Here is a 49,522-nt window from a genome sequence, read left to right as displayed (position 1 = left end):
CAAAACTATAAACAAATCATCGACAAATCAAATATGTAGTTCATAGGGCGGATACAATATGTCTTAAATGCACTTTGTTATCTTGAATTTCAGTATCCGCACTATGGACCACGTGTTTTCTAACCGAATAATATTTTTACAGTTCTGTGAAAACAGATTTTTATTATTTTGTAGTTTATAGCGAGGTAAATGACAAAAAGATGAATACCCTGAACTCAAGCGAATTATATCCGTTTATGAAGAATCTAGATTAATAATCCAAGCGCTATTTGAATACAATGACCGACCTTTGGACTTATAAATAAAATCGGCAGTAACAGTTAAGCACTTTTTTTAAGATATTGTTTTCTGTTATTAAATTGCTCGATTGTAAGGTCTCCAAGTGTGGAATGACGACGTTCTTTATTATAATATTCGAATAAGTCTGTTTTCATTTGCGTCTTGGACATTATCGCTTCATTGGACAAATTTTTGAATTATTAATTTGGCGAAGAAAACACTCTGCGAAACGGTGTGCCTTCCGTGAAGTATATCAGCACAGAGTTCATTCTATCCCGCCGTTATTTGAGTGATATGTTGCGTTCATTGACAGGTCTCGCCTGCCAACAATACATTCGGAACGTCGTCGTAGAAAAAGCGAAATAAAATTGACGACAACAAATCTATCCGTTTCAGAAATTGCTTACGAATTGGGCTACGAGCATCCGCAATCATTCAGCAATCTTTTCAAAAACAAGACCAATGTTTCGTCGTTGGAGACTAGACAATCGTTTAATTAAAATAATCTTTATTAGTTAAAACTTTCAACATCCGTAATTCTCATACAACATCCGTTGTTTTGCAAACTTCTAGAAGTTAATTTCTGCTCAACTTTGTGTTGTTAAAAATAATTTTAAAAAAGATGAACAAAGTAAAATTAGGAAATCAAGGTCTTATCATCCCGAATGTCGGTTTGGGATGTATGGGAATGACTGGTTTCGAAGATGCAGATATGTATGGCAAAACAGATGAAAAAGAAGCCATTTCTACCATTTACCGTTCTTTCGAACTGGGTGGAAATTTCCTCGACACCGCAGACTTATACGGCCCTTTCAAAAATGAAAAGCTGATTGCAAAAGCTATTGAAGGCAATCGTGGAAAGTACATTATCGCAACAAAATTTGGTTGGGAAATCGATGACAATGAACAAATCACTTGGAAAATCAATGGGACAAGAGATTATATCAAAAAATCAGTTGATCGTTCGCTGAAAAATTTGAAAACAGATTATATCGACTTGTATTATATGCATCGTTTGGACAAAAATGTTCCAATCGAAGAAACAGTCGCTGCGATGAGCGATTTGGTAAATGAAGGGAAAATAGGATATATTGGTTTGTCAGAAGTTTCGTCGGAAACGGTAAAAAGAGCGCACGCAATTCATCCGATTTCAGCAGTTCAAAGTGAATTTTCTATGTTTGAAAGAACGGTTGAGGAAAAAGGTGTTCTAAAAACTTTGAATGACTTAGGAATTGGTTTTGTAGCGTATTCCCCGTTAGGAAGAGGATTTTTGTCTGGTCATATTAAATCGATCAACGATTTGCCTGAAAATGATTTCCGACGAGGAATTCCGCGTTTCCAGGAAAAGTATTTTCATAGAAACATTGAATTGGTCAAAGCAATAGAGGCATTAGCAGAAGAAAAAAATATCACTTCTTCTCAACTCGCAATTGCATGGATCATCAGCAAAGGCATCGTTCCGATTCCGGGGACAAAACGAAGAAAATATGTGGAACAGAATATCGACGCAGGTAAAATTATCCTGACAGAAAATGATCTCGCAAAACTGGAAAGTATTGTACCTTTAGGAACCGATACCGGCGCACCTTACGACGAGTTCAGTATGGGACTTTTGGATTATTGAGTTTTAAATTTGCATAAATGAATACAATTCCGTCCATCTCCGCATTCCACAAGTTACTTTCCTTACCAGAGCCAAAACATCCTTTGGTAAGCGTAATCAATCTTTCGGCAAGTATTTTCATTAAGGATGAGGTATGGAAAGGTTTTATGAATAGATTCTATTGTGTGGCTTTGAAGAGAGAAGCTACTGGAAAGATCCGTTACGGCCAGCAGCATTATGATTATGACAAAGGTGTGCTCAGTTTTACGGCGCCCAATCAAGTTCAATACTTAGATGTTGAGACAATGGATTGTGATTCGGCGGGTTATCTGTTGATTTTTCACGAAGATTTTCTATTGAAACATCCGTTGGCGGCGGCGATTACCAGATACGGATTTTTTTCTTATGCCACGAATGAAGCCTTACACTTAAGCGAAGAGGAAGAGAATGATTTGATTGAAATCCTTGATAAAATCGATAAAGAGTGCCAGCACATCGATCGTCATACGCAGGAAATTATCCTTTCTCAAATTGATCTTCTGCTAAATTATTCGCATCGGTTCTATGAGCGGCAATTTATCACGAGAACAAACAACAACCATCAGTTATTAATCAAATTTGAAAAATTCCTGAATGACTATTTTGATAAAAACTCATCAGAAAAAGGACTTTTAACTGTACATCAGGTTGCCGAAGCGATGAATCTTTCCCCGAATTATTTAAGTGATCTTTTAAGGGTTCACACGGGACAAAACACACAGCAACATATCCACGAAAAACTCATCAGCAAGGCAAAAGAGAAACTTTCTACGACAAAACTTTCTGTGCGTGAGATTGCTTATGAACTGGGATTTGAACATTCCCAGTCCTTCAGTACGCTTTTTAAAAAGAAAACCCATATGTCGCCTTTAGAATTTAGGTGGTCTTATAATTAAAATATTTGTTTCAGCTACAACAAGCAGTGATCTAGATACATACTAATTTTTCATTCTTACCAATTTTGCATTGTAATTATTAATCAAATAAAACAATCAAAAAATGGACACAAAAAAAGTATGGTTCGTGACAGGTGCTTCAAAAGGTTTAGGTTTAACTTTAGTAAAAAGATTAATGGCAGAAGGTCATTTTGTGACAGCAACTTCCAGAAATATTGCTGAACTTCAGGAAGAAGTAAGTGAAGAAAATGAGACGTTTCTTCCTTTGGAAGTTGATTTAGTCAATGAAAATTCTGTTGAAGCGGCGGTTACAAAAACGGTTGAGAAATTTGGGAAATTAGATGTTGTGGTGAACAACGCCGGTTATGGACAATTGGGAACCTTAGAAGAAATTACGGATTTGGAAAGCCGGCAGAATTTTGACATCAATGTTTTCGGTTCTTTGAATATCATCAGAAAAACAATGCCTTACCTTCGAAGACAAAAAAGCGGTTTCATTATCAACATTGCTTCAATTGGTGGCTTGACTGGAGAATTTGCAGGTTGGGGAATCTATTGTGCTACCAAGTTTGCAGTTGTAGGCTTCACAGAAGCTTTGGCTGCAGAAGTAAACGAATTAGGAGTGAATGCAACCGTTGTTTATCCGGGATATTTCAGAACTGATTTCTTGACTGGCGGTTCACTCAGAACGCCAAAAACTGAAATTGAAGAATACACTACTGCAAGAAAACTTCAAACGGCACACGAAAAAGACATCAACGGCAATCAACCCGGCGACCCTGAAAAAGCAGCTTTTGCACTGATAGAATTGGTTTCAATGAAAAATCCGCCGATTCATTTGGTTCTAGGCTCTGATGCATTCAGCATCGCTGGAGACAAACTAAATGCACTTCAAAACGAAATTTCTGAATTTAAAAAGCTTAGTACATCTACGGATTACTAAATTTGTAAGGGCAATAGTTCTTGCTGTTGCCCTTATTTTTTTCGATTATGAATAACAGAAAATTATATACCATTGATACCATTTCGGAATTTCATAAGATTTCAGGATTGCCAAAGCCTCAGCATCCACTCATTAGTCTGGTAGATTATAGTTTAGTGGAATATCAAATCGAGGAATCTGAAATCAGCTGGGTTCAGGATTTGTATTTTATGGGTTTCAAAAGAGATATTCAGGGTAAGTTTCATTACGGTCAAAGTCAATATGATTTTGATGAAGGATTAATGTCTTTTATTGGACCCCGACAAGTTGTAAGATTGCACATTAGTAAGTCTGAAAAAAAACCTTCGGGCTATCTTTTTGCTTTCCATCCCGATTTTATATGGAATACATCTTTGGCAACAACAATTAATAGCTATAAATTCTTTGGTTATGATGTGAATGAAGCGTTATTTCTTTCCGAAAAAGAAGAAGAAACTATAATCGGACTTTTCAAAGCGATCGAAAAAGAATATCAATCTGGAATTGATCAGTTTACCCAAAATATTATTATCTCTCAGATTGAGGTTATTTTAAATTATTGCGAAAGATTTTATCAGCGACAATTTATTACAAGAAAAAAGACCAATCATCAGATTTTAGAAAAATTGGAAATTATCCTTGAGGACTTTCTCAAGGATGATGTAATTGATAAAGGTTTACCAACCGCCAATTATATTGCAAAACAACTCAATATTTCAACCAATTATCTCGGAAGTTTATTAAAATCAGTGACAGGGCTGACCACACAGCAGCATATTCACGAGAAACTCATAGAAAAAGCAAAAGAAAAACTCTCAACTACTGAATTATCGGTTTCGGAAATCGCCTTCCAATTGGGGTTTGAACACAGTCAAAGTTTCTCTAAATTATTTAAAAATAAAACCAATTTATCACCTGTTGCATTTAGGAACTCTTTTATTTAACTAAAGGATATACTTTATTATTAAATCGTCTCTCCTGTATTAAGCCATAGTAATAGTTTAATACAGGTTTTATTGATATTTCACTTCTAAAGTGCTTATACGAGGTCGTATGTTTTGGTTGATCGTCTTCAGAATTAAATAGAAAACAGAGATAAAGTGAGTTACAAATTCAGGTAAAAAATTATTTAGAAGTCCGGAAAAGTACGCGCTTTCCCTTTGCGATAAATGCGAAGATCTAAACTTTCAACCCTTTTTATCCTATCTTTGCATCTGTTCGGTATTGAAACTTACACTGATTATCAAACAAATACACTCATAAAGTAACAAATGGGAAACAAAAAACAATTTCGGCCACTGTCAGCCGACTGACATTCAAAAAAACAATAACACATTCACTTCTTTTTCCGCATAGCTCATGCAAAAGATATACTCTTTATTTAGGTTAGAAGACGAAATCCAGAAATGTTCTTCCTATTTTAGCCTATCTTTGCACCAATAAGATGATTTATATTCATATACCTTTCTGCAAACAAGCGTGTCATTATTGCGACTTCCATTTTAGCACTTCGTTAAAATATAAGGAAGAAATGCTTCATACGATGCAAAAGGAAATTGACATGCGTGCGGATTACCTAACGGATAAAAAAATACAATCAATTTACTTCGGCGGGGGTACGCCTTCGGTCCTAAGCCCTACGGAGATTGATAAACTGATCGGTCACGTTTCAAAGCACTTCGAGATAGCCAACGATGCAGAAATTACGATCGAGGCGAATCCTGATGACTTAAACCCGCCAAAAGTAAAAGGACTTCGCCAAACTGCAGTAAACAGATTTAGTATTGGCATCCAATCGTTCTTTGAAGAGGATTTACGGTGGATGAACCGGGCGCATAATGCTGTAGAAGCCGATTCGGCAATTAAAAGAGTTCAAGATGCGGGTTTCGAAAATATCACAGCGGATCTTATCTACGGTTACCCGTTATTAACGGACGAAAAATGGGTAGCAAACATGCAGAAGCTTCTCGACTACAACATTCCACACATTTCATCTTATTCGATGACCGTGGAACAAAAAACGGCGCTTGCACATTTAATAACCCAGGGAAAAACCGCACCTATGGCTGAAGCGCAATCCGCCCGTCAAATGAATCTGCTCATCGAAACATTAACTTCAAATGGATTTGAACATTATGAAATCTCCAATTTTGCCAAACAAGAACATTATGCCAAACACAACACGAGTTATTGGCGAGGGAATCATTATCTCGGAATTGGTCCTTCCGCTCATTCATTCAACGGCAGTTCACGGAGTTGGAATATCGCCAACAATGCATCATATATTCAAAAATTAAATACAGGAGAAATTATTTCCGAAACGGAAATTTTAACATTAGAGGATCAGTTCAACGAATACGTAATGACATCCTTACGAACAATGTGGGGAATAAGTATCCCCTATCTTACAGAAAGGTTTGGTAATGGTACAGTAGATTATATTAATAATGCTGTACAAGGTTTCGCTGAAAAAGGTCAATTGAAAATTACATCCGACAATCACATTTGTCTTACTCCAGAAGGCAAACTTATCGCTGATCATATTGCCTCGGAACTATTCTTACTCAATCCGGACAGCTAGTACTAAATTTCGCTCACGTTAAATTCTTAAAAATTACACTTTAAGTGATAAAAAAGCATATATTTTTTAATAATCGTAAAATTAAAACGTTTAAGCACTATTATTTTATTAAATTTATAAAAAACACTGCTTAATAATCGATAAATTCATATGTTTGCTCCATAATCATTTATAAATCATTATGGAACAAATGGCTACTTTTGAACAAGAGGTCAAAAGTTACAAATCCAAACAATTGGCCGCTGCCGATCTCATTGAAATTGTCAGCAAGTTATGGATTAACCACAGCATCGAGCTGGTTCTTTTCCGTAACCAATTAGTCGACCGGCGAGGCAGTCTTATTCTTCGCTTACACCAAGAAACAAGCGCATTGACCTCAGGCGAAATCTTGATTGAAGAAACCCTGGAAATTGCCCGCCGTATTGACGAAATGATATTACCCCCATCTCGGATCGACATTGGGACGCTCGCGCTACAGGCCCGAAATAAGCAAGCCGACGAACCCCTACTTACCTTCGCGCGCAAACGACTAGCATCGGTAATACATCATCCGATTTTTGAACCCAAGGATGTCGTACTTTACGGCTTTGGACGTATTGGACGCTTACTGGCCAGAGAAATTATTAGCCAGGCTGTGGGTGGGGCGCAATTAAGACTCCGCGCTATTGTTACGCGCGATGCGATTAACGAAGGTAACTTGGAGAAACGTGCAAACTTATTACTTCAGGACTCGATACATGGTGATTTTCAGGGCATTGTTGAAGTCGACGCATCAAATAATTCTCTCATTATAAATGGGAATAGAGTGTACATTATTTCCGCAAAAAATCCAGAAGACACCGATTATAGCATATATGGAATACAGGATGCCCTAATTATTGACAACACGGGAGTCTTCCGAGACAAAAAAGAATTATCCAGACACCTAGATGCAAAAGGTGTCCGGCAGGTACTGTTGACCGCACCAGGTAAAGATATTCCCAACATTGTGCATGGCGTAAACGATCCTGAGGTCGTGCCCCTAGAAACCACAATATGTTCGGCAGCATCCTGTACCACAAACGCTATATCACCAATATTAGCAATTTTAGAAAATACTTTAGGGATTGCAAAAGGTCATATCGAAACGGTACACGCTTACACTAATGATCAAAATTTAGTTGACAATATGCACAAAAAGCATCGGCGTGGACGTGCGGCTGCATTAAACATGGTCATTACTGAAACAGGAGCCGGCACGGCAGTTGCTAAAATCATCCCCTCGCTCTATGGGAAATTAAGTTCGAATGCAATCCGTGTTCCGGTGCCAAACGGTTCGCTCGCTATACTTCAATTGGAATTAAAAACTCCTTGTACTAAAGAGCGTCTATTAGCAATTCTAAAAAGCGCTGCACTACAAGGACCACTAGTAGAACAAATAAAATTCGAAACCAACGCAGAGCTTGTCTCCTCGGATATACTTGGTACAAGTGCAGCGGCTGTAATTGATGCTCCGGCAACGATCGTTTCCAACAGCGGAGAAAATATTATCCTATACATCTGGTATGACAATGAATACGGATATACCCATCAGGTTATGCGACTCGCTAAGCATATGGCTGGCGTGAAGCGATACACCTATTATTAACGTGCCAATTTTCCATCCAAAAGTCAGAAATGACTTTATACTGAAGGGGGAGCCAGTTAACCGGCCCCCCTTCTAATTTTATTTCTTCTCGCTATATTTCTTTTCTAGCATTTTCATGAAATATCCCCCAACAACAGCGCGAGCTTTAAACCCGCGACGTTGCGGCTTGTCGGTATAAATCCAATCGGACATCGGAACTCTATCGACTGTTTCATTCATGAAGGCATGGACGGGTTTTACGAACTTATTAAACGTTTCTAAATCGTCTGCTAGCGTTGCCGACCAGAGTATCCAGTCAGACTTGGTGTACGTTTCCCTATTATCAAGGGGTAAGCCATATTGATTTTGCTGGGTTAAATAGTAAGCGACCTCCTTCTCCCGGATCTGTTCATCAAAGATGTTCATATCAAGAATCTTGTCCCAGATAAGATTATATTTTTGACTCCATGTACCTGGTTTGTCAAAAGTCAAACGGTAATGGTCGCCGTCATTGGCCATCGTCTCCCATTGTGTGCCCATTTCCTTGGCTATTTTTAAATAACGTTCAGCTATTTGATCTTTACCCTGCATCTTCGCCAGGTAGCCATACGAAGCTATTCCTAAAATTGCTTTCACTGAAAGGTTAGCATTATGCGCAAAATGTCCAGCAAAATCATCCGTACACAGCTGATTTTCAGGATCCAGCCCATTTTCCACCAAATAATCTGCCCAGGTCGTCAGAACGTCCCAGTGACTCGCTGCGTATTTGGGGGTATCCTCGGCACGCGCAAGCGCATATGCTAGAATTAACATATTACCACTTTCCTCGACCGGCATATCTCCCCCATAAGTCTGCCCATTGGCAACAGGGTATGTACCCACATCGTGTGCCGCAAAAGGTTTGGCCCATTTCCCGGATTCGGAGTACTCGAAAATAAAGTTCATCAACGCTTTGGCGAGCTCCGGGTTATAGTACAAAAACAATGGCGAGGATGGATAGGTTATATCAACTGTCCCGATCGAACCGTTGCTATCGTTTTCTTTTGAGAGTAAAAGCAATTCGCCTTTAGGCGATTCGACAAGTTTATGCGCTGCAATAGCTTGGCGATATGCCAGCGCACAAAGCTCCGCATATTCGACACCGAATGCACTATATTGTGTCATGAAATCGTTATCGAATTGCTCGACCTTTTTTTCGATATCATCGAATTCAGCAAACGCCTTTTCAAACTGTCCTTCGATCTTCTGCTTCCCATCGCGGTTCCAGTATGGGCGTAAATTCTCTTGAAAATATTGGATTGCGTAAATATCATCGTAACCGATAGCTATTTTACCATTTAGCGTGCCGTTCACTTTTCCTTTCTGGACAAGTGCCAGTTGATTTCCATCTTCAGCACTTTTCGTTCCGGTTACAAAGGCCGCGCGGAGTGTCGTCGGACTACCTACAAACGCAGTGGTAACATCTTTCTCTCCCGCCATGTAAAAATAACCCCAGTCGTTTCGTACATGATCACCTTTGCGACCAAGTATATTCTGAGACTCGCTTCCTGTTTTCAAATAGACCACATCTCCGTTTGTGTAACTCTCGCTCGTGGATGCTTGTGTTGGTAAATTTAATCCCCAATGCGGGGCAGCCTCGAAATACAGCTCTACTGAAACTGCCTTCGGTGAACTCACCTCGTAACTTAAATAATTGATTGGCCGAGCCAATAAATCCAAATTATTTAGAAAAAGTGGCGCTGTGAAGCTTACTTTTAATTGTACATCACCACAGGCAAAGACATATTTGGTTTGCATTGGTTGTACGTCAACCGATAGCTGCTCTGCTTGTTTTTGAAAATATCGTTGATTATTCCGTTCGACGAGAATGCCCATATCTAAATAAGCATTACCGCCGCCATTATGGCAATACGCTGCGAGGATATTTTTCCCTTTTCTTAACGAATTTACAACTTCCTCGCTTAGCTTAACGCGTTTATTCTTCCCTGTGGAGTTACCTGTCGATACTACCTGAATGCCGTTGATATAGAAAATTGCATCATCATCATGTCCGTAATCCAGGTATACGTCTTTCCCTGCAAGATCTGCCGAAAGTGTTATTTCTCGACGCACCCATATTTGATCGGTTTGCCAGTCGGTTTTACTGAGCGGTTCATTTTCAAATGTCCCGAATCCTCCCTTTCCCTGTTTCCAGCCTTGCGGCTTATAATCCGTGGCAAACCAGTTATCTTGAGGCTCCTGAGTGGTATAGGTAGCGTCCCACGCTTTATCCTCTCCATTGGCGACCGCTGTCAGTAGCTCAACCTCCTCGGTACCCATAAACCTGTAAACCTCGTTATCAATCTTTATAACCCCCAACAACGGCAGGTTTCTATTATCTGACCAATGGGCCACCGAAGTATCATACAGTTTATCAGCCGGCGACCATGCGCTAACATTTGGATCGATGGTTATCAATGGAACTGCCGGTGCACGCAGTGAACTCGGCTGCTGCGCGTAGACGAAACTTGTTGCGCCTATTAAAGCGATGCAGGTAGTCAGGATTTTCTTTATTTTCATTTTACACAAAATTTTGAGGCATCATTTGTTTAAACCTAATAACCTGTTGTCAGAAAAGTTGAATCCCAACTTGAACAGTAAAAACCTTGCGTTTTTAGGTGAAAACAAAATTAAGAAACCGAACAAAGGGTTATTATTGATAAGATCAAAAATAGAATTTAAATCGACATAACTTTTACCGCATAGGCGAACTAAATACATTTTGAACGAAATATACAACTTATTGATCAGATTATACGATTAGCTAATACGAATTAGCAATTCGATTCATGAGAAGATTATCAAATATACATGGAAAACATGTATAAAAGTCGTTCACGAATCGGCTACGAATTCAACGGGCTAGTCATTGAAGGAATACGCCGGGTACGAAAAGAAATGGAGAACAAATAGTGGGTTGACTTTCATTAAAAGATATTTTCCGCGCAAAGCGTGTCAATATCTTTTCATATTGGGCACCAATATATTTACAAAAATGTAATTAATCAAAACCGCGTGTTCAAACTATTAAATTAAGCGATTGAAAAATCCAACCTGCCAAACGGCCGATTTTAACTTAAAAGCTTCCCGGAGGAAATATACTTCATAATCACAGGTGTTGCACCGGCTTTTTCACGCACGTAACTGCGCGCCTGATTTCCAGCATCCTCCCGTCGATTTTGATCAGTTAAAGCCAAAAGAACTTGTTCGAATTCGGCCGCGTTGCCAATACAGAAACCAGCGCCAATTTCAAGAAGATCAATTGCTTCTTGAAATTTCGCATACTTGGGCCCGAAGATAACTGGAATACCGAAAGTTGCAGCTTCCAACGTATTATGAATACCAGCTCCAAAACCTCCTCCCACATACGCTAGCGTACCATAGCCGTATAATGAAGATAGCATACCGATATTATCAATAACTAGCACTCGGGCGGAGTCAACTTGGGCTGCGGTGTAGGCGGAAAAATTAGAAAAGAATAGTGCATTTGGAAACGTCTGGGCTACTTGTTCTAAATGACTATCGTGGATCTCATGAGGCGCCAAAACAACTTTAAGGTTAGAATGCTTTTTTAATACCTCAGAAATCAACTGTTCATCAGGCTGCCACGTGCTGCCTGCAACAAGCACATCTTGCGTGCGGGCAAGAAAGCGCTCGACCACCGTGATGTCTTCGCGCTGCTTTGGCAATTCGATCACTCGATCAAAACGCGTGTCACCTGCCAAACCTGCATTGGTAATATGAATGGCTTTTAGCCAATAGACTGAATCCATATTCTGCGCAAAAAAGAAGGTTACATTCTTGAGAATTTTACGAAAAAATGAACCGTACCACTTAAAAAACACCTGCTCTTCACGAAAAATCGCGGAGACCATCAAAAGTGTTATGTTTTGTTTCTTAAGTTCATTGAAAAAATGGTACCAGTATTCATATTTTGTAAATACGGCAAGCTTAGGTTCTACAATAGTTAAAAATCGGCGGGCATTACTCCTGGTATCAACAGGTAAATAGAAAACATAATCCGCAAGATGTGTGTTTTTCCGGATCTCAAAACCAGAGGGCGAAAAAAATGTTACAAGAATTTTCTCTTCCGGATACTTCTCTCTTATGGCCTCCATAATTGAACGTCCTTGTTCAAATTCACCTAATGAAGCAAAATGAAACCAAACAGGTTTACACCCCTTTTCAACCGTTTGTTCCATTTGTTGAAAAAGATTTTTACGGCCATCAACCCACCTTTTTGCTTTGGCATGAAAGGGCGCTAATATTCGCAAAACCAAGCTGTAAAAGCCGATTGCTAAGTCATAGAGAAAATGCATATTGACAAAAATATCCTTATATTCGTCAAAGATATTAAACTTTATCCATTCTATAGGTTAGTGAACAGTCTACAGCAAAAACGAATTCTTATTACCGGAGCCGCCGGATTTCTTGGATCCCACCTTTGCGATCGTTTCATTGAGGAAGGTTTTCTTGTCGTTGGAATGGACAACCTGATCACCGGGGATCTTCGAAATATTGAACATCTCTTCAAGCTTCCAAATTTCGAATTTTATCACCATGACGTCTCTAAGTTCGTCCATATTCCGGGCAACTTAGATTATGTATTGCACTTTGCGTCACCCGCCAGCCCGATTGATTATCTAGAAATCCCAATTCAAACGCTTAAAGTGGGCTCGCTCGGCACCCATAATTTACTAGGGCTTGCTAAAAGTAAAAATGCGCGAATTCTTGTAGCCTCGACTTCGGAAGTATATGGAGATCCTTTGGTATCACCACAACCCGAGGAATATTGGGGAAACGTAAACCCGGTAGGACCGCGGGGCGTTTACGATGAAGCGAAACGTTTTCAAGAAGCCATAACGATGGCCTATCACAATTTCCACGGACTACAGACGCGAATAGTACGCATCTTTAACACCTATGGCCCTCGAATGCGTTTAAACGATGGGCGTGCCCTTCCAACTTTTATAGCCCAAGCGCTCAACAATGAGCCGTTAACGGTTTTTGGAGATGGCACACAAACGCGTTCATTTTGCTATGTTTCGGATCAGGTGGAAGGCATATTTAAATTGCTTCTGTCGGATTATGCACAACCCATGAACATTGGCAATCCCGAAGAAATGAGTATTCAAGAAATTGCAAAAGAAATCATTCAGCTCTCCGCTGGTCATTCTGAAATAATATTCAAAGATCTACCGGTAGACGATCCGAAACAGCGTCGACCAGATATTTCCAAAGCGATCAATATTCTTGGATGGACGCCGACGGTTTCTCGAAAACAAGGTCTTGAAAAAACAATCGCATATTATAAAGAACTACCGCAAGAGTCGTTAATAAAAAAAGACTTTACATATTTCAATCAAAAATAATAATGAGCAAAATTCTAGTTACTGGCGGAACAGGATATATAGGTTCCCACACCGTAGTCGAATTGCACAACGCAGGCTATACACCGGTTATCATCGATAACCTTTCCAATTCTAGTTTGAAAATTTTAGACCAAATCGAAAAAATAATTGGTGTAAAGCCCGAATTTCACCAATTTGATCTTTGTGAGGAAACTTTGGTCACAAATTTTGTAAAAAACAACCCCGATATTACGGGTATTATTCATTTTGCTGCTTCAAAAGCCGTTGGAGAATCTGTCGAGAAACCATTAAAATATTATCGTAATAACTTCTTTTCCCTCATCAACATACTACAAGCTTACAACGATAAAAAAATAAACTTCGTGTTTTCCTCAAGCTGTACGGTGTACGGTGAACCTGATCAATTGCCGGTTACAGAATCTGCACCTGTTAAGAAAGCAACTTCTCCGTATGGTAACACCAAACAAATTGCCGAAGAGATATTAGAAGAGTCTGCGAATGCATACGGTAATTACAACGTAATTGCACTACGCTATTTTAATCCTGTAGGAGCGCATGAGTCCGCACTGATTGGTGAGTTACCTTTAGGTGTACCACAAAATCTGCTTCCTTTTATCACACAAACAGCAATAGGAAAACGAGAGAAACTAACAGTTTTTGGCGGTGATTACGATACGCCTGACGGGTCGTGTATCCGCGACTATATTCATGTGGTGGACTTAGCAAAAGCACACGTGGCGGCAATTAAATTGCTTGAAAAAGGCAATCCAAATGGCAATTACGATGTATTTAACGTGGGAACAGGAAACGGGTACTCGGTCCTCGAAGCAATTACTGCGTTTGAGAACGAGTCTGGCCGGAAACTGAACTATACAATAGGCCCACGACGCGGAGGCGATATCATTAAAGTTTGGGGCGACGTCACCAAGTCAACCCAACAACTTGGCTGGACAGCACAACTGGGTATTGACCAAATGATGTCTTCTGCTTGGGCTTGGGAAAAATACTTGCAAGAACAGCCTATCGCTTAAGAAAAACATATATCCTAAAACAATACCCCCGCAAAATGGCGGGGGTATTTGGGTGATATGTCAGATTTATTAAATTTTACATTGAATCGGGCAAACCATAACTATTACGATTCTAACTTCTTATATTTTTCACCATAGTAGCGCTCATTAAATTTTAAATTAGGGACAAGCCAGTACATTTGAATCACTCTGGAATATCGAAAATTAAACCCGGAACAAATGATCGTAATGAGCACACAAGCAGCTAAATAGAGCCATGGTGACTCTGACCCTCCAGAAAGGACATAGGTAGCCACACATACGGTGATAAACTCCGCTACGCTCAAGGCATAACTTACAAACATTGCGACATAAAAAAAGCCCGGTTCCATTTCGAATTTAAAATCACAGTGTGGGCAACGTTTTAGCATCGATTCTCCTTTAACTCGAAATAACCCACCAACAAACATCTTTCCTGTTTTACAACGGGGACACCTACATTCCCATGCAGCTTTGACGTCACTAATGACATATTTATTATCGTCTTTACTCATATTTTTTTGTGTATAAATTTATATTCTTTTTAAACTCTTCCGGAGTGCACCCTACAGCCTTCTTAAAGAATTTTGTGAAATAAGAAGCGTCCGAAAAATTTAACTCATAGGCTATTTCCGCTATCGAGTAGTTTTTAACGACTAACAATCGTTTCGCCTCCAGAAGTACGCGATTACGAATTAGCTCGCCCGCCGAGTAGCCCAACTGTTCTTTTGTAACGGCATTTAGATGGTTGGGTGTAACGTATAGTAAAGCCGCATAATCCTTAGGTAACTTGAGAGTACTAAAATGTACCTCAATTAAATTCATAAAGTTATGTAGCAGGGCGTGATTAATTTTATTCGCACCCAGGCGCTCTACAGGGTCCCGTTGCTTTTCTAAAACGTGGAACAAGTATAATAGCGAAACTCGTCCAAAGTCGAGCTCACGCATATTCTGACGCAAACGCTCAAATATATTCAACACGGAAACACGCTGTTCTTCTTTTATCGTAAATACGTCGTCTTCTGCACGACCGGAAAAAAAGGAAAAATAACTTACATGTTCAGACCTGACGAGAAATGTTTTAAAAAGATCCTTATCAAAATTCACAATATATCCATCAACTCCCTCATCAAAAACCCAAGTATGTATTTGACCTGGCGACATAAAATAAATACGCCAAGGTTGTACTTCAAAAGTTTCAAAATCCAACGAAAATGTTCCCGTCCCTTTGGTAAAAAGCAGAAAATGGTAAAAATTATGCCGATGAGGGAAAACCAAATTACGATTACGCGCTAGATAACCCGCAAGATCTTCGACCAAGATGTCTTTATGAAACGGCCCTGAAACCGTACACTGCTCAATAACAGGTATCTTTGCAACCATGCACAAAGATACACCAACACACCATTACTCTATAGTATATTTGCATCATTAAATGGTACTTTTTACTTAAAAACCATTAAAAACACTTATTTAGAAAATTTTGTACGTGATTACTCGTATAAAGCGACTTAAGAAATCACCAAGGAATAATAGGCTGCGAGATCATCTTCAATTCGGGGATCAGAACCCTTAATCTATTGCGAAAAGTTTATAACTTTATGCCATGTCACTACATAAAGATCTCGAACTAAAAGAAGCCGTATTGAACCTTTCACAAAAAGAAAAAGACAAACTACTTGTGCGCCTGGTCGGAAAAGACAAGATGCTTATGAAACAGCTCCATTTCCGGCTTCTAGAAAGCGAAGTGGATCTTACCGAAAGAATTGAAAATCTAAAAAGGGACATCAGCAATCTTTTTCGCAGTATGAAGCGAGGGAGTAACTATTCACGTAACTATAGTTTAGACAAAGACCTGTCAGCACATATCCGGCATGCTAATGGGCTAGTGAACGAGCACGAGAAAATAACCAAAGATAAATTTAGCGACGTTGAATGTCGATTACTTATTTTAAATGATGTTTTCGAACGTTATCCCGGCGTATTTGAAAAAGATTCTTACTACGCTTCGCCCAAGCTTCTAAGCTATGTCCAAGCTCGAGTACGTATGGTGGTTCCGAAGTATGAGAAATTACACGAAGATTTTCAATTTGATCTACGGGACCAATTCCAAAAAATGATGGATTTTGCGGTCGAAAATAATTTAGATTAAATGGTACCCGTTCCAGCAAGATTAAAATTGGACGGCGCTATCGTTAATCTCAAATTTCTTATTTGATAGCATTTGATAAATTTCAGCTGCTGCTAATATGGTCGGACCATACCCATGTGCAGCATACTTGTTTACCGGACGATAATAGTAGAACGCAGGATCAAATCCCATCCCAGTACCAACACAGGTACCTTCAACCTGACCCTCCGCATTAATCTTTGAACTCACCGCATTCCACGCTTGCAAAACCATAGGGCCATAGGCTTGCGCATCCAGCCAACCAGCGTTAATACCGCGGGCAATACAATACGCATAAATCGCAGTGGCAGATGTTTCCAGGTATGAATCGTTCCGATCAAGCAATTGATGCCAAAAACCCGTACCATGCTGCAGATTAGCCAAGGCCTCGACTTGTCGTTTGTACTGGCTAAGTAATTTATTTCGCTGGGGATCGTTTTGTGGTAATACGTTTATAATTTCTACTTTCGTCAAAAGCGCCCATCCATTTGCTCGAGCCCAATGAAATGCGGGATGAGGTTCCATTCCTTCTACCCAGCCGTGTCTATACAAGCCTTTCTCCGGCATATACATCTTCTGTGAGAAAAGCCAAAACTGGCGAAATGCCTCTTCAAAATAACGTTGTTCTCCGCGTTGCTTTCCCATCTGCACAAGTGCAGGCAAACTCATGTATAGATCATCCAACCATATCGTATTCTTCAACGGTCTGTTTCTGGCTAATGTACCATCACTTAATCGAAACTCCTTGTTCATGATATAATCAATATAATTCCCCACAATCGGACTAAAATCCTCTCCGATTTGTGCAAATGCTTGCGCTTTAATTATTGCAGCACACATCGACCCCGCGTCGTCCAGCGCAGCCGGACTCGTGACCGAATGAACTGGTGAGCGGTAGCCGGGATGAGCTTCCTCCAGCTCCTTAAATTTCGGAAGTACTTCCGCAATAAAAGCCAAACGATCCAGCGTGTAGTTGGAAAATTTTTGATCTTTGGTAACCTCTGCAGCGCGTAACATTGCCCCGTAAGTTACCCCCCATTCATAACTGATTAAACGAAAATCGCCTTTTTCGAATACCGTATTGGTATCAATTAATGCTATATCCTCAATCACTGCCCCATCCTTCTTGTTTTCTAATACCGTTGAAGTTACGTTGTTGAGGTAGTTATATACTTTATCGATATCAGCTTTGATACTATCGAGTGTTGTCTGGCCATATTGTACTGGATAGTCAGGATTTAATAAGTGTAACGGCGTGTTTGCATCAGTCACCTGCAAATCCTTAACTAATTGTTTTTGTACGCAACTGCCGAGCGTCAGTGTGATTAAACACAATATAACCAAGCTTTTATTCATTCGATTTAAGTTCATATTAATAGAAAGTTTTTATCGGTTATTTCAATAGACTTAATTCCAACTCTCGGTTCTATCCTCATGATTTATCGGATTAAGTTAATCCCTATATTAAACGAAACTAGTGAACAGAATAGATTTCGGCAACCTGCTGTGACCCGTTTAATCAAAAAAGTTCTTCGCGTATACCGCGATAATTCTTCATGACAAGTTGTGACTTACCAAGTTAGTATGCTTTTAGATTGCGCAAATTTATTATCTTTGATTTATGAGTACAGCTACAAAAACAAACCACATAGGCCGCAAAATAACACGCATACGTGAGCTTCGAGGTATGAAACAAGAGGCGTTGGCTCTTGAACTTGGAATAAGTCAGCAGGCCGTCTCTTTACTAGAAAACAAAGAAAGTATAGAAAAAGATTTGCTTTCGCAGGTCGCCAAAATTTTAGGTGTAACCCCTGAAGCGATCGAGAATTTTGATGAAGAAAAGATGATCAACTATTTCAATACTTTCAATGACCAGAGCTTTAGTAACAACCATGGTGCTATTCAAGCAATGAACTGCACATTTAATCCGCTTGATAAATTGGTAGAGGTATTCGAAGAGAATAAAAAGCTGTATGAACGGCTATTAGAAGCTGAAAAGGAAAAAAACACCGTTCTTCAAAAACTACTCGAGCACAAGTAGAATACTAACTCCCTCTTTTAACAAAAAATGGCGACCGATACCCGAACGAAAGCATTACAACAGGAGAGGTAAGAATCAAAATTCACCTAACAAAATATTCACGCTAAGATCTACATTTTCGGAGAACAGAAAAACACGTCGCGGTTATAGCTCTGTTAAAATCTGCCATCATTCGACAAAAGTAATTGAAATATTTAAAGCCTGTCCACTTATGACGGAAGAAGCAGAACCCGTTTTTGAAATTCCCTCTATACATTATCCGCATATAGAGGGAATTTGGTATACTAAAGCATAAGTATATTCCAGTTTTAGCGCCCCTAGCCATTCCGTATTTTTCAAAAAAAGTTTTGAGATTTGTTCGGGTTGGGCTCCTTTATTATCTTCACACCATATTACATTGCTCGATAATAACGGAGCTCGATAATATTGTTTGGCATCGGTAAATCGTTCCAATGCTCATGAATCACAAGTGCAGCACCGATTGCCGTGGCTTGAGCCATGGAAGCTGCATACGTTTCGATATTATCAAAACGCTTCGCAAGTAAATTCATGAATATATTGTTCTTGCTAAAGCCTCCATCAACGAAAATGCGCTTTATACGTTTTTGTGAAAACACGAGCTTCGTGGCTGCAACTTGCGCCTCGACGAGGTAGATCATCAATGCATGATAAGCCTCTTCAAAATCTGCAAATGCACTTAAGTCGATGTTCTGGAAAGCATCGAGGTCGCTCGGCACTACATTAGCGTTTTTAATTTTATCGATAAGATCCCAATCGATTTCGATATTCTTGAAACGCGCAGTAGTAACATGGAAATGCTCTGCAATCCGCTTGCTTTGCGTTTCATGAACGTACCCCCCGAAAAGGCGCGAGGCTTTCACCGGTGTACCCGCATATGTCATATAGAACAAGCAATCTTTCTCGAGCTGTTCTTTAGTCAACGCTTCCTCATTAAAAGGATTGAGCGAAATACACCAAGTACCTGTGGAAATAAGTATAAACGGCTCATGAAAATTTAGCAAGTACGGAATCAGTGCAGATGAACTGTCATGAAGACCGACGCCAACTTTATAAGGGCTTCCAGGGAAAGCGGCCGAGAACACTTCATCACCTTTGACAATTGGCGCCAGTTTTTGATCAATCCCGGAATCTTTAACCCACTGATGATAGTCATTTTGTGCGTAGTCCCATAGTGCGGTATGACAACCAATACTTGTCATATCTGAATACATTTGGCCTGACACCAAGAAACTCAAATATTGCGGCAAGTGAATACCAAATTTCACCTGTTTAAAAATAGCGGGATTCTGTTTTTGTAATCTATAAACTTGCAATCCTGAATTCAAACTCCCTAGTACAGGTGAGGCCGTCGCAAGTGAAAAAGCTTCCGTACCACCATAACTCGCATGAATATCATCCTGCAATTGGGCAGGATAATCTTTCAAATAATTATATAGCGGGGTAAGCGGTCTTCCATCTTCGTTCACATACACGAAACTCGCCCCATAGGACGTGAAATTTATCGCTCGAACCTCAAATTCCGACCTCCGGAATACTTCATGCAAAGAATCAAAAACAGAAAGCCGAAGGCTCTCCAAGTTTTCACAAGGATCACCATCCTCATCGACTGTTTCTAGAAACCGGGCCGAACGTTCAAATACTATTTTGTAATGTTCATCAAACAAAAAAAGCTTTTTGTTTGTCTTACCTACATCGAAAATTGCGACGACCGGTATACGTTTTTTCGCCATAGGTAATTTTTATAATCCGGTTGCCACAGTGTCGCTTCCGCGTTCCCCCACAAGTTTAGTTCGGGTATCTAATTCGTTAAACAGGGCTACTGGATTTAAAGCCGCTCCATCGCGTAGCCGGGCTTCAGCCACAACTGCTCGTATGTCTGTACGGAACGTATCCTGCAAAATTTCTTGCGCACCTACCACATCGTTCTTTTGCTGCGCCTCGCGCAGGGCGGTACGATCAACCAGAAGAGCTTGCGCGTATGCGATCATAATAGCCTCCACAGATTGCAACAGGTCGACCAATGGATCTTTTAAATTATGTGAAGCATCAATCATCCAACTTAATCCAGTAGCATGATCAATACCACGTGCATCCATACCGTCGACGAGTTCACAGAAGATCAAAAACAGTTGATACGGTTTGATACTACCGGCAGTCAAATCATCATCGGCATATTTACTATCGTTGAAATGGAAACCCGCGAGTTTACCTTCCATCAATAGCAAAGAGACGATTTGCTCGATGTTTGCATTTGGTAAATGATGGCCCAAATCGACTAACGTATAAGCCTTAGGTCCTAGTTTATTGGCCAACAATAAGGACTGTCCCCAATCAGCAATTGTAGTTGAATAAAAATGTGGTTCGAATGCCTTGTACTCGATAAACATTTTCCAGTCTTCTGGCAGATGTTCATATATTTGCTGTAAACTTTCTAATGTATTTTGGAAAGCTTCGCGAAAGTTAAGTTGACCGGGAAAGGATGAGCCATCGGCTAACCACACCGTAATTGCTTTAGAGCCAAGAGAAATACCGTGCCGGATTACTTCAATGTTATGATCGACCGCTTGCTTTCGGACTTTCGGGTCAACATGATGCAAGGATCCAAACTTATAGCTAAGTTCCTGCTCTTTTTGATCCTGAAAGGTATTCGAGTTCACCGCATCAAAGCTTAGTCCATAGGATGATGCATGGCTTTTTATACGTTCTGGGTCACTTGGAATATCCCAAGGAATGTGTAACGAGATTAGCCCACTAGATGCATTGAGTGCGTGGAGCAAACCCACATCTTCGATTTTCTGCTCTAAGGTTCCAGGCTCTCCTTTACCGCCATAACGGCCAAAACGTGTCCCGCCCGTTCCTAGCGCCCAGCTCGGTATACCTACTTGAAATTTACGAAGTTTTTCGATTACCTCTTCGAGGCCACCAATATCTTGTGCAACATATTCAAAAGCTCTTTTATGCTTTGCAAGCAACCCCTGGTTATGTTTATCTATAATTTGTTTGTCTATTCTCATGGTTTATTATATTGTTGCTAAAACAATAAAAATACGAACGATCCGACAATTAATGCCGGATCATTCATAGTCAATTTATCTAACGAACGCCATGGCAACACCGCCATCGACATTCAGTACATTGCCTGTTGATTTATTTAAGTTGCCTCCCACAAATGTGAAACATGCATTTGCAATATCGTCCGGTAGTATAACCTCATTTAAAAGGGTACGCTTCGCATAAAATGCAGGCAGCTCCTCGACGGACACCCCATATGCCTTAGCGCGACCTTCGGCCCAACCGCCAGCCCAGATATTACTATCGGAAATTACAGCATCCGGGTTAACGACGTTCACTCTGATTTTTGCGGCACCAAGTTCCGCCGCATTTAAACGACTTAAGTGTAGCTGCGCAGCTTTCGCACTTCCGTAACCCGCATTATTCGGACCGCTAACAAGAGCATTTTTACTTACGATATTGATAATATCACCGCCAATTGCTTGTGCTTTCAACACGTGAGTCGCGCCTTGGGTTACTAAGAACTGGCCTTTCACCAATACGTCATACAGCAAGTCCCAGTCTTTCTGCGTATGGTCTTCTATGGTTTTGGAGATTGAAAGCCCCGCATTGTTAATGACGATGTCGATACCGCCAAAATTAAGCGCCGCGATTTTCATCGCTTCTTCGATCTGCTCTTGATTCGTAACATCCAGCTTAGCTGTAGCCACGGCATCTCTACCGAAAAGCTCGACAAATTCAGCCTTCGCTCCTTCGAGACGTTCTTCGTTCACATCATTTAACAACACAACAGCACCCTCGTTCGCAAATTTTTTGGCGATAGCTTTACCAATACCACCAGCACTACCGGTCACTAGGGCAACCTTACCCGATAATGCTTTGGGTTTAGGCATACGCTGTAATTTTGCTTCCTCAAGCAACCAATACTCGATATTAAAAGCTTCTTGGCGTGGCAGCGACGTGTATTCACTGACCGCCTCGGATCCTTTCATGACGTTAATCGCGTTACCGTAGAATTCAGCTGCTACACGAGCCGTTTGTTTGTCCTTGGCAAAGGCAAACATACCCACACCTGGGTATAAAATTATGACAGGGTTTCGGTCACGAATCGCTGGGCTGTTTGGGTGTTTGCATTTTTCGTAGTACGCCGTATAAATTTCCCGATAATCTTGAAACAAAGGTTCTAATTTTGCTTTAAGTGCTTCGGTATCGCTCAAGTCCTCTCCTTTGTCTAAGTTTAAGATTAGCGGCTGTATCTTAGTACGTAAAAAATGATCCGGACAACTTGTTCCAAGGGGTGCTAAGCGTTCCAAATCATTCGAATTGATATACTCCAATACTTTAGGATCATCGGTAAAATGACCAATCATATGGCGTTCACCCGAGCAGAATCCTCGTAAAACGGGTGCGATCTGAGCAGCTTGCTCCTGGCGCTCGGCCTGTGAAAGGCTTTCCATCTTTTGACCACCAAATACAGGCCGGTTCTTACCGTAATTTTGCGTCAAATATTCAGCGCACGCTTCGATCACATCAAGTGAATTAACATAGCTTTCATAAGCCGTATCGCCCCATGTGAAAAGACCATGCGATCCGAGCATGATACCGCGAATCCCCGGATTTTCCGCTAAGCAGGCACGTAACTGTAACCCTAGATCAAATCCAGGCTTCTGCCAATCGACCCAGCCAATTGTCCCATTAAAAAGTTCCTTCGTTATTTTTTCACCGTCTTTTGCTGCTGCAATAGCTATGGCCGCATCGGGATGCAGGTGATCGATATGCTTAAAAGGTAAAAAGCCATGTAGCGGCGTATCGATGGATGGCGCTTTTGACTTTAAATCAAAAATACAGTGATTGAATAGCTCAACCATCTCATCCTCGTGCTCAATACCTCGATAGACATTTTCAAGATTGCGCAACCGCTCTACGTACAATGCAGCAAGTCCTGATTTTTTTAAAGTGCCGATATCGCCTCCTGAACCTTTGATCCACATCACTTCGACCTCTTGGCCTGTTAATGGGTCTTTATCAATCAATTTACAGGAGGTGTTCCCTCCGCCATAGTTCGTAATGCGTAAGTCTGCACCCAATAAGTTTGAGCGATATAACAATAAGGCTACCTGATCACCCTCGAGTGACTTCGCCTTTTGCTCGTCCCATAAATAGTTTACGTGTTTGTATTCTTTCACGGTTAAAAAGTTTTATGTTATTATTCTAGTGTTCTTGCAAATCCAACGATACAGATAGAAATGATAATCGTGATGATCCCTGCGATAATAGAGGTATACGTTGATTTATTCACTCCTTTCCATTCTTTTAAAACAATGCCCCAAGCATTGGAAATTAAGATGATAAATGCCATATGTAGAATCCAGGAGCTCGCTCCATTCCCTAAACGGCTCTCACCCATTCCATAGAAAAAGAACTGTAGATACCAAGTCGTACCACCCAAAGCACACAACAGTACATTTTTAGCTAGCGGTGCAGATTTTTTACCATAGTCACTGAACGTATTGTTCTTCGCTAACAGGTATATACACCAAATAACGTTCGTCGTAAATCCGCCCCATAAGATGATGATATAGGTGACATTATTTTGGTACAAAAACTCCCCCTGGGCCGGGTTGGCCGCTTTCCAGAGGTTATTGGCAACATCAGCCATCGGCTTTCCTGCCTCAATACCAAAATTAAAGCATGCGCTTAAAACGCCAGACACGATCGCTACAATAATCCCGATCCCAAAGTTATAATCGGCTTTTGTTTCGGCCGAAAGGCTGGAAAGGTCTTTTTCTTTTAAGACTCCTGCCCGACCGCACAAATAAACGCCTACCACACACACGAGCAAACCAAGCAAAATACAAAGACCGGCACTCGTGGTAAAGAAATAATCTATCCCATGTTTTCCTGGCGCAGGGTTCACCAAATAATAGATGGAGGGCATTAAAGAGCCAAAAACCATACTCAAGCCAAGCATCACGCTACTTCCCAGGGAGACCCCCAAATACCTAACGCCAAGTCCGTATGTAAGACCTCCTATTCCCCATAACAGCCCAAACAAAAAGGTGTACCCAAGTGTCGAGCTACCAGCCTCGCGGATGATTTCCGAAAAGTTTGGAATGGTCATCCATGCGGCAATCGGTGGTACAATTATCCAGGAGAACAATCCACCTAAAATCCACATCGCCTCCCAAGACCATCCTTTTACTTTCTTATAAGGAACGTAAAAGCTTCCCGATGCAAATCCCCCGATAAAATGAAAAATAACGCCTGCTAATGCATTCATAAATTAAACTTTTATTAAAATAGATTTAAATTGATGCTCCAAGGTAAAAGAAATATTGAGCAAAACTGTTATGGACTGTCATGCTAGCTACCGATTAACTTTAGTATAACTTACCTACTACGGGTTTAGTCCGGAATTCCCCAACATGTTGATTACGTCATTCCTACGAGCGGCCGGATGAACATTCAACTCAACTAATTCCCCGTTCTCAAGGCGCCCTTCGATGGTCGTTTGTTGGGGAGCATGCAGTTTAAAATGAACGTCCCACTCTTTGGGCCATGCCGGGAAAAGGTAAATCTTCTGCCCGACCGATTGCATTAACATCTCTTGCAACCCTATCATTCCGGATCCTCCCCAATTATGATCCGGGACCCAGTCGTACCCCGGTCCCCAGAAGGTAGGAAATCGGCGGGGAGCATCTTTTAATTTAAGAAGGATTAACCGCTTTGCTTCGGCGGTAAGGCCTAAGCGTGCGGCAAAAATATTATCTTGCTTCCAGCCCACATGGCTGCGAAACTTCAAAACCTCTGGGTCGTGGAAATACGTATTTCTCGCAAGGTCCAACCCGGGGTGACCAACGCCATAAATCCCCCACGGGAAAACCGGATACAACTGCGGGGATTCTGAATTTTAATATCTTTAATCTGGATGTTATTACAGTTAAGAAATTGTATAAAGGGGGGGCGTAAAAACCCACGCTCTATCCATCCTGGAAGATCCGGCGCTAGCACATCTTTATTCAGCCGCTTAAATTCTTTCTGCCATTTGGTCTCTTCCCCTTCTTTTTGTTCACGAATAGTTACTTCAGAATACCCCCACCATTTTTTGCCGTGCCCATCGATCAACCCCCGTCCGACAATAGCTATATTTTCTAAACCATCGCCATAAATTAACGGGGAAAAATTGGTTACCTCAGTTCCCTCCCACCTAGACTTTACCATTGGCAAGTAGTCGTCAAAATTATCGCTAAAATGAAGTTCGGCGCCTGCGTCGATAAACAGTGTTATGTTACTTTTGAAGTGAATCGGCCCGGTAATATACTTTCCTGCTGGGAAATAAACGGTCCCACCACCCTCCTCCGCGGCGGCATCTATCGCCTTAGCGATCGCTTTTGTGTTAATTTCAGTGCTATCGTTGATAGCCCCATAGTCCATCACATTGTAAAATGCTTGCCCAAACACAGATTGATTAGTGAAGATCACCAACGCGAGCAACAATACGGTTATTCCTTTTATCATTTTAATTTAATATTGAGAGGTTTCAATTTTTTAGATTTCGCAACTAGATTACCCCCCACGTAGACGAGTAGTCCTTTTCCCTTATTATATTTTTCACCCGTTTCATCCCAGAAGATATCCACAATTTTATTTTTATATGGGATACCCTGCAAGGTGAAATAGGCCCATTGTCCCTCCGGAATCAAAGGTTTTATCGTAAAGCCGTCGTCAAGCGCTGGTTTAAAACCAATTAGATCTTCAATAATAATATCTGCAAAGGTCGAATGGTTATAAAATTTGCTCCGAGGATCATCCCCTTTCAGCCAATAGCCGGTCTTTTCATCTTGGTATTCTCCCACGTAGGGCTTTCCATTCATGACATGAGAACGCGCATATTGATGTACCGCGTGATAAAAATCAGCCTTTGACAAGGTTTTAGGACCAAACCTATAGTCAGCCAAGAAGTTAGCCATACCTTTCAGTGTTTGCGTACTGGCAAATGGCCATAATGCGCCATCCCATTCGCAACTATGTCCGGTTCCGCGCGTACGAAAGGTCGGCTCGCGGCGTTCCGCCGTTGTCAACCCCCAAGGTGCATTGAATCCGGCCGTATCGATCGCCTGTTGCCAAGCTTTAGCAAATTTTGCTTTATCTGGAACAGCGTGAAAGTACCATGGAATAAATCCTATAGCCTCTCGGGCTCCGTGCAATCCACCTTTTTCCAGTCGCGTTTTAAAGAATTGGTCTTGCGTGTCCCACAGCGAATCGACAAGCAATTGCTGCATATCGTGCGCCTTAGCCGTATAAACTTTCTTTAAACTATCCTTACCGGCGAGTTTGGCGATCTCGGCAATCGCGCGGGCATTGGCAAACATATAGCTGTTAATTGTCGGCCGCATGTTTTCTTCCTTTCGCGCCCCAGAAACAGATTCTTCCATGCCATCGCGCACATCGTACTGCCAGAAGAGTCCATTCTCCCCAAGGCGCTCCTCTTCCCATTTCTGGTAATCTTTATCTAAGTCGATCAAGCGATCGGTGAGGAATTTCTCATCATTATCGACTAAATAATATGCAAGCATCGCATCGGCAAGCCAAGAGCTGAATTGATGAAAACGAGGTTTGGATTGACCGACATCGGCGTGATAGAGGAAGAAATCTATGTATTCTTTTATAAAATCACTGTTACGAAGCCACCGTCCTTCATATACATGATGCCCAAGGGCACAACTGATCGAATTGTATTTACCGGCGTGTTTTACCGGTTCTATAAATTCGGTCACGATGGTTCCCTCTGGTGTTTCTTTTACATGTTTGCGGAACGACCACCAACGGAAATAATAGATTTCTTCGAGCGTACTATCAGGGCAAGCGAACAGAGGAACGTTAGCTTTCATCCATTCTGCGGACTCCGCATTGGGTATCTTATTGATTACCGCCTCATTGTCCTGTCGGTTAAACTTGCTAACATACGTATCTACTTTGTGCGTTAATGTCTCTTGAGCAAACAAGCTCACAGGTAAAAGAGAGAACAGGGTAATCGCTACTTTTTTTAATTTCATCCAGTTTTATAATTTAGTCTCTTGATAGTATCCAAAAAGATCGTCCATATCGTCGCCTTGATTTTCTACATCCGCGTTATATGGTGAAGAAAGCTCCGTATCCTGCACAAAGCCCAGTATTAACACCTCTCCTTTGGGGATTTTTAACACATTTTCACCCGCTGGGAAGCTATAGGTATGTATATCGAGCATAGGCATGTACTGTACGCGCATCGCATTTCTTACTTTAGCTTCCGCTTGCCCAAAATCATTGGCCGTAGCATCAATTTCCAATACGGGCTTGGGTGCAAAGACTTTATCCGTATTATTAAAATATCCAACCAACACTTTCACGGGTTGATCATTCTCAAATCGAAGGGTAGTCCCCTCAAGCTTCTGCTCTTCGGAGTTTATTACGACAGCATTCATTCCCGTGAGTTCATTGGCTAGATGTGTGACAACGAGCTCCTGATCCTCATACAATTTAGCGCCTTTTTTAAGGGGGACAAACTGCAGCGCAGATTTCACATCCACCTGCCGATCAGCGAGTAACTTCACGGCCTCCTCGGTATCTTCCCCTGCTAGCGACAGAGAGTCAATGGAAGCTTTGAAATTCTGTAGCTCCGTTTGGAAAACAGGAAGCATCTGTTGCCAATGTTTATATGCCCCATCTATTCCACGCATCGGAATTTTACGCGTCTTGGTCTGCATGCTATTTGCATACAGATATGTATCTTTTGTTAGGTCTGTTAGCGTTTTATATGCCGTCACACTTTTCTCAAAATCAGGAACCGCATCGCGCAAGTCCTGTATGTCTTTGGAGCTTTTGTATGCGAGCAACTGAACTGCAGCTTTCACTTTATAGCTGTAATGCGCCGCTAGTGCCTCATGGATCCGGATATCGTGCAGTAACCTTTTAAACTCGGCTTTATTTTTATGTGCTGTATTTTCTAATCCTTCGATTGCAGTTGTCGCAACCCGTGCGTGTTCAACAATTTCATTAGCCACCTGTATGGGCGTTTCCCCATGGTGGGCAATTCCTTTTGCCTGCTTCTCGGCATACTCAATAATCATTTCCCCTTCCGGGGCCTCGGAATCATAGAGCAAAGTGAACAGTCCGTAACGGTAGGGGTTTATTAACTGCGTCATTAACATCCCGAGCGAGGATGTTTGTCTATTTCCATCGGTGATACCGAAGCGCCGTAAAATCTTTGGCGAAATTTCACCTACTTGATTCAAAGCAACAAGTAGTGATTCGGCCTGATTCGTTGTTATCCCATAGAAATCGGAGAGTTGTGCGCTCCAATATGCGCCTTCCTCACTATCACTACGCTCGGCTCGCCATGCATATCTTGCCCACGCGCGGTACCACATCCAGTCGCGCTCCACCTGCAGAAGTCTTTCATCGGTCTTGTCTGCAGAAAATGGCCAATCCCAGTAGGATGCCTGCGGATAGATATGGATGCCGTTTGAAAGATGGATCTCGTGCATCCCTTTAACCGATTTTTGAATGAAATCTGGCGCTGCGTATCGAAACGGCTCTAAGTTCGCTAAAATATGAACGTTTTGAATATGAACGGTACCTATCCGCCCTAAGTCCTGATGCAATTCGGCCCACTTTCCACGCGTTTCATATGTCGTCAAGGCCTCGCCATTGAATTTGGCCATAGTGTACAAATTCTTGTATATCGGCAGCGCCGCGCGCATTACCGCGGGAGCATCTGTATCATGAGCACGAAGAATGATAGGTGGCTCGATATGACTTTTTTGTGCCTGTAGCCCTTGCTTTACCCCGGGAATAATTGTCTTGGTGAACCAATCGATATCATCTTGACCGACTCCCTCCATGGCCTCACCCAAGGTCACCAGCAAACCTACGTTTGGATACTTCTGAACAAAGGCAGCGATAGATTTTTGGGTATAATCTGCTATTAAGGGTGTGATCGTGCGATTACGCTCCTGTGTTTTCAATCCGTGCTTCTCAGCAAATGGTTTGGGCAGAATTATATTATAAAACATTTGAATGATCCAAATCCCCCGTTTATTGGCTTCCTGTGTCAAAAAGCTGTAGATCTCTTCATTCTTTTTAAAGGTCGCCTCATCCACTTCCAATGCATAAGGGTAATCTTTGAGTTTTACTAACGAAGAAAAAGGATGTCCATTCCAAAGGTACAGGGTATTATAGCGGTTTTCGACGAGCATATCAAGATATTGTAGCCACAGCTCTTTGTCGTAAAACCACGGAAAAAGATCCTCGGTATAAGGGTATTCATAAACGTCACGCCCGGGCAGATAATCTGTCTTTTGCATCCCAATACAGGCTCCTCGCAGCAGCATTTCTGGCTGTTCGAGTACGTACACCTGCGAACGGCGACACAAGGAATCACGTACTAATTGTTCGCTTCCGTAAACAAGTCCCGATTCATCCTTTGCTAAAATCACAAGCGGACTTTCCGCATTCTTCTTATATATTAAATAAGACTCCGTCGTTTTTAAACTGTCAATAAGCAGTTGTGGGACCCATTTGCTCCAGTTCTCTGCGGTAGAGAGACCGAGTAGAACATCCCCAGAACCGTAATTTCCGTCATCGCCAAACGCATTGTTGCTTGGTGAAACACCGCTGGACGAATGAAGTCTTTGCAATGCATAATTGAATCGCTGCTCGTTAAGCACCGAGCGCGTGCTGTGATATACCTGCAAAGATTGCGCGAAAAGATCGCTTTTGGCAGTCATAAAAAAACAAACAACCAATGCACAAAAATATTTATAATAGTTTATCATAATTAATAACGCAGTATTTTTAGCGATAAGCAAGCCCCACTGACTAACAACGCTTACACCATCTACCCTCGACAAAATCAACCTTTAACTCGCCTAAATTGGATATTCAAATAAACGACTTTCTACGAAGTTATTCCTCCGCATAATTATCCAATCCTTACAAAATATTAGCATTGATCTTCATTTTAGTACATCAAAAGACGAGTACACGCGCCAACATACTACACTATTCAACAGTCATTCGGCCGAAACGTTACCTAAACTAACAGGTGTACGACAGCCTATTAACCTCAAAAAACGTTTTGTTCTTGTTATTCCCTTATTAATTATCCAATTTTGAGACAATTTACCAAACAATATTTTCACTATTATGGTGTTGTAATGATATACCATACTAATTACTTCAATTTTATGTTAAAAAGAATTCTGCTATTCACATTTACCATTTGCACATTAGCCGCAATTGGGCAGCAAAAACCTATGCTTCCCTATGCCATTCAAAAAGGAACATTGAACGAGCAGTTTATTAACCTAAGCAACTTATCACGATCACAAAGTGTATCGTTCAAGCTAATACGCAGGACCAATTTAGAAATCGTTCGTAAAAATGTATTAGACTCCGTTAGTCAATACAAGCAGCAAATTACTACGCTTAATAAAAACTCATCTTCCTCCACTGCGACAATAAAATCGCTTCAGGACTCCGTTACACGCTTGGATGCAGCGTTGCAAGTAGAAAAAAAATTAACAAACTCAATTAGTTTTCTCGGCATTGACTTCGCGAAGGGCACCTACCACACGATGGTATGGATTCTTATTGCTGTGTTAGCCCTTCTTTTTATAGTAACGCTCGCTTCGTTTCGAAAAGCAAAAGTGGACACAGTAGCATATAAGAAAACTGCCGACGAATTTCAAGAGGAACTACAAGCATTACGCAAAAAAACAATGGAAAGAGAGCAGCTCTTAAAAAGACAACTCTTGGACGAGCAAATGAAACGCAACTCTTAGTGTATTAAATGTGAGACTAGCACTAATATTATAGTTTTCACTTAGCTTTTACGTGCAAAATCATACGATGTCGCACAAAGTCGCTCGTACGGAACCTAGAATTTAACGGGGATACAGGCATTGAAATGGAAAAAGTAAATTAATATCAATAAGCGTTTTGCTTTTAACGGGATATAACTTATTTTTGCATTCCAAAATCTATGCGGTGAACCCGTCGGTTTTAAATTGATTAATAAATATTTAGTCCCTATAACATGCCCAATATTGGTAAAATAGCGCAGATTATCGGCCCGGTAGTTGATGTAAACTTCGCCGACAATGACAATCTTCCTAAGATTTACGATGCATTATTCATTGAAAAAGACAATGGTCAACGCGTCGTATTAGAGGTTCAACAACACTTAGGACAGGAAAGTGTACGTACAATCGCCATGGATGCAACCGAAGGATTGGTTCGTGGAATGAACGTCGTAGATACAGGTGCTCCTATCAAGATGCCTATAGGTGAAAATATCAAAGGTCGTGTATTCAACGTAGTTGGTGACGCAATCGATGGTATCAAAAACTTAGACAAAGAAAACGGACGCCCTATCCATAATGTGCCCCCTAGATTTGATGAACTATCTACAGAATCAGAGGTATTATTTACAGGGATTAAAGTAATTGATTTATTAGAACCATACTCAAAAGGTGGTAAAATTGGTTTATTCGGTGGCGCCGGTGTAGGCAAGACAGTATTGATCCAAGAGTTAATTAACAATATTGCAAAGGGACACGGTGGTCTTTCGGTGTTCGCTGGTGTTGGTGAACGTACGCGCGAAGGGAATGACCTCTTGCGCGAAATGCTCGAATCCGGCATTATCAAGTATGGTGATCACTTTATGGAGGGCATGGAAAAAGGCGAGTGGCCTTTAGACCAAGTTGACGAAGAGTTGATGAAAGAATCGAAATGTACTTTTGTCTTCGGTCAGATGAATGAGCCTCCAGGAGCACGTGCTCGTGTTGCACTATCGGGACTTACAGTTGCGGAATATTTCCGTGACGGTGATGGACAAGGTCAAGGTCGTGACGTCCTTTTCTTTATCGATAACATCTTCCGTTTCACGCAAGCAGGATCTGAAGTATCGGCCCTTCTAGGACGGATGCCTTCCGCAGTAGGTTACCAACCAACACTTGCAACAGAGATGGGAGTGATGCAGGAGCGTATCACGTCAACCAAAAACGGATCAATCACGTCGGTTCAAGCTGTTTATGTGCCTGCCGATGACTTAACTGACCCTGCGCCAGCAACAACGTTCGCCCACTTAGATGCGACAACAGTGCTATCACGTAAAATTGCTGAATTAGGTATCTACCCTGCAGTTGACCCATTAGATTCCACTTCAAGAATTCTTTCGCCAGCGGTATTGGGTGACGAACATTACAATACAGCACAACGCGTTAAAGAAATCTTACAACGCTACAAAGAACTTCAAGATATCATCGCCATTTTAGGTTTAGATGAACTTTCTGAAGAAGATAAATTAACAGTTCACCGCGCACGTCGTGTTCAGCGTTTCTTATCGCAACCATTCCACGTAGCGGAACAATTTACTGGATTAAAAGGCGTACTTGTTGATATCAAAGATACGATCAAAGGATTTAACATGATCCTTGATGGTGAAGTTGATGAATATCCAGAGGCCGCCTTTAACTTGGTAGGTGGTATCGAAGAAGCTATTGAAAAAGGTAAAAAACTAGCAGCGGAAGCAGTTTAATTAGCGATAGTTTCTTACCCTGTTGAAAAGATATGTAATGAGCTAACAACAGTGGTTGTTAGCTCATTTGAGAAGCTAGCCAGCTCGGCGAAATAACGAAGCACAGCGCAGCAAGTATCACAAGACAGACACGAGCATCTCACAAAAAGCACTTGAATGAAATTAACGATCATTACTCCCGATAAATTAGCATACGACGGTGAAGTTACAGAAGTAACAGTTCCCGGTAGTGCTGGTTCCTTTCAAATATTAAAAGACCATGCTCCTATTGTCTCCACGTTGGATGACGGAAAGCTTATCGTAAAAGATAGCCAGGGTGAAACCGTATTTGTAATTAAAGGCGGTGTCGTAGAGGCGAAAGAGAACATTATCACCGTATTGGCAGAAGGAATAATTGGGTAATCTTTCGGCCCAGTTAACGAATACATGCACCCTTATTACGGAATCGTTTTAAGGGTGTTTTTTTGTCCCTAATTATATCGAAAATACGCCATCACTAGTCACGACAAAAAGATGCCCAAACACAGTAAAATCAAACCTACTTATACGCGTAATTTGACAACTATTTCTCGATAAAACACCTTTTCAGGAAGAATTTCGAAGTTTTCCGGCAAAGCGGACCTCCTCGCGACTTATACCCATTTTAATTCTAGTCTACGTAGAACAAAATTTAATTTTGTCCTACTATATTAAAATGAAATATACAAGTAAAAAATTGGTTTTTACGAAATAATAAACTTTTTTAAAAAAAATTAATTTGCTATTGTAAACAATTACGAATAGACCTAACTTAACAAAAGTGAAATTCCATAGCGTCTTTTCTATTCGAGTAGATCATTCGCAACGGGGAAAAAGAGAGGGATGTTATGCAATACTACAATCAAGATACTTACATCTATTTGGAAGGTGAGTTCATTAAAGCTACCGAAGCTGGAATCGATTTATTCGGACAGTCTCTGCACTATGGGTATGGAGCCTTCGAAGGACTCCGTGCTTATAGCACGTTGCATGGCACCCGAATATTTAAAGCCGAAGAACATTTCGACCGACTGAAGCGGTCCTGTGAATCCATCAATCTACCGTATACATGGGATAACCACACATTAGTTGAAAAGTCGTACCATCTACTGGAAGTAAACAACTTGCTTGGTGCATACATTCGTCCACTCGTATTTAGCGGCTCTAACATGCACCTGGCGGCCGCAAAGGAATCCAAAATAATGATCGCAGCATGGGAATGGGGTCCATACTTAGGTCAAAACTTGTTACGTGTATTCACCTCGAAAATACGGCGTCCTAGTCCGAAGTCTTTTTGCATAGATGCAAAAATTTCCGGCCAATATATCAATTCTATATTGGCATCGAGCGAAGCGGTTAAAAATGGTTTTGATGAAGCTATCCTATTAGACGAAAACGGTTTTGTAGCCCAGGCCTCGAGTGAAAACTTGTTCATCGAGAAGGATTTCAAATTATACACGCCCCCACTAGGAAATGTGTTTCCAGGAATTACACGGCAAACGGTAATTGAAATATGCAAGGAATTAAACATCGAGGTTATAGAGAAAAATCTGACGATAGATGATCTTAAAAACGCAGATAGCGCCTTTCTAAGTGGAACTGCAGCAGAAATTATTGGGATAAAAGAGATCGATGAAATAAGTTACCCCGAGCAATGGGAACATACCATCGGAGCGACCATTCAAAGAAAATATAAAAAATTAGTATTAGAAGAAGAGAATTATGAAGTCATCATCTGACAAGGAAAAAGCATTAAACAAATACAGCCGCATCTTTACACAAGATGAAACCCAACCAGCAGCCAAAGCGATGCTATACGGAATTGGGTTAACAGACGCCGACATGGATAAAGCACAAGTCGGTATTGCCAGCATGGGCTATGATGGAAACACGTGCAACATGCATTTGAATGATTTGGCGCAAGTCGTAAAAAAAGGGGTGTGGGCAAACGATTTAGTTGGTCTTACTTTTGGTACGATCGGCGTGAGTGACGGTATGAGCAACGGTACCGACGGCATGCGTTACTCCCTGGTCTCCCGCGACGTAATCGCAGATAGTATCGAAACAATTTGTGGAGGACAGTATTACGACGGGCTTATTGCGATACCTGGATGTGACAAAAATATGCCTGGTGCTATTATGGCAATGGGCCGACTAGACCGTCCTGCTATTATGGTATACGGAGGTACAATAGCTCCAGGGCACTATAAAGGCGAAGAATTAAACATCGTATCTGCATTTGAAGCTTTGGGCCAACGCGTGTGCGGTAACATGTCCGATGAGGATTATGAAGGAATAATTAAACACACCTGTCCGGGGGCTGGTGCTTGCGGAGGAATGTACACTGCCAATACGATGGCAGCTGCAATTGAAGCGCTCGGTATGAGCATCCCCTACTCGGCTTCTAATCCGGCGGTTTCCCCCGAGAAAAAAGAAGAATGTCTTCAGGCAGGTAACTACATTAAAATTCTCCTAGAAAAAGACATCAAGCCATCGGATATCATGACGCGCAAAGCATTTGAAAACGCCCTGCGGACCATCATCATCTTAGGTGGAAGTACCAATGCGGTCCTACACTTTATTGCGATCGGTAAATCCATTGGCATCGAGATCACTCAGGACGACTTTCAGCGCATGTCAGATATCACACCTGTATTAGCAGATTTTAAACCTTCGGGGAAATACCTGATGCAAGACCTTCATCAATACGGAGGCACGCCAGCCGTCCTTAGATACTTATTAGATCAAGGGCTGTTACATGGCGAATGTTTAACCGTTACAGGTAAAACAATGGCGGAAAATTTGGCAGAAGTAAAATCGGTGATCGATTACAATCAACCGATAATCCAAAAACTAGAAAATCCGATTAAAGCAACTGGGCATTTACAAATCCTTTATGGAAATTTAGCGGAAAAAGGTTCCGTAGCAAAAATATCTGGAAAGGAAGGTGAGAAATTCGTTGGTCCAGCACGTGTATTTGATGGCGAACACGATCTTGTCAATGGTGTGGCATCCGGCCGTATAAAACCCGGAGATGTGGTGGTCATCAAAAATGAAGGCCCAAAAGGAGCGCCCGGTATGCCGGAAATGCTTAAACCTACGGCCTTAATCATTGGTGCTGGCTTAGGTAACTCAATCGCACTAATCACCGATGGCCGGTTCTCCGGCGGTACACATGGTTTCGTTGTGGGCCATATTACGCCGGAAGCATATGATGGAGGATTAATTGGACTTGTGGAAGACGACGATATCATCGAGATCGACGCGGTAAACAATACACTTAATCTCCAGGTAGACGACTCGGTAATTGCAGAACGTCGCCAGAATTGGAAACAACCGGAACTGAAAGTTACCAAAGGGGTACTTTATAAATATGCCAAAACGGTATCCGATGCATCAGAAGGTTGTGTCACGGATCAATAAAGCATAATACATACAGGACAAATAAACATTAGTAAAAAGAAAAGTAGACTTCTACTTTTCTGCTATAACTTTTTACTTCATAAAAATGAGTACACTGGAAAAAACGGAAACAAAGCCAAAACAAAAAACGTCAACAGCGTCGCAACTTACAGGGTCGCAAGCCGTATTAGAAGCTTTGATTCACGAGGGAGTAGATACCGTATTCGGTTATCCAGGCGGCGCAATTATGCCAATCTATGATGCTTTGTATGATTACAACGACAGATTGAGACATATTCTCGTTCGCCATGAACAAGGCGGAATACACGCAGCACAAGGATATGCGCGCACCTCGGGTCGCGTTGGCGTTGCTTTTGCAACAAGCGGTCCTGGTGCAACGAATTTGGTAACGGGATTAGCCGATGCTATGATTGATAGTAACCCAATTGTCTGCGTCACCGGCCAAGTTTTCGCTTCCCTACTGGGGACCGACGCTTTCCAAGAGGTCGACGTGATTAACATCACGACCCCGGTAACCAAATGGAACTATCAAGTGACCGACGCTAGTGAAATTCCTAGCGTGCTTGCGAAAGCTTTTCACATCGCGTCAACGGGTCGCCCGGGACCTGTTTTAATTGACATTACCAAAAATGCGCAACTACAGCTGTTTGATTATCCAGGATACGCAACGTGCGATCACATTCGCAGCTACCGCCCAAAGCCAATCGTCCGTAAAGAATATATTGAGCAAGCAGCGGAGTTAATAAATGCCGCAAAAAAACCATTCGTTCTATTTGGACAAGGAATCATCATCGGAAAGGCCGAAGAAGAGTTCAAAAATTTTATTGAAAAAGGCGGTTTTCCAGCCGCCGCTACCGTCATGGGTTTAAGCGCACTAGAAACTGCACATCCACAACATGTGGGCATGTTAGGTATGCACGGTAATTATGCGCCCAACGTGATGACCAACGAGTGTGACGTACTGATCGCAATCGGAATGCGTTTCGATGACCGTGTTACAGGCCGCTTGGATAAATACGCTAAGCAAGCAAAAGTCATTCACTTGGACATCGATCCGGCAGAGATCGACAAAAATGTAAAAACGACGGTACCTGTGTGGGGTGATTGCAAAGAAACTTTACCACAACTCACCGACCTCATCCAAACGAACGATCACCGAGAATGGTTAAATCAATTCCGCGAACTCGAAGCAGAGGAAATTAAAGAGGTCATTCATCCAGAATTGAACCCCACCTCCGAGGTACTGACCATGGGGGAAGTTGTTCGCTTGTTAAACGAACATACAAATGGCGATGCAGTCATTGTAACCGACGTAGGCCAGCATCAAATGGTCGCATGTCGTTACGCTAAATTTAACAAATCGAAATCTAGCGTCACCTCGGGCGGATTAGGAACCATGGGATTTGGTCTGCCAGCAGCCATTGGCGCATGGTATGGTGCACCTGAGAGAGATGTAATTGCTATTATCGGCGACGGTGGTATACAGATGACCATCCAAGAGCTAGGCACCATCATGCAATTTGGTGCTAAAGTGAAAATTCTGATCTTAAACAATGAGTTCCTAGGTATGGTGCGTCAATGGCAACAACTGTTCCACGACAAACGATACTCTTTTGTAAATATTACCAGTCCCGACTTTGTGGCTGTAGCCAAAGGCTATTATATAGAAGGGAACAAAGTTAGCGAACGTGAACAGTTAAAAGAGGCGTTAAAAACAATGTTGGATCACGACGGTGCGTATCTTTTAGAGGTAATGGTAGGAAAAGAAAACAACGTATTCCCAATGGTTGCACAAGGTACATCGGTATCTGAAATCAGATTGAAATAAAATGGAAAAACAAGAGTATACAATTACGCTATATACGGAGAATTCCATCGGTATGATCGGCCGTATATCTGGTATATTTTCCAGACGTAAAATTAATATAGAGAGTTTAAACACATCGCCTTCGGAAGTCGATGGTATCCATCGCTTTACCATATTAATTCACGAGAGTGAAGAAGTCGTTCGTAAGCTGTGCCGTCAAATTGAAAAACAAGTAGAGGTATTAAAGGCATACTACAACACCGATGAAGAATTAATATGGCAGGAGCAGGCACTTTATAAAGTACCAACAGAAATCATTGCTGAAAAAGCACCCGTAGAGCGCTTGCTGCGGGAGTACGGTGCTTCGGCGGTCGTAATCAGAAACGATTATACCGTATTCGAAACAGCTGGACATCGCGAAGAGATTGACAAACTCACGGCAGAGCTCACCAAATATAGGCTCATCGAATTTGTCCGCGGGGCACGTATTGCAATCATTAAAGATAGCGCCGGTTTCCACGCCAAATTAAAACAGTTCGAGCGCGAAGAACCTTCTGAGGAAACAATTGAAAACGAGTTTCTTGATCAGGCAGACAAAGTATTTACCATGTAATCCAATGGAGAAAGAATTCAAATTTATTATAGATGCACGTAAAGCATTTATCGCTTTAGTAGACAGTTTATCCATCGACGAATTAAATCAAATCCCTCACGGATTTAACAATAATATCGCGTGGAATTTTGGACATATCGTTGTAAGCACGCAAACATTATGCTACGTGCGCACAGGGATAAAACCCGATGCCTCGGACGTAAAGTTTGTTTCGGCCTATAAAAAAGATTCCAAACCTACCTCCTTCATTTCTAGTGAAGAGATACAGGAATTAAAAGCTATAGCGATTACGAGCGTCGAAAAAATACAAGCGGACTACCAAAACGGGCTCTTTGCAACCATAACGCCGTATTCAACGGGAACCTATGGAACCACGCTCGCGACATTTGAAGAGGTACTTATCACGACGATAGGTCACGACAACCTTCATTTGGGCTATGCACAGGCACAAAGAAGAGCGCTAAAAAAGTAACAATTAATCAAATTAAAAAAGACAAAAAATAACAAATAAGACAATGGCAAATTATTTCAACACATTACCTCTTAGAGATCAACTTACACAGTTGGGGCAGGCTGAATTTATGGATAACACCGAATTCGCTGATGGCATTAATGCTTTAAAAGGTAAAAAAATTGTAATCGTAGGTGCTGGAGCACAAGGCTTGAACCAGGGTTTAAACCTAAGAGACAGTGGCTTGGATATTTCGTATGCTTTACGTAGAGAAGCTATTGAACAAAAAAGAGACTCTTGGAAGAATGCAACAGATAACAATTTTACGGTTGGAACATACGACGAATTAATTCCAACAGCTGATTTAGTCATCAATTTAACACCGGACAAGCAACATACAGCTGTTGTAAACGCTGTTATGCCATTAATGAAACAAGGTGCAACACTTTCCTACTCACACGGTTTCAACGTTGTAGAAGAAGGTATGCAGATCCGTCAAGATATCACGGTGATCATGGTAGCACCTAAATGTCCGGGTTCCGAAGTACGCGCAGAATACTTAAGAGGATTTGGTGTCCCTACCCTCATTGCGGTACACCCAGAGAATGACCCTGAAGGAAAAGGATGGCCGTATGCTAAAGCATACTGTGTGGGTACAGGTGGTCACCGTGCTGGAGTATTAAAATCCTCTTTTGTAGCCGAAGTAAAATCGGATTTAATGGGTGAGCAAACCATTCTATGTGGTTTATTACAAACCGGATCGATCTTATCTTTCGACAAAATGATTGAAAAAGGCATTGATGCTGGTTACGCATCGAAATTAGTTCAATACGGTGTAGAAGTAATCACCGAAGCACTTAAGCACGGTGGTGTTAGCGGTATGTTAGACCGTCTATCTAACCCTGCAAAAATCAAAGCGTTCCAAATTTCTGAGGAATTAAAAGATATTATGCGTCCTTTATTCCAAAAACATCAAGACGACATCATGTCCGGTGAATTTAGTAAAACGATGATGGAAGATTGGGCGAACGGCGACGCTAACCTATTAAAATGGCGCGCAGAAACCGGCGAAACAGCATTCGAAAAAACACCTGCTGGCGACGTGAAAATTAACGAGCAAGAGTATTTTGACAACTACACGCTGATGGTCGCCTTTGTAAGAGCAGGCGTTGAACTTGCTTTTGAAACGATGGTCGAAGCAGGCATCAAACCAGAATCTGCATACTACGAATCGTTACACGAAACACCGCTTATCGCAAACACCATTGCGCGTAAAAAATTATTCGAAATGAACCGGGTGATCTCCGATACAGCAGAGTACGGCTGTTACCTATTTGATCAGGCTTGTAAGCCGCTATTAGCTGACTTCATGAAAAAGGTTGACACCGATATGGTTGGCAAAAACTTTAATGAAGGCAAAGATGCAACAGTAGACAATATACAACTGGTACAAGTAAATGAAATCCTTCGTAACCACCCTGTAGAAATAGTGGGAACAAAACTACGGAAGGCAATGACAGCAATGAAGGTGATCAAAACTGTTTAATATTTTTCGTAAATTTGAAGGTTATTCAAAGGGGTAAAACAAGCTTATTTTAAGTTTTACCCTTTAAATACTATCCATCTGTATCGCCAACAGGGGATACAAAAAATTGAAACGGGATTTTCTGGTCCGGAAAATAATGAATTTCAGAAAATAGAGAAGAGAAATGGGAAAAACATTAGTTGAGAAGATTTGGGATGCACATGTCGTTAAAAGTCAAGAAGGCTTCCCCGATATTTTGTATATCGACACGCATTTAATTCACGAGGTTACCTCTCCGCAGGCATTCGATGGCTTACGCAAACGAGGACTTCCAGTTTTGCGACCACAGCAAACCGTAGCAACGGCAGATCATAATGTACCAACATTAAATCAGCATTTGCCAATTCAAGAAGAGCTATCTCGCTATCAAGTGGATATGCTAACGAAAAACACATCAGAATTTGGCATCGAGCTTTATGGATTAGGACACCCTTATCAAGGTATTGTCCACGTTATCGGTCCTGAATTAGGAATTACTCAACCTGGTAAAACAATGGTGTGTGGCGATAGCCATACCTCAACGCATGGCGCATTTGGCGCGATTGCATTTGGAATCGGTACCTCCCAAGTGGAACAAGTTTTCGCAACCCAATGTCTACTACTGCAAAAGCCCAAAACGATGAAAATCGAAGTAAACGGCGAACTTGCAAAAGGAGTCGGTGCTAAAGACATTATCTTATATATCATTTCTAAAATTTCAGCAGCAGGTGGCACAGGGTATTTCGTAGAGTACGCGGGTTCTGCCATCCGCTCGCTATCCATGGAAGGGCGCATGACGATCTGTAACATGAGCATTGAAATGGGCGCTCGCGGTGGTCTAATTGCACCGGACCAAACAACATTCGATTATATACACGGCCGAGAATTTGCACCCAAGGGTGAAGAATGGGACCAAGCGCTTGCGTATTGGAAAACTTTATACTCCGATAAGGACGTAACTTTTGATGCTGTTCTCGAATTTGACGCGGCAGATATTGAACCCATGATCACCTATGGAACAAATCCAGGAATGGGAGTCGGTGTGACGCAGAATATTCCAGCTATGACAACCTTGCCAGCATCTGAACAGCCATCCTTCAAAAAGTCGTTAGATTATATGGGATTCCAGGACAACGAACCGGTCTTAAATAAGCCCGTAGATTATGTTTTTATCGGTTCATGTACCAACTCACGTATCGAAGATTTGCGTGAGGTCGCAGCATTTGTGCAAGGAAAACAAAAAGCAGAAGGCGTTGAAGTCTGGATCGTACCGGGGTCCAAACAAGTAGAAGCCCAAGCTAAGGAAGAAGGCATAGACAAAGTCTTCCAAGATGCGGGATTCCTACTTCGTGAACCGGGATGCTCGGCATGTTTAGGTATGAACGAGGACAAGATTCCGGCGGGAAAATACTGTGTATCGACTTCAAACAGAAATTTCGAAGGTCGTCAAGGGCCAAACGCTCGAACCATGCTGGTTAGTCCGCTAACAGCGGCAGCGGCAGCAGTTTCAGGTAAAGTTGTGGATGTAAGAAGCATGATCTAAGATTATGGTTCTTGAGGTAGCTATGTTATCCGTCATAAAAGGATTATCATCCGACTTTGAAAAAGCTTTTGCTCAAGCGGAATTGATAATTGCACGTCAGAATGGCTACATTTCGCATGAATTAAAGAAATGTGTGGAAAAAAATGACAAGTACCTATTAGAGGTACGATGGGAGTCTTTGGAAGATCATACCATTGGATTCCGTGGATCGGAAGATTATCAGCAATGGAAACAACTCCTACATCATTTTTACGCACCTTTTCCTATTGTTGAACACTATATCTAAGACGTATAGAAATGAAAAAATTTAAAAAAATAACTTCTCCGGTAGTGCCACTACCGATCGAAAATATCGATACGGATCAGATTATTCCAGCTCGATTTCTAAAAGCAACAACACGCGAAGGATTCGGCGATAACCTATTTCGTGATTGGCGCTACAACAGCGATAACCAGCCCAAAGCGGAATTCGTATTGAACGACCCTACATTCCAAGGTCAAATCCTAATAGCAGGTAAAAACTTCGGCTGTGGCTCATCACGCGAGCATGCTGCATGGGCGATCCAAGATTACGGTTTCGATGTGGTAATAAGTTCATTTTTCGCGGACATTTTTAAAGGTAACGCACTGAATAATGGTGTACTACCAATCCAAGTAACCGAAGAATTCTTGGAAAAAATATTTGCTTCGGTCTTCGCTGATGCTAACAGCACATTAACTATCGATCTTCAAGCGCAAACCGTAACAATCGACCAAACCCAGGACAGCTTCTCCTTTGAGATTAACGCTTACAAGAAATCATGTTTAATAAATGGTTACGATGATATCGATTTTATCTTGAGCCACAAGGAGCAAATTAAAGAATTCGAAAATAAATAATAATAATGGATAAACCTCTGGTCTATATCTCCAATTTAAACTTGCAGTATGCCGGGCTGCCCGTGCTATGCGATTTAAATTGGAATATATATGCTGGTGAACATTGGGTGATCGGTGGCAAAAGTGGAAGTGGAAAATCGTCATTGGCCAAGGCTATAGTTGGTCAGGAAAAATTCACGGGCGAAATTATATGTAATTACGATAACCCATCGAAGCTCATGCCAATCGCATATTATGTGTCCAACTGGTACCAATTTGCGAATTTAGAAGGTGACAGAAATTTCTATTATCAACAGCGGTATAACAAGCACCAACAAAACGACACCCTCACGGTCTATGCCGATCTGCTCCACTTCGGCGAAAAGAATAATCTTAATTTCCAGGATGCAGAGCCAATTTTAGACGCATTAGGATTTAACAATTGTCGAGAAACACAACTTATCGAGCTCTCCAGCGGTGAGCATAAAAAGCTACAGCTCATTCAAGCATTATGGTTTAAGCCGCAAATACTGATTTTAGATGAGCCTTATACGGGTTTAGACAAAATCGCACGTGTAAATCTAAATATACTGCTCGACAGGCTAGCCGAGCTGGGCACCACACTGATTTTAATTAGCAATGATTTTACTGTGCCCTCGTCGATCAACAGGTTTGGCGAAATAGAAGATGGAAAAATTAATACGGTCGATAATATTAACGCATTCTCTCTAGACGAGACCCGCCAAAGCAAACCGTTCCCTTATTTTCTTCAAAAGGATCCTCCGGGGGAAGCGCAGACTATCGTCGAACTACGCGATGTATCGGTAAAATACGGAGATAAGGTCGTCTTAAAGGATATAAACTGGAAAGTGGCACGCGGCGAAAAATGGCTACTTCAAGGGCATAACGGTTCGGGTAAATCAACATTACTTAGTTTATTAAATGCCGATCATCCACAGGCCTATGCCAGTGACATCTGGCTATTCGGCCAAAAAAGAGGATCAGGCGAGAGCATCTGGGATATCAAAGAGAAAATCGGGATCATCTCCCCCGAACTACATTGGTACTTCGATAAAAACGCGACGGTGTGGCACACGGTAGCGTCCGGCTATTACGATAGTATCGGATGGTTTCTAAAAGTGAAGTATGAGGAGCAACGACAAATTGAACAACTTTTAGACTTTTTTGACCTCCTGGAAGTAAAAGATAAACTACTGCACACACTGCCGCTAGGTAAGCAACGGTTAGCTTTACTGGCACGAACAATTATTAAAAATCCGCAGCTTTTGATCTTAGATGAACCTTGCCAAGGTTTAGATCGAACACAAGCAGCGCATTTCAATGCGGTAGTTGACGAACTTAGCCGTTACGGTAAAACTTTGATCTATGTGGGACATTACGAGTCGCATTTACCCAGTTGCATTGATCACCGACTAGAGTTGGAAAAGGGGGAAGTAATGAAGACCCAAAATATTTTAGAAAAAGCATAACAAGTAGGTCCTTTGGCAACATGCAGAATTTGCGCTTGTAAAGGATGTAATAAAGATACAATGAAGAAGAACATTTTAATTATTCCTGGAGATGGAATAGGTCAAGAAGTAACAGTTTGGGGTAAGCAGGTCTTAGCATCTATCGCTGCGCAGTTTAATCACGAATTCAGCTTTCAGGAAGCCATAATGGGCCATACTGCTATTGAAGCAACAGGAAACCCGCTGCCTGATGAAACACTCGTGAAGGCTAAAGCTTCAGACGCTATTTTATTTGGAGCAATCGGTCATCAGAAATATGACAATGATCCATCGGCAAAAGTACGACCAGAACAGGGGTTATTAAAAATACGCAAAGAATTGGGACTATATGCAAACCTGCGTCCAATTTTATTATTCGATGAACTTTTGGATGCTTCGAGCTTGAAGCCCGAAGTGTTACGTGGAACGGATATTCTCTTTTTCCGTGAACTAACTGGTGATGTTTATTTTGGAGAGAAGAAACGCAATGAGCAAAATACATTTGCCTCTGACCTTATGAACTACAACCGTTATGAGGTCGAACGTATTGCCCGCAAAGCATACGAAGCGGCACGTACGCGTGGTAAAAAAGTATGCTCGGTTGATAAAGCGAATGTTTTGGAGACCTCACGTTTATGGCGTGAAGTTGTACAAGAAATTGCCGCTCAGTACCCAGATGTTGAAACAGAGCATATGTTTATCGACAACGCTGCTATGCAACTTGTCAAAAATCCGAAAAAATTCGACGTCGTCCTTACTGCCAATTTATTTGGTGACATATTAACAGATGAGGCTTCGCAAATTGCGGGGTCCATGGGAATGCTAGCATCCGCTTCAATTGGTGACGGCACAGGTTTCTTCGAGCCCATACATGGATCAGCACATGACATCGCGGGACAAGACAAAGCAAACCCATTAGCGTCTATCCTATCGGTGGCATTAATGTTAGATATCGCTTTTGGCCTACAAGAGGAAGCGAGGGTTGTTACAAATGCGGTAGCCGCTACCTTAAAATCCGGCTGGAGAACCGGCGATATTGCAAATGCAGAAACACGCCCCGAAAATATCTTAGGAACGAACGCTATGGGGGCTAAAGTCCTAGAACTTTTAAAGAAATAATTAACTGAGTATATTCAAAACAAATTAGGGAACTCAAAAACGTTACACAAAACGTCATTTGATATTTTTAATTTTTTAAATTTACATTATGCTACACGATCCAAATCACTTATATATTTTCGACACGACGCTTCGAGACGGTGAACAAGTGCCCGGTTGTCAATTGACGACACCAGAAAAGATTGAAATCGCGCAAGATTTGGAACTACTTGGCGTTGACATCATCGAAGCTGGGTTTCCCGTCTCAAGTCCTGGAGATTTCCAATCTGTTGTTGAACTATCCAAGGCAGTAAAAGACGTTATTATCTGCGCGCTTACACGAGCGAACAAAAATGATATTGATGTTGCAGCTGAGGCATTAAAATTTGCAAGCCGCCCACGTATTCATACGGGTATCGGTTCCTCAGACATGCACATCAAATACAAGTTCAACAGCACACGCGAAGAAATTCTAGCACGCGCTGTTGACGCAGTAAAACATGCTAAAAGCTATGTTGAAGACGTGGAATTCTATGCCGAAGATGCAGGCCGTGCTGATTTAGAATATCTTGCTAAAATGGTTGAAGCAGTAATCGCCGCTGGCGCAACTGTAGTGAATATCCCCGACACAAATGGGTACTGCCTACCCGATCAATATGGTGCAAAAATTAATTTCCTAAAAGAACATGTTCGTAATATCGATCAAGCAATTATTTCTGCCCATTGCCATAATGATCTTGGACTTGCTACAGCGAACTCTATCGCAGCCGTCCAAAATGGGGCGAGGCAAGTTGAATGTACCATCAACGGGATAGGTGAACGAGCGGGAAATACTTCGCTTGAAGAAGTATCCATGATAATGAAAGTACATGCTCAGCACTTTCCAGGCTTAACCTCGAACATCAATAGCAAGTTATTTACCCAGATCTCACGTAAAGTGAGCTCAATGATGCGCATGCCAGTACAGCCCAACAAAGCAATAGTTGGTAAAAATGCGTTTGCGCACAGCTCTGGCATCCACCAAGACGGTTTTTTGAAACACCGAGAGAACTACGAAATCATACGTCCAGAAGATGTGGGATTAAACCAAGCGGATATCATCTTGACAGCACGTTCTGGTCGCCATGCATTAAAATTTCACTTAGAGCGTTTAGGGTATCAATTAGACAAGGATCAACTTGCGATGACATACGAGCGATTCCTTCTTTTAGCGGACACTAAAAAGGATTTGTGTGACGAAGACTTGGAAACATTAATGCAATAAGAATAAACGAGAATAAGAACAGGCCTGTTCTTGTTCTCGTTTAATATGCACTTCCTCCCGACAATTATTATCTTTAAGGGATCATAAAAATATCGCTTATCTATAACTGCTCCATTGCAGTTATAGCTGAGAATGCCTATTAAATTAACTTTTAAATGGATTTATCAACTTTAGTCATAGATGCCAATGAAGCTGCAAAACGTATCAGCGATATTGTCAACCGAACTCCATTACAATATAACCAACACCTATCCGAACAGTATGGTGCGGAAATATATCTTAAACGAGAAGATCTCCAAGTGGTACGTTCCTACAAGCTACGTGGAGCTTATAATAAAATAATAAGCCTTAGCCAAGACGAAGCTGCTCGGGGTGTCACCTGCGCAAGCGCAGGAAACCATGCGCAAGGTGTCGCCCTATCTTGTAAAAAGCTTAATATAAAAGGTATAATATTTATGCCTGGCCCTACGCCCCGACAAAAGGTCACCCAAACAGAAATGTGGGGTAACGGAAATATCGAGATCGTTTTAACAGGCGATACCTTCGACGACTGTCAAAAAGCGGCCTTGGAGTATACAAGAGTTCACAACATGACTTTCATTCCGCCCTTCGACGATCTAAAAGTGATCGAAGGACAAGGAACGGTTGCGGTCGAGGTATTACAAGATCTACCTGACTTAGACGCAATATTTATTCCAATTGGGGGAGGTGGTCTCTCATCGGGTGTGAGCTCTCATATGAAAAAACATGCGCCCAATGTCAAGTTATATGGAGTAGAGCCCGAAGGAGCTGCTTCAATGCAGGCGGCTATCAAAAATAACGGTCCAATTGAACTTGAACATATCAATAAATTTGTTGACGGTGCCGCTGTAAAGAAGGTGGGCACGCTTACCTATCAAATAAGTAGCATGCTACTGGATAGTGTGAGATCGGTTCCCGAAGGTAAAATATGCTCAACCATCCTGGAGCTTTATAATAAAGATGCGATTGTGGTTGAACCAGCCGGCGCACTTTCAATCGCAGCTCTAGAGTTTCACAAAGAAGAAATAAAAGGAAAAAAGGTCGTCTGTATCATCTCCGGCGGGAATAATGATATTGATAGGATGAGTGAAATCAAGGAACTGTCACTTTTGTACGAAGGCTTCAAACATTATTTCATCGTACGGTTTCCACAACGGCCAGGTGCGCTCCGGCTGTTAGTAACCGAAGTATTAGGCCCTAAAGACGATATCACACGATTTGAATATATTAAGAAAACTGAACGTGAACGCGGGCCGGCGCTTATCGGTATTGAACTAGATGATCCCAAAAATTATATAGCACTCATCGAACGAATGAAATCTTATAAATTTGACTTCATTGAACTCAATAAAGACCAAACATTATTTGAATACCTCGTCTAGAAAACAGTTTTAAAAATGAAAGCGCCGTTTAGAGAAATCCAAACGGCTTTCTTATTACCTCCCATTTTTGCCTAATTGAATACGTTCCCAAAATGTACCGGTTTCATTCGGCAAAACGGCCGGCCATAATAACCTATTCGGCGGTACATTCTCTGTAATGCTCGCTAAAAACGTCCCGTATAAAAAATAGAGAAACTCAGTTGGTGAAATAAATTGCCTGTATGCCTCCTGCATTTCTTGATTTTCCGCAACATAACAGTTCTGCGAACAAGCCTCGTTTAGAAGTAGCGTTAAGCCAAGCCGCTCTTGAATCGTATGAACAACGTCCCCATCTACGGCGCGTATTAAAGCTTCCTGATCACGCCTCGAAAACACGAACTGGTCGTTTGCTTCGAAATATCGAAACAGTTTGACTAGATAGGTACTAAAAGTTTCATTATTCATCCTTTTTTCCATTAAAGTTAACTATTTGCCCTGCAACAAAACAAATTGAGTAATAAACCGTTATACATTCGACTAAAAATTATATTATGAAAACAACCAGCATTATTTGTTTTTTAAGCCTTATCTGTTTTATGGCGATAGGACAAACCGACAAAAGCAAGCGCGCTAGCCCCCCAGATAGCACAACAGTCACGACCACAGACGGTGTCAACATCGTTATAAACTACAGCCGACCCTCCGTAAAAGGTAGAGAACTGGGTGTCGATATCGCTCCCGTG

Annotated in this window: 42 protein-coding genes (1 of these 42 running past the window's edge); 28 read left to right on the top strand and 14 right to left on the bottom strand. The window is 41.5% G+C overall.

What is annotated here, in order from left to right; all coding sequences use genetic code 11:
- The first annotated feature begins 647 nt into the window (after positions 1-647).
- The 7 genes from FM107_RS19830 (at position 648) to FM107_RS00520 (ending at position 7,986) form a co-directional block, all read left to right on the top strand.
- Complete coding sequence (locus tag FM107_RS19830) at positions 648-779, top strand: AraC family transcriptional regulator (protein WP_256959259.1); 132 nt, start codon at positions 648-650, stop codon at positions 777-779.
- Positions 780-901: 122 nt separating this feature from the next.
- Positions 902-1,903 carry an aldo/keto reductase gene (locus tag FM107_RS00545; RefSeq protein ID WP_086946583.1) on the top strand — a complete coding sequence of 334 codons (1,002 nt, stop codon included), beginning with the start codon at positions 902-904 and terminating at the stop codon, positions 1,901-1,903.
- 17 nt (positions 1,904-1,920) lie between these two features.
- Positions 1,921-2,817, top strand: a complete 897-nt coding sequence (locus FM107_RS00540; RefSeq protein WP_086946582.1) for an AraC family transcriptional regulator — start codon at positions 1,921-1,923, stop codon at positions 2,815-2,817.
- A 103-nt stretch (positions 2,818-2,920) separates the two neighbouring features.
- On the top strand, positions 2,921-3,760 hold the full coding sequence (locus FM107_RS00535; RefSeq protein WP_086946581.1) for an SDR family NAD(P)-dependent oxidoreductase: 840 nt from the start codon (positions 2,921-2,923) through the stop codon (positions 3,758-3,760).
- A gap of 47 nt (positions 3,761-3,807) precedes the next feature.
- Positions 3,808-4,722, top strand: coding sequence for an AraC family transcriptional regulator (locus FM107_RS00530; RefSeq protein ID WP_086946580.1), 915 nt, complete (start codon positions 3,808-3,810; stop codon positions 4,720-4,722).
- Between the two features lie 500 nt (positions 4,723-5,222).
- The gene (gene hemW, locus FM107_RS00525; protein ID WP_086946579.1) at positions 5,223-6,359 is read left to right on the top strand and encodes a radical SAM family heme chaperone HemW; all 1,137 of its coding nucleotides are present in this window, start codon (positions 5,223-5,225) and stop codon (positions 6,357-6,359) included.
- Between the two features lie 190 nt (positions 6,360-6,549).
- On the top strand, positions 6,550-7,986 hold the full coding sequence (locus FM107_RS00520) for a glyceraldehyde-3-phosphate dehydrogenase (protein WP_218778881.1): 1,437 nt from the start codon (positions 6,550-6,552) through the stop codon (positions 7,984-7,986).
- A gap of 78 nt (positions 7,987-8,064) precedes the next feature.
- Here FM107_RS00520 and FM107_RS00515 read toward each other — a convergent pair whose 3' ends face one another.
- Positions 8,065-10,524, bottom strand: a complete 2,460-nt coding sequence (locus tag FM107_RS00515) for a glutaminase family protein (protein WP_086946577.1) — start codon at positions 10,522-10,524, stop codon at positions 8,065-8,067.
- A gap of 551 nt (positions 10,525-11,075) precedes the next feature.
- Entirely contained in the window at positions 11,076-12,323 is a 1,248-nt protein-coding gene (locus tag FM107_RS00510) for a 3-deoxy-D-manno-octulosonic acid transferase (protein WP_086946576.1), read from the bottom strand.
- On the opposite strand from FM107_RS00510, the gene FM107_RS00505 reads away from it, so the two are divergent.
- The gene (locus FM107_RS00505; RefSeq protein ID WP_086946575.1) at positions 12,318-13,376 is read left to right on the top strand and encodes a UDP-glucuronic acid decarboxylase family protein; all 1,059 of its coding nucleotides are present in this window, start codon (positions 12,318-12,320) and stop codon (positions 13,374-13,376) included. The two genes, FM107_RS00510 and FM107_RS00505, sit on opposite strands and share 6 nt — an antisense overlap.
- Before the next feature lie 2 nt (positions 13,377-13,378).
- A complete protein-coding gene (galE, locus tag FM107_RS00500; RefSeq protein WP_086946574.1) occupies positions 13,379-14,407 on the top strand; it encodes a UDP-glucose 4-epimerase GalE in 1,029 nt (342 codons plus the stop codon).
- 104 nt (positions 14,408-14,511) lie between these two features.
- Here galE and FM107_RS00495 read toward each other — a convergent pair whose 3' ends face one another.
- On the bottom strand, positions 14,512-14,940 hold the full coding sequence (locus FM107_RS00495) for a hypothetical protein (protein WP_086946573.1): 429 nt from the start codon (positions 14,938-14,940) through the stop codon (positions 14,512-14,514).
- Complete coding sequence (locus FM107_RS00490; RefSeq protein WP_086946572.1) at positions 14,933-15,808, bottom strand: AraC family transcriptional regulator; 876 nt, start codon at positions 15,806-15,808, stop codon at positions 14,933-14,935. Before FM107_RS00490 ends, FM107_RS00495 begins: the two co-directional genes overlap by 8 nt.
- A gap of 223 nt (positions 15,809-16,031) precedes the next feature.
- Between FM107_RS00490 and FM107_RS00485 the strand changes: the two genes are divergently transcribed.
- The gene (locus FM107_RS00485; RefSeq protein ID WP_086946571.1) at positions 16,032-16,577 is read left to right on the top strand and encodes a hypothetical protein; all 546 of its coding nucleotides are present in this window, start codon (positions 16,032-16,034) and stop codon (positions 16,575-16,577) included.
- Positions 16,578-16,598: 21 nt separating this feature from the next.
- Here FM107_RS00485 and FM107_RS00480 read toward each other — a convergent pair whose 3' ends face one another.
- A complete protein-coding gene (locus tag FM107_RS00480; protein ID WP_218778880.1) occupies positions 16,599-17,951 on the bottom strand; it encodes a glycoside hydrolase family 105 protein in 1,353 nt (450 codons plus the stop codon).
- A gap of 265 nt (positions 17,952-18,216) precedes the next feature.
- Between FM107_RS00480 and FM107_RS00475 the strand changes: the two genes are divergently transcribed.
- Positions 18,217-18,636: a helix-turn-helix domain-containing protein gene (locus FM107_RS00475; protein WP_086946569.1), complete on the top strand. Its 420-nt coding sequence runs from the start codon at positions 18,217-18,219 to the stop codon at positions 18,634-18,636.
- Positions 18,637-19,028: 392 nt separating this feature from the next.
- Here FM107_RS00475 and FM107_RS00470 read toward each other — a convergent pair whose 3' ends face one another.
- The 8 genes from FM107_RS00470 to FM107_RS00435 all read right to left on the bottom strand — a co-directional run bounded on the left by FM107_RS00470 (position 19,029) and on the right by FM107_RS00435 (position 30,437).
- Complete coding sequence (locus FM107_RS00470) at positions 19,029-20,387, bottom strand: FGGY-family carbohydrate kinase (RefSeq protein ID WP_086946568.1); 1,359 nt, start codon at positions 20,385-20,387, stop codon at positions 19,029-19,031.
- Between the two features lie 9 nt (positions 20,388-20,396).
- Positions 20,397-21,671 (bottom strand): TIM barrel protein, encoded by a 1,275-nt coding sequence (locus tag FM107_RS00465; protein ID WP_086946567.1) that lies wholly within the window; start codon positions 21,669-21,671, stop codon positions 20,397-20,399.
- A 75-nt stretch (positions 21,672-21,746) separates the two neighbouring features.
- The gene (locus FM107_RS00460; protein ID WP_086946566.1) at positions 21,747-23,855 is read right to left on the bottom strand and encodes a bifunctional aldolase/short-chain dehydrogenase; all 2,109 of its coding nucleotides are present in this window, start codon (positions 23,853-23,855) and stop codon (positions 21,747-21,749) included.
- A gap of 20 nt (positions 23,856-23,875) precedes the next feature.
- Positions 23,876-24,949 carry an L-rhamnose/proton symporter RhaT gene (rhaT, locus tag FM107_RS00455; protein WP_086946565.1) on the bottom strand — a complete coding sequence of 358 codons (1,074 nt, stop codon included), beginning with the start codon at positions 24,947-24,949 and terminating at the stop codon, positions 23,876-23,878.
- 117 nt (positions 24,950-25,066) lie between these two features.
- Complete coding sequence (locus FM107_RS00450; RefSeq protein WP_256959250.1) at positions 25,067-25,453, bottom strand: hypothetical protein; 387 nt, start codon at positions 25,451-25,453, stop codon at positions 25,067-25,069.
- 14 nt (positions 25,454-25,467) lie between these two features.
- Positions 25,468-26,187, bottom strand: a complete 720-nt coding sequence (locus FM107_RS00445) for a glycoside hydrolase family 28 protein (RefSeq protein WP_086946564.1) — start codon at positions 26,185-26,187, stop codon at positions 25,468-25,470.
- On the bottom strand, positions 26,184-27,725 hold the full coding sequence (locus FM107_RS00440) for a glycoside hydrolase (RefSeq protein ID WP_086946563.1): 1,542 nt from the start codon (positions 27,723-27,725) through the stop codon (positions 26,184-26,186). The genes FM107_RS00445 and FM107_RS00440 overlap by 4 nt, the downstream gene beginning before the upstream one ends.
- 6 nt (positions 27,726-27,731) lie before the next feature.
- The gene (locus FM107_RS00435) at positions 27,732-30,437 is read right to left on the bottom strand and encodes a hypothetical protein (protein WP_086946562.1); all 2,706 of its coding nucleotides are present in this window, start codon (positions 30,435-30,437) and stop codon (positions 27,732-27,734) included.
- Between the two features lie 459 nt (positions 30,438-30,896).
- Here FM107_RS00435 and FM107_RS00430 point away from each other — a divergent pair, with 459 nt between their 5' ends.
- The 16 genes from FM107_RS00430 (at position 30,897) to ilvA (ending at position 48,800) form a co-directional block, all read left to right on the top strand.
- Positions 30,897-31,493: a hypothetical protein gene (locus tag FM107_RS00430; protein WP_143559386.1), complete on the top strand. Its 597-nt coding sequence runs from the start codon at positions 30,897-30,899 to the stop codon at positions 31,491-31,493.
- A gap of 254 nt (positions 31,494-31,747) precedes the next feature.
- Positions 31,748-33,250 (top strand): F0F1 ATP synthase subunit beta, encoded by a 1,503-nt coding sequence (gene atpD, locus FM107_RS00425; RefSeq protein ID WP_086946560.1) that lies wholly within the window; start codon positions 31,748-31,750, stop codon positions 33,248-33,250.
- A gap of 156 nt (positions 33,251-33,406) precedes the next feature.
- Positions 33,407-33,652, top strand: a complete 246-nt coding sequence (gene atpC / locus FM107_RS00420) for an ATP synthase F1 subunit epsilon (RefSeq protein WP_086946559.1) — start codon at positions 33,407-33,409, stop codon at positions 33,650-33,652.
- A 464-nt stretch (positions 33,653-34,116) separates the two neighbouring features.
- Positions 34,117-35,007 carry a branched-chain amino acid transaminase gene (locus FM107_RS00415; protein WP_086946558.1) on the top strand — a complete coding sequence of 297 codons (891 nt, stop codon included), beginning with the start codon at positions 34,117-34,119 and terminating at the stop codon, positions 35,005-35,007.
- The gene (gene ilvD / locus FM107_RS00410) at positions 34,991-36,691 is read left to right on the top strand and encodes a dihydroxy-acid dehydratase (RefSeq protein ID WP_086946557.1); all 1,701 of its coding nucleotides are present in this window, start codon (positions 34,991-34,993) and stop codon (positions 36,689-36,691) included. The genes FM107_RS00415 and ilvD overlap by 17 nt, the downstream gene beginning before the upstream one ends.
- Before the next feature lie 85 nt (positions 36,692-36,776).
- The gene (gene ilvB, locus FM107_RS00405) at positions 36,777-38,519 is read left to right on the top strand and encodes a biosynthetic-type acetolactate synthase large subunit (protein WP_086946556.1); all 1,743 of its coding nucleotides are present in this window, start codon (positions 36,777-36,779) and stop codon (positions 38,517-38,519) included.
- A gap of 1 nt (position 38,520) precedes the next feature.
- Positions 38,521-39,111, top strand: coding sequence for an acetolactate synthase small subunit (gene ilvN, locus FM107_RS00400; RefSeq protein WP_086946555.1), 591 nt, complete (start codon positions 38,521-38,523; stop codon positions 39,109-39,111).
- Positions 39,112-39,115: 4 nt separating this feature from the next.
- Positions 39,116-39,583 carry a DinB family protein gene (locus FM107_RS00395; protein ID WP_086946554.1) on the top strand — a complete coding sequence of 156 codons (468 nt, stop codon included), beginning with the start codon at positions 39,116-39,118 and terminating at the stop codon, positions 39,581-39,583.
- Positions 39,584-39,626: 43 nt separating this feature from the next.
- Complete coding sequence (gene ilvC / locus FM107_RS00390; RefSeq protein ID WP_086946553.1) at positions 39,627-41,108, top strand: ketol-acid reductoisomerase; 1,482 nt, start codon at positions 39,627-39,629, stop codon at positions 41,106-41,108.
- Between the two features lie 163 nt (positions 41,109-41,271).
- Positions 41,272-42,669, top strand: coding sequence for a 3-isopropylmalate dehydratase large subunit (gene leuC / locus FM107_RS00385; protein ID WP_086946552.1), 1,398 nt, complete (start codon positions 41,272-41,274; stop codon positions 42,667-42,669).
- A 4-nt stretch (positions 42,670-42,673) separates the two neighbouring features.
- Positions 42,674-42,955 carry an antibiotic biosynthesis monooxygenase gene (locus tag FM107_RS00380; protein ID WP_086946551.1) on the top strand — a complete coding sequence of 94 codons (282 nt, stop codon included), beginning with the start codon at positions 42,674-42,676 and terminating at the stop codon, positions 42,953-42,955.
- An 11-nt stretch (positions 42,956-42,966) separates the two neighbouring features.
- Positions 42,967-43,548, top strand: a complete 582-nt coding sequence (gene leuD / locus FM107_RS00375) for a 3-isopropylmalate dehydratase small subunit (protein WP_086946550.1) — start codon at positions 42,967-42,969, stop codon at positions 43,546-43,548.
- A 5-nt stretch (positions 43,549-43,553) separates the two neighbouring features.
- Positions 43,554-45,017: an ATP-binding cassette domain-containing protein gene (locus FM107_RS00370; RefSeq protein ID WP_179204353.1), complete on the top strand. Its 1,464-nt coding sequence runs from the start codon at positions 43,554-43,556 to the stop codon at positions 45,015-45,017.
- A 60-nt stretch (positions 45,018-45,077) separates the two neighbouring features.
- Positions 45,078-46,154, top strand: a complete 1,077-nt coding sequence (gene leuB, locus FM107_RS00365; protein ID WP_086946548.1) for a 3-isopropylmalate dehydrogenase — start codon at positions 45,078-45,080, stop codon at positions 46,152-46,154.
- 88 nt (positions 46,155-46,242) lie between these two features.
- Entirely contained in the window at positions 46,243-47,397 is a 1,155-nt protein-coding gene (locus FM107_RS00360; protein WP_086946547.1) for a 2-isopropylmalate synthase, read from the top strand.
- Between the two features lie 155 nt (positions 47,398-47,552).
- A complete protein-coding gene (gene ilvA / locus FM107_RS00355; RefSeq protein ID WP_086946546.1) occupies positions 47,553-48,800 on the top strand; it encodes a threonine ammonia-lyase IlvA in 1,248 nt (415 codons plus the stop codon).
- Between the two features lie 54 nt (positions 48,801-48,854).
- Here the strand turns inward: ilvA and FM107_RS00350 are convergent, their stop codons facing one another.
- Complete coding sequence (locus tag FM107_RS00350) at positions 48,855-49,256, bottom strand: hypothetical protein (RefSeq protein ID WP_086946545.1); 402 nt, start codon at positions 49,254-49,256, stop codon at positions 48,855-48,857.
- Positions 49,257-49,330: 74 nt separating this feature from the next.
- Between FM107_RS00350 and FM107_RS00345 the strand changes: the two genes are divergently transcribed.
- Positions 49,331-49,522, top strand: partial view of a DUF2911 domain-containing protein gene (locus tag FM107_RS00345; protein ID WP_086946544.1) — the 5' end (the start) only. It continues 324 nt past the right edge of the window; 192 of the gene's 516 nt are visible here — the first part of the coding sequence; it begins with the start codon at positions 49,331-49,333; its stop codon lies beyond the right edge, outside the window.

It is taken from the genome of Sphingobacterium sp. JB170 (assembly GCF_900163865.1).
Lineage (GTDB): Bacteria > Bacteroidota > Bacteroidia > Sphingobacteriales > Sphingobacteriaceae > Sphingobacterium.
The sequence above is the reverse complement of the archived record's forward strand: the minus strand, read 5'-3'. Positions and strand labels throughout refer to the sequence as shown.

Coding starts and splice junctions, on each gene's coding strand:
- FM107_RS00465 (WP_086946567.1), bottom strand. CDS start 21,671: ATGAGAATAGACAAACAAATTATAGATAAACATAACCAGGGGTTGCTT.
- FM107_RS00495 (WP_086946573.1), bottom strand. CDS start 14,940: ATGAGTAAAGACGATAATAAATATGTCATTAGTGACGTCAAAGCTGCA.
- FM107_RS00540 (WP_086946582.1), top strand. CDS start 1,921: ATGAATACAATTCCGTCCATCTCCGCATTCCACAAGTTACTTTCCTTA.
- FM107_RS00545 (WP_086946583.1), top strand. CDS start 902: ATGAACAAAGTAAAATTAGGAAATCAAGGTCTTATCATCCCGAATGTC.
- atpD (WP_086946560.1), top strand. CDS start 31,748: ATGCCCAATATTGGTAAAATAGCGCAGATTATCGGCCCGGTAGTTGAT.
- FM107_RS00350 (WP_086946545.1), bottom strand. CDS start 49,256: ATGGAAAAAAGGATGAATAATGAAACTTTTAGTACCTATCTAGTCAAA.
- leuD (WP_086946550.1), top strand. CDS start 42,967: ATGAAAAAATTTAAAAAAATAACTTCTCCGGTAGTGCCACTACCGATC.
- FM107_RS00530 (WP_086946580.1), top strand. CDS start 3,808: ATGAATAACAGAAAATTATATACCATTGATACCATTTCGGAATTTCAT.
- leuC (WP_086946552.1), top strand. CDS start 41,272: ATGGGAAAAACATTAGTTGAGAAGATTTGGGATGCACATGTCGTTAAA.
- FM107_RS00490 (WP_086946572.1), bottom strand. CDS start 15,808: ATGGTTGCAAAGATACCTGTTATTGAGCAGTGTACGGTTTCAGGGCCG.
- FM107_RS00470 (WP_086946568.1), bottom strand. CDS start 20,387: ATGGCGAAAAAACGTATACCGGTCGTCGCAATTTTCGATGTAGGTAAG.
- FM107_RS00435 (WP_086946562.1), bottom strand. CDS start 30,437: ATGACTGCCAAAAGCGATCTTTTCGCGCAATCTTTGCAGGTATATCAC.
- FM107_RS00505 (WP_086946575.1), top strand. CDS start 12,318: ATGCATATTGACAAAAATATCCTTATATTCGTCAAAGATATTAAACTT.
- FM107_RS00535 (WP_086946581.1), top strand. CDS start 2,921: ATGGACACAAAAAAAGTATGGTTCGTGACAGGTGCTTCAAAAGGTTTA.
- FM107_RS00445 (WP_086946564.1), bottom strand. CDS start 26,187: ATGATAAAAGGAATAACCGTATTGTTGCTCGCGTTGGTGATCTTCACT.
- atpC (WP_086946559.1), top strand. CDS start 33,407: ATGAAATTAACGATCATTACTCCCGATAAATTAGCATACGACGGTGAA.
- FM107_RS00475 (WP_086946569.1), top strand. CDS start 18,217: ATGAGTACAGCTACAAAAACAAACCACATAGGCCGCAAAATAACACGC.
- FM107_RS00395 (WP_086946554.1), top strand. CDS start 39,116: ATGGAGAAAGAATTCAAATTTATTATAGATGCACGTAAAGCATTTATC.
- FM107_RS00440 (WP_086946563.1), bottom strand. CDS start 27,725: ATGAAATTAAAAAAAGTAGCGATTACCCTGTTCTCTCTTTTACCTGTG.
- FM107_RS00485 (WP_086946571.1), top strand. CDS start 16,032: ATGTCACTACATAAAGATCTCGAACTAAAAGAAGCCGTATTGAACCTT.
- hemW (WP_086946579.1), top strand. CDS start 5,223: ATGATTTATATTCATATACCTTTCTGCAAACAAGCGTGTCATTATTGC.
- ilvD (WP_086946557.1), top strand. CDS start 34,991: ATGAAGTCATCATCTGACAAGGAAAAAGCATTAAACAAATACAGCCGC.
- FM107_RS00515 (WP_086946577.1), bottom strand. CDS start 10,524: ATGAAAATAAAGAAAATCCTGACTACCTGCATCGCTTTAATAGGCGCA.
- FM107_RS00370 (WP_179204353.1), top strand. CDS start 43,554: ATGGATAAACCTCTGGTCTATATCTCCAATTTAAACTTGCAGTATGCC.
- FM107_RS00415 (WP_086946558.1), top strand. CDS start 34,117: ATGCAATACTACAATCAAGATACTTACATCTATTTGGAAGGTGAGTTC.
- ilvA (WP_086946546.1), top strand. CDS start 47,553: ATGGATTTATCAACTTTAGTCATAGATGCCAATGAAGCTGCAAAACGT.
- FM107_RS00520 (WP_218778881.1), top strand. CDS start 6,550: ATGGCTACTTTTGAACAAGAGGTCAAAAGTTACAAATCCAAACAATTG.
- FM107_RS00510 (WP_086946576.1), bottom strand. CDS start 12,323: ATGCATTTTCTCTATGACTTAGCAATCGGCTTTTACAGCTTGGTTTTG.
- FM107_RS00380 (WP_086946551.1), top strand. CDS start 42,674: ATGGTTCTTGAGGTAGCTATGTTATCCGTCATAAAAGGATTATCATCC.
- FM107_RS00480 (WP_218778880.1), bottom strand. CDS start 17,951: ATGAATAAAAGCTTGGTTATATTGTGTTTAATCACACTGACGCTCGGC.
- FM107_RS00430 (WP_143559386.1), top strand. CDS start 30,897: ATGTTAAAAAGAATTCTGCTATTCACATTTACCATTTGCACATTAGCC.
- FM107_RS00360 (WP_086946547.1), top strand. CDS start 46,243: ATGCTACACGATCCAAATCACTTATATATTTTCGACACGACGCTTCGA.
- leuB (WP_086946548.1), top strand. CDS start 45,078: ATGAAGAAGAACATTTTAATTATTCCTGGAGATGGAATAGGTCAAGAA.
- ilvN (WP_086946555.1), top strand. CDS start 38,521: ATGGAAAAACAAGAGTATACAATTACGCTATATACGGAGAATTCCATC.
- galE (WP_086946574.1), top strand. CDS start 13,379: ATGAGCAAAATTCTAGTTACTGGCGGAACAGGATATATAGGTTCCCAC.
- ilvB (WP_086946556.1), top strand. CDS start 36,777: ATGAGTACACTGGAAAAAACGGAAACAAAGCCAAAACAAAAAACGTCA.
- rhaT (WP_086946565.1), bottom strand. CDS start 24,949: ATGAATGCATTAGCAGGCGTTATTTTTCATTTTATCGGGGGATTTGCA.
- ilvC (WP_086946553.1), top strand. CDS start 39,627: ATGGCAAATTATTTCAACACATTACCTCTTAGAGATCAACTTACACAG.